General features: G+C 38.9%; 60 protein-coding genes, 2 tRNA genes and 1 rRNA gene. 51 read left to right on the forward strand and 12 right to left on the reverse strand.

Going from position 1 to position 57671, the window contains the following annotated elements:
- Nucleotides 1-132 precede the first annotated feature (132 nt).
- From rrf to BMX18_RS07715, 3 genes are all read left to right on the forward strand, one after another.
- Nucleotides 133-248: ribosomal RNA gene (gene rrf / locus BMX18_RS07705) — 5S ribosomal RNA — on the forward strand.
- Between the two features lie 5 nt (nucleotides 249-253).
- Nucleotides 254-327, forward strand: a tRNA-Asn gene (locus BMX18_RS07710).
- Between the two features lie 142 nt (nucleotides 328-469).
- Nucleotides 470-946, forward strand: coding sequence for a sigma-70 RNA polymerase sigma factor region 4 domain-containing protein (locus BMX18_RS07715; protein ID WP_093815957.1), 477 nt, complete (start codon nucleotides 470-472; stop codon nucleotides 944-946).
- A 29-nt stretch (nucleotides 947-975) separates the two neighbouring features.
- Here BMX18_RS07715 and BMX18_RS07720 read toward each other — a convergent pair whose 3' ends face one another.
- The gene (locus tag BMX18_RS07720) at nucleotides 976-2334 is read right to left on the reverse strand and encodes an aspartate kinase (RefSeq protein ID WP_074565173.1); all 1359 of its coding nucleotides are present in this window, start codon (nucleotides 2332-2334) and stop codon (nucleotides 976-978) included.
- 96 nt (nucleotides 2335-2430) lie between these two features.
- Here BMX18_RS07720 and BMX18_RS07725 point away from each other — a divergent pair, with 96 nt between their 5' ends.
- From BMX18_RS07725 to BMX18_RS07790, 14 genes are all read left to right on the forward strand, one after another.
- Nucleotides 2431-3078, forward strand: a complete 648-nt coding sequence (locus BMX18_RS07725; protein WP_074870061.1) for an HAD family hydrolase — start codon at nucleotides 2431-2433, stop codon at nucleotides 3076-3078.
- 190 nt (nucleotides 3079-3268) lie between these two features.
- Nucleotides 3269-4057: an enoyl-CoA hydratase gene (locus tag BMX18_RS07730; RefSeq protein ID WP_039695989.1), complete on the forward strand. Its 789-nt coding sequence runs from the start codon at nucleotides 3269-3271 to the stop codon at nucleotides 4055-4057.
- A 115-nt stretch (nucleotides 4058-4172) separates the two neighbouring features.
- Nucleotides 4173-4607: a fatty acid biosynthesis transcriptional regulator FabT gene (locus BMX18_RS07735; RefSeq protein ID WP_039695988.1), complete on the forward strand. Its 435-nt coding sequence runs from the start codon at nucleotides 4173-4175 to the stop codon at nucleotides 4605-4607.
- A gap of 2 nt (nucleotides 4608-4609) precedes the next feature.
- Nucleotides 4610-5584, forward strand: coding sequence for a beta-ketoacyl-ACP synthase III (locus BMX18_RS07740; protein WP_093815959.1), 975 nt, complete (start codon nucleotides 4610-4612; stop codon nucleotides 5582-5584).
- Nucleotides 5585-5644: 60 nt separating this feature from the next.
- Complete coding sequence (locus tag BMX18_RS07745; RefSeq protein ID WP_006531079.1) at nucleotides 5645-5869, forward strand: acyl carrier protein; 225 nt, start codon at nucleotides 5645-5647, stop codon at nucleotides 5867-5869.
- A 164-nt stretch (nucleotides 5870-6033) separates the two neighbouring features.
- Nucleotides 6034-7002 (forward strand): enoyl-[acyl-carrier-protein] reductase FabK, encoded by a 969-nt coding sequence (fabK, locus tag BMX18_RS07750; protein WP_074561349.1) that lies wholly within the window; start codon nucleotides 6034-6036, stop codon nucleotides 7000-7002.
- A 44-nt stretch (nucleotides 7003-7046) separates the two neighbouring features.
- The gene (gene fabD, locus BMX18_RS07755; RefSeq protein ID WP_039695984.1) at nucleotides 7047-7967 is read left to right on the forward strand and encodes an ACP S-malonyltransferase; all 921 of its coding nucleotides are present in this window, start codon (nucleotides 7047-7049) and stop codon (nucleotides 7965-7967) included.
- Between the two features lie 9 nt (nucleotides 7968-7976).
- Complete coding sequence (fabG, locus tag BMX18_RS07760) at nucleotides 7977-8708, forward strand: 3-oxoacyl-[acyl-carrier-protein] reductase (RefSeq protein WP_074561348.1); 732 nt, start codon at nucleotides 7977-7979, stop codon at nucleotides 8706-8708.
- A 66-nt stretch (nucleotides 8709-8774) separates the two neighbouring features.
- Nucleotides 8775-10007: a beta-ketoacyl-ACP synthase II gene (fabF, locus tag BMX18_RS07765; RefSeq protein WP_006531083.1), complete on the forward strand. Its 1233-nt coding sequence runs from the start codon at nucleotides 8775-8777 to the stop codon at nucleotides 10005-10007.
- 2 nt (nucleotides 10008-10009) lie between these two features.
- Nucleotides 10010-10486 carry an acetyl-CoA carboxylase biotin carboxyl carrier protein gene (accB, locus tag BMX18_RS07770; protein WP_093815961.1) on the forward strand — a complete coding sequence of 159 codons (477 nt, stop codon included), beginning with the start codon at nucleotides 10010-10012 and terminating at the stop codon, nucleotides 10484-10486.
- On the forward strand, nucleotides 10483-10905 hold the full coding sequence (fabZ, locus tag BMX18_RS07775; protein WP_003067515.1) for a 3-hydroxyacyl-ACP dehydratase FabZ: 423 nt from the start codon (nucleotides 10483-10485) through the stop codon (nucleotides 10903-10905). Before accB ends, fabZ begins: the two co-directional genes overlap by 4 nt.
- Before the next feature lie 87 nt (nucleotides 10906-10992).
- Nucleotides 10993-12363, forward strand: a complete 1371-nt coding sequence (locus tag BMX18_RS07780) for an acetyl-CoA carboxylase biotin carboxylase subunit (RefSeq protein ID WP_093815963.1) — start codon at nucleotides 10993-10995, stop codon at nucleotides 12361-12363.
- Between the two features lie 8 nt (nucleotides 12364-12371).
- The gene (gene accD, locus BMX18_RS07785; protein WP_074870046.1) at nucleotides 12372-13238 is read left to right on the forward strand and encodes an acetyl-CoA carboxylase, carboxyltransferase subunit beta; all 867 of its coding nucleotides are present in this window, start codon (nucleotides 12372-12374) and stop codon (nucleotides 13236-13238) included.
- Nucleotides 13235-14008, forward strand: a complete 774-nt coding sequence (locus BMX18_RS07790) for an acetyl-CoA carboxylase carboxyl transferase subunit alpha (protein WP_093815965.1) — start codon at nucleotides 13235-13237, stop codon at nucleotides 14006-14008. The genes accD and BMX18_RS07790 overlap by 4 nt, the downstream gene beginning before the upstream one ends.
- Nucleotides 14009-14135: 127 nt before the next feature.
- Here the strand turns inward: BMX18_RS07790 and serS are convergent, their stop codons facing one another.
- The 6 genes from serS to BMX18_RS07820 form a co-directional block, all read right to left on the reverse strand.
- Nucleotides 14136-15413, reverse strand: a complete 1278-nt coding sequence (gene serS, locus BMX18_RS07795) for a serine--tRNA ligase (protein WP_039695976.1) — start codon at nucleotides 15411-15413, stop codon at nucleotides 14136-14138.
- A 247-nt stretch (nucleotides 15414-15660) separates the two neighbouring features.
- Entirely contained in the window at nucleotides 15661-16032 is a 372-nt protein-coding gene (locus tag BMX18_RS07800) for a DUF956 family protein (protein ID WP_074603739.1), read from the reverse strand.
- Nucleotides 16033-16109: 77 nt separating this feature from the next.
- Nucleotides 16110-17021 (reverse strand): PTS system mannose/fructose/sorbose family transporter subunit IID, encoded by a 912-nt coding sequence (locus tag BMX18_RS07805; protein ID WP_074565156.1) that lies wholly within the window; start codon nucleotides 17019-17021, stop codon nucleotides 16110-16112.
- 14 nt (nucleotides 17022-17035) lie between these two features.
- Nucleotides 17036-17839: a PTS mannose/fructose/sorbose transporter subunit IIC gene (locus BMX18_RS07810; RefSeq protein WP_074565154.1), complete on the reverse strand. Its 804-nt coding sequence runs from the start codon at nucleotides 17837-17839 to the stop codon at nucleotides 17036-17038.
- Nucleotides 17840-18005: 166 nt separating this feature from the next.
- Entirely contained in the window at nucleotides 18006-18998 is a 993-nt protein-coding gene (locus tag BMX18_RS07815) for a PTS sugar transporter subunit IIB (RefSeq protein WP_074603734.1), read from the reverse strand.
- Between the two features lie 328 nt (nucleotides 18999-19326).
- On the reverse strand, nucleotides 19327-20142 hold the full coding sequence (locus BMX18_RS07820; protein WP_093815967.1) for an HAD family hydrolase: 816 nt from the start codon (nucleotides 20140-20142) through the stop codon (nucleotides 19327-19329).
- 86 nt (nucleotides 20143-20228) lie between these two features.
- Here BMX18_RS07820 and BMX18_RS07825 point away from each other — a divergent pair, with 86 nt between their 5' ends.
- The 6 genes from BMX18_RS07825 to BMX18_RS07850 all read left to right on the forward strand — a co-directional run bounded on the left by BMX18_RS07825 (nucleotide 20229) and on the right by BMX18_RS07850 (nucleotide 25348).
- Nucleotides 20229-20813 carry a hypothetical protein gene (locus BMX18_RS07825; protein WP_074603767.1) on the forward strand — a complete coding sequence of 195 codons (585 nt, stop codon included), beginning with the start codon at nucleotides 20229-20231 and terminating at the stop codon, nucleotides 20811-20813.
- Between the two features lie 101 nt (nucleotides 20814-20914).
- Nucleotides 20915-21514, forward strand: a complete 600-nt coding sequence (locus tag BMX18_RS07830; RefSeq protein WP_074603730.1) for a DUF1361 domain-containing protein — start codon at nucleotides 20915-20917, stop codon at nucleotides 21512-21514.
- Between the two features lie 105 nt (nucleotides 21515-21619).
- Complete coding sequence (locus BMX18_RS07835) at nucleotides 21620-23041, forward strand: NCS2 family permease (protein WP_074603728.1); 1422 nt, start codon at nucleotides 21620-21622, stop codon at nucleotides 23039-23041.
- A 175-nt stretch (nucleotides 23042-23216) separates the two neighbouring features.
- Entirely contained in the window at nucleotides 23217-23660 is a 444-nt protein-coding gene (gene tsaE, locus BMX18_RS07840; RefSeq protein WP_074561333.1) for a tRNA (adenosine(37)-N6)-threonylcarbamoyltransferase complex ATPase subunit type 1 TsaE, read from the forward strand.
- Nucleotides 23653-24165 carry a GNAT family N-acetyltransferase gene (locus BMX18_RS07845; RefSeq protein ID WP_093815969.1) on the forward strand — a complete coding sequence of 171 codons (513 nt, stop codon included), beginning with the start codon at nucleotides 23653-23655 and terminating at the stop codon, nucleotides 24163-24165. The genes tsaE and BMX18_RS07845 overlap by 8 nt, the downstream gene beginning before the upstream one ends.
- Before the next feature lie 10 nt (nucleotides 24166-24175).
- A complete protein-coding gene (locus BMX18_RS07850; RefSeq protein ID WP_074603723.1) occupies nucleotides 24176-25348 on the forward strand; it encodes a glycopolymer--peptidoglycan transferase LytR in 1173 nt (390 codons plus the stop codon).
- 85 nt (nucleotides 25349-25433) lie between these two features.
- Here BMX18_RS07850 and BMX18_RS07855 read toward each other — a convergent pair whose 3' ends face one another.
- A complete protein-coding gene (locus BMX18_RS07855) occupies nucleotides 25434-25739 on the reverse strand; it encodes a hypothetical protein (RefSeq protein ID WP_074603720.1) in 306 nt (101 codons plus the stop codon).
- Entirely contained in the window at nucleotides 25736-26155 is a 420-nt protein-coding gene (locus tag BMX18_RS07860; protein ID WP_074565143.1) for an HIT family protein, read from the reverse strand. Before BMX18_RS07860 ends, BMX18_RS07855 begins: the two co-directional genes overlap by 4 nt.
- 63 nt (nucleotides 26156-26218) lie before the next feature.
- Between BMX18_RS07860 and BMX18_RS07865 the strand changes: the two genes are divergently transcribed.
- The 22 genes from BMX18_RS07865 to BMX18_RS07965 all read left to right on the forward strand — a co-directional run bounded on the left by BMX18_RS07865 (nucleotide 26219) and on the right by BMX18_RS07965 (nucleotide 47852).
- Nucleotides 26219-26944 (forward strand): ABC transporter ATP-binding protein, encoded by a 726-nt coding sequence (locus BMX18_RS07865; RefSeq protein ID WP_074870022.1) that lies wholly within the window; start codon nucleotides 26219-26221, stop codon nucleotides 26942-26944.
- A gap of 2 nt (nucleotides 26945-26946) precedes the next feature.
- Entirely contained in the window at nucleotides 26947-27981 is a 1035-nt protein-coding gene (locus BMX18_RS07870) for an ABC transporter permease (protein WP_093815971.1), read from the forward strand.
- A gap of 52 nt (nucleotides 27982-28033) precedes the next feature.
- A complete protein-coding gene (ccrZ, locus tag BMX18_RS07875) occupies nucleotides 28034-28855 on the forward strand; it encodes a cell cycle regulator CcrZ (protein WP_039695962.1) in 822 nt (273 codons plus the stop codon).
- Nucleotides 28855-29493 (forward strand): tRNA (guanosine(46)-N7)-methyltransferase TrmB, encoded by a 639-nt coding sequence (trmB, locus tag BMX18_RS07880; RefSeq protein ID WP_039695961.1) that lies wholly within the window; start codon nucleotides 28855-28857, stop codon nucleotides 29491-29493. The genes ccrZ and trmB overlap by 1 nt, the downstream gene beginning before the upstream one ends.
- Nucleotides 29494-29537: 44 nt before the next feature.
- Nucleotides 29538-29605, forward strand: a tRNA-OTHER gene (locus BMX18_RS09395).
- Between the two features lie 231 nt (nucleotides 29606-29836).
- Entirely contained in the window at nucleotides 29837-30862 is a 1026-nt protein-coding gene (locus tag BMX18_RS07885; RefSeq protein ID WP_093815972.1) for a GGDEF domain-containing protein, read from the forward strand.
- Nucleotides 30863-30867: 5 nt separating this feature from the next.
- Nucleotides 30868-31935 (forward strand): bifunctional glycosyltransferase family 2/GtrA family protein, encoded by a 1068-nt coding sequence (locus BMX18_RS07890; RefSeq protein WP_074870015.1) that lies wholly within the window; start codon nucleotides 30868-30870, stop codon nucleotides 31933-31935.
- Entirely contained in the window at nucleotides 31922-34147 is a 2226-nt protein-coding gene (locus BMX18_RS07895; RefSeq protein ID WP_093815974.1) for a glycosyltransferase family 2 protein, read from the forward strand. Before BMX18_RS07890 ends, BMX18_RS07895 begins: the two co-directional genes overlap by 14 nt.
- On the forward strand, nucleotides 34144-36087 hold the full coding sequence (locus BMX18_RS07900; protein WP_093815976.1) for a hypothetical protein: 1944 nt from the start codon (nucleotides 34144-34146) through the stop codon (nucleotides 36085-36087). Before BMX18_RS07895 ends, BMX18_RS07900 begins: the two co-directional genes overlap by 4 nt.
- A 252-nt stretch (nucleotides 36088-36339) precedes the next feature.
- The gene (gene rimP, locus BMX18_RS07905; protein ID WP_039695938.1) at nucleotides 36340-36801 is read left to right on the forward strand and encodes a ribosome maturation factor RimP; all 462 of its coding nucleotides are present in this window, start codon (nucleotides 36340-36342) and stop codon (nucleotides 36799-36801) included.
- 90 nt (nucleotides 36802-36891) lie between these two features.
- The gene (nusA, locus tag BMX18_RS07910) at nucleotides 36892-38076 is read left to right on the forward strand and encodes a transcription termination factor NusA (protein ID WP_039695996.1); all 1185 of its coding nucleotides are present in this window, start codon (nucleotides 36892-36894) and stop codon (nucleotides 38074-38076) included.
- 18 nt (nucleotides 38077-38094) lie between these two features.
- On the forward strand, nucleotides 38095-38391 hold the full coding sequence (gene rnpM, locus BMX18_RS07915; RefSeq protein WP_006531117.1) for an RNase P modulator RnpM: 297 nt from the start codon (nucleotides 38095-38097) through the stop codon (nucleotides 38389-38391).
- Nucleotides 38384-38686: a YlxQ-related RNA-binding protein gene (locus BMX18_RS07920; RefSeq protein WP_093815978.1), complete on the forward strand. Its 303-nt coding sequence runs from the start codon at nucleotides 38384-38386 to the stop codon at nucleotides 38684-38686. Before rnpM ends, BMX18_RS07920 begins: the two co-directional genes overlap by 8 nt.
- Before the next feature lie 19 nt (nucleotides 38687-38705).
- Nucleotides 38706-41429, forward strand: a complete 2724-nt coding sequence (infB, locus tag BMX18_RS07925; RefSeq protein ID WP_093815980.1) for a translation initiation factor IF-2 — start codon at nucleotides 38706-38708, stop codon at nucleotides 41427-41429.
- A gap of 246 nt (nucleotides 41430-41675) precedes the next feature.
- A complete protein-coding gene (gene rbfA, locus BMX18_RS07930) occupies nucleotides 41676-42026 on the forward strand; it encodes a 30S ribosome-binding factor RbfA (RefSeq protein WP_003067449.1) in 351 nt (116 codons plus the stop codon).
- Between the two features lie 101 nt (nucleotides 42027-42127).
- A complete protein-coding gene (locus tag BMX18_RS07935; protein ID WP_093815982.1) occupies nucleotides 42128-42679 on the forward strand; it encodes an LOG family protein in 552 nt (183 codons plus the stop codon).
- Entirely contained in the window at nucleotides 42679-43224 is a 546-nt protein-coding gene (locus BMX18_RS07940; protein ID WP_074603697.1) for a nucleotidyltransferase family protein, read from the forward strand. The genes BMX18_RS07935 and BMX18_RS07940 overlap by 1 nt, the downstream gene beginning before the upstream one ends.
- Before the next feature lie 182 nt (nucleotides 43225-43406).
- Nucleotides 43407-43838, forward strand: coding sequence for a CopY/TcrY family copper transport repressor (locus BMX18_RS07945; RefSeq protein WP_074603695.1), 432 nt, complete (start codon nucleotides 43407-43409; stop codon nucleotides 43836-43838).
- Nucleotides 43839-43875: 37 nt separating this feature from the next.
- Complete coding sequence (locus BMX18_RS07950) at nucleotides 43876-46113, forward strand: heavy metal translocating P-type ATPase (RefSeq protein WP_093815984.1); 2238 nt, start codon at nucleotides 43876-43878, stop codon at nucleotides 46111-46113.
- An 11-nt stretch (nucleotides 46114-46124) separates the two neighbouring features.
- Nucleotides 46125-46331 carry a heavy-metal-associated domain-containing protein gene (locus BMX18_RS07955; protein ID WP_074603690.1) on the forward strand — a complete coding sequence of 69 codons (207 nt, stop codon included), beginning with the start codon at nucleotides 46125-46127 and terminating at the stop codon, nucleotides 46329-46331.
- Between the two features lie 89 nt (nucleotides 46332-46420).
- The gene (locus BMX18_RS07960; RefSeq protein ID WP_039695927.1) at nucleotides 46421-47047 is read left to right on the forward strand and encodes a trimeric intracellular cation channel family protein; all 627 of its coding nucleotides are present in this window, start codon (nucleotides 46421-46423) and stop codon (nucleotides 47045-47047) included.
- Nucleotides 47040-47852: a Cof-type HAD-IIB family hydrolase gene (locus BMX18_RS07965; RefSeq protein ID WP_074603688.1), complete on the forward strand. Its 813-nt coding sequence runs from the start codon at nucleotides 47040-47042 to the stop codon at nucleotides 47850-47852. The genes BMX18_RS07960 and BMX18_RS07965 overlap by 8 nt, the downstream gene beginning before the upstream one ends.
- A 37-nt stretch (nucleotides 47853-47889) precedes the next feature.
- Here the strand turns inward: BMX18_RS07965 and BMX18_RS07970 are convergent, their stop codons facing one another.
- Entirely contained in the window at nucleotides 47890-48447 is a 558-nt protein-coding gene (locus tag BMX18_RS07970) for a TetR/AcrR family transcriptional regulator (protein WP_039695925.1), read from the reverse strand.
- Nucleotides 48448-48579: 132 nt separating this feature from the next.
- Here BMX18_RS07970 and BMX18_RS07975 point away from each other — a divergent pair, with 132 nt between their 5' ends.
- A complete protein-coding gene (locus BMX18_RS07975) occupies nucleotides 48580-49425 on the forward strand; it encodes a DegV family protein (RefSeq protein ID WP_093815986.1) in 846 nt (281 codons plus the stop codon).
- 56 nt (nucleotides 49426-49481) lie between these two features.
- Here BMX18_RS07975 and BMX18_RS07980 read toward each other — a convergent pair whose 3' ends face one another.
- Nucleotides 49482-49991: a YgjV family protein gene (locus BMX18_RS07980; protein WP_093816018.1), complete on the reverse strand. Its 510-nt coding sequence runs from the start codon at nucleotides 49989-49991 to the stop codon at nucleotides 49482-49484.
- Nucleotides 49992-49993: 2 nt separating this feature from the next.
- Nucleotides 49994-50599 carry a peptidase gene (locus BMX18_RS07985; RefSeq protein WP_074565112.1) on the reverse strand — a complete coding sequence of 202 codons (606 nt, stop codon included), beginning with the start codon at nucleotides 50597-50599 and terminating at the stop codon, nucleotides 49994-49996.
- 364 nt (nucleotides 50600-50963) lie between these two features.
- Here BMX18_RS07985 and BMX18_RS07990 point away from each other — a divergent pair, with 364 nt between their 5' ends.
- The 5 genes from BMX18_RS07990 (at nucleotide 50964) to BMX18_RS08010 (ending at nucleotide 57570) form a co-directional block, all read left to right on the forward strand.
- Complete coding sequence (locus BMX18_RS07990) at nucleotides 50964-52595, forward strand: Na/Pi cotransporter family protein (RefSeq protein WP_074565110.1); 1632 nt, start codon at nucleotides 50964-50966, stop codon at nucleotides 52593-52595.
- A 138-nt stretch (nucleotides 52596-52733) separates the two neighbouring features.
- Nucleotides 52734-53882: an N-acetylglucosamine-6-phosphate deacetylase gene (gene nagA, locus BMX18_RS07995; RefSeq protein WP_093815988.1), complete on the forward strand. Its 1149-nt coding sequence runs from the start codon at nucleotides 52734-52736 to the stop codon at nucleotides 53880-53882.
- 347 nt (nucleotides 53883-54229) lie between these two features.
- A complete protein-coding gene (gene glyQ, locus BMX18_RS08000; RefSeq protein WP_006531137.1) occupies nucleotides 54230-55147 on the forward strand; it encodes a glycine--tRNA ligase subunit alpha in 918 nt (305 codons plus the stop codon).
- Entirely contained in the window at nucleotides 55147-57186 is a 2040-nt protein-coding gene (gene glyS, locus BMX18_RS08005) for a glycine--tRNA ligase subunit beta (protein WP_093815990.1), read from the forward strand. The genes glyQ and glyS overlap by 1 nt, the downstream gene beginning before the upstream one ends.
- 126 nt (nucleotides 57187-57312) lie before the next feature.
- Entirely contained in the window at nucleotides 57313-57570 is a 258-nt protein-coding gene (locus tag BMX18_RS08010; protein WP_039695920.1) for a DUF896 family protein, read from the forward strand.
- The last annotated feature ends 101 nt before the right edge of the window (nucleotides 57571-57671 follow it).

Raw genomic sequence — 57671 nt, forward strand, 5'->3', positions numbered from 1 at the left:
GTGACACATGTAGCGGACTAATACTAATAGCTCGAGGACTTATCCAAAAAAGAAACGAGTCAATATTGACAGCGAGTCGGTTTCTTGTTAGAATATATAGGTATTCAATTTTGATTGGATAATCAATCATAGTTAAGTGACGATAGCCTAGGAGATACACCTGTTCCCATGCCGAACACAGAAGTTAAGCCCTAGCACGCCTGATGTAGTTGGGGGTTGCCCCCTGTTAGATATGGTAGTCGCTTAGCATTTATCCGCCATAGCTCAGTTGGTAGTAGCGCATGACTGTTAATCATGATGTCGTAGGTTCGAGTCCTACTGGCGGAGTTTAAAAGCGGTAGACGATGAGCAACTCATTGAGTTGCTTTTTTTGTGCATTCATTTGGACATTTTTGTCATGTTCCTTTTTCCTAATCCTTTCTATAATAAGGGTACCTTAACAATAAAAAGGAAAAAGGAGATCGTAACAGTGGATTTTGAACGCTATTTTCAAACGGTTAAACCAATTATTTTAAAATTACGCCGTCATTATTTTGTTAAACTCTGGGACTATGAGGATTGGATTCAAGAAGGTCGAATTGTTTTCTTTCAACTCTTAGAGGAACATCCAGACCTCTTAATTAATGAAGGCAAACGCTATAGCTACTTTAAAACAAAATTTTCTAACCATGTTAAAGATACTATCCGCCATCAGGAATCCTTTAAAAGGAAATTTAATCGCATGCCTTATGAGGAAATCGGTGATATTAGTCACTGTGTACCCCAGATATCTTTCTTTGAAGTCGCAGATTACGTGGCTTATCAGGATAGCTTAGCACGTTTACGAAGAACATTGGGAAGAGAAGACCGACTGAAGTTGGAAAAAGTGATTCGTGGGGAACGTTTTGAAGGGAAGAAAGCCTTTTTAAAAAGCATTGAACCGTATTTCTCAGATTTTAGACCATAAGAAAAGACCAGAGGATTCTGGCCTTTTGCTTACTCTTCTGCGCGGAAGAAGGCTTTGTAAAGTGCTCGAACGGCTTGTTTTTCATGTTCTGTTTGTGTAACGAACATGACAGATACTTCGCTTGATCCTTGAGAAATCATTTCCAAGTTAATGTGTTTATCTGAGAGAGCTTTGGTTGCTGTTGCTGTGACACCAATATGATTTTTCATATCTTCGCCTACAATCATGATGATTGAAAGATTGTGTTCAATATCGACTTCGTCTACGCCAAGTTCACGAGTTAAGTATGAAGTGATTTCTTGTTCTTTGATTGGTGTAAGTTCACGTTCGCGAACGATGACTGACATGTCATCGATACCTGTTGGGATGTGTTCCCAACGGATATTTAGGTCTTCAAGAATTTGAAGGACTTTGCGACCAAATCCGACTTCGCGGTTCATGAGGTATTTAGACAAGTTGATACTTGCAAATTCGTCATCAGCTGCGATACCAATAACAGGTACAGTTGGTCCACTGTGTTTTAGTGTGATTCGAGTTCCTGGGTGTTCAGGGTTGTTGGTGTTTTTGATAACGAGAGGAATTTTGCCGCGGTAAGCAGGAATAAGTGCTTCGTCGTGGAGCACTGAAAATCCAGCATAAGCAAGTTCACGCATTTCACGGTATGTTAATTCTTGGATTGTGTGAGGTTTGTGAACCACTCCTGGGTGAGCTGCAAAGATACCATCGACATCAGTAAAGTTTTCGTACAAGTCTGCTTTAACACCTGCTGCAACGATAGAACCTGAAATATCTGAACCCCCACGTGAGAATGTACAGATTTGACCATCAACTGTTACACCAAAGAAACCTGGGATAACAAGGATTTCCTCTGAATCACGTAATTCTTCGAGTTTATCGTAGCTTGATGGAAGAATACGAGCATTTCCTGGTTCACTTGAAACAATGATACCTGCTTCTTTAGGGTGAACATAGCGTGCATTGAGGCCGTTTTTACGGAAAAATTCTGCTACAAGTTTTGCGTTGTTATCTTCACCAGCTGCAAGAAATGTGTCATATAGGAATTCGTTACATTCAATAGGAAGTGTCGCAAGATTTGTAATCGCACCTGCAATTTTACTCATAATTGATGAACTGAGTCCAAGCTCATCTGCAATGGCTTGGTAACGGTTAATAATCCATTCTTGTGCAGCAGTGACATCATCACCTGAGGTGTAGTTCTTGTAATACTTAATAAGAGCATCGGTTACCTTAGTATCTTCTGAGTTACGTTTTCCGGGTGCTGATACAACAACAAAACGTCGTTCGTTATCAGATTTCACAATATTCAAAACTTTTTTTAGTTGTTCAGCCGAAGCCAGTGAACTACCACCAAATTTGATTACTTTCATGACCTTCTCCACTTTTCTAAAATTTGTATACAATTATAGCAAAATTCTGAAAACTTGTCAGTAGTTTTTCAAATAAAAAGATAGTATAATAGAGGAATGGAACAATTTAAAGCAATTATTTTTGATATGGATGGTGTTTTATTCGATACTGAGACGTTTTATTATCGCCGTCGCGAGAAGTTTTTGGCTGACAAAGGGATCAGTATAAAGCACTTACCACCTAGTTTCTTTATCGGCGGTAATATGAAACAAATCTGGCCAGACATTTTGCGTGATGATTTGGACAAATGGGATACTGATCAGCTGCAAAAAGAGTATTCTATTTACAAAAAAACGCATCCGCTTCCTTACAAAGACTTGATTTTTGAAGATACTTTTAAAGTAGTCAAAGGACTTTTTGAAAGGGGGTACCGTTTAGGGCTAGCTTCTAGCTCAACTAAACATGATATTTTGAAAGCTCTTGAGGAAACTCAGTTGTTAGCATATTTTTCAGTGATTTTATCAGGTGAGGAATTTGAAAAGGGAAAACCACATCCTGCGATTTATCAAGAAGCACGAAAACAACTTGGCTTTAACAATGACGAAACGCTAGTTATTGAAGATAGTGAAAAAGGTATTCAGGCTGGTGTTTCTGCCGATTTAGAGGTTTGGGCGATTGAAGATCAGTTATTTGATATGAACCAAAGTAAGGCAAGTCGTCTGGTGAACAATCTAACACAAGTTATTGAAGAATTAAGCAAATAATGATGTCAAAGTAGGATTACTCCTACTTTTTTTATATAATAGTTTGATATTTTAAATATTAAAAAGTCAAACTAAATTGCTTAAAATGCCATTTTTCTCTTGATTTATCAATGAATAATGTGCTAAAATAGCTGGTGCTAAATAGTTAAATTATCAAACTATTTTTATCACATCTGATGGAGGTAGGTAGATGTCTTTCGATAATGTGATTTATGAAAAGGGAGAAGTCGCAACTTTGACCTTGAATCGCCCAGATATTTCGAATGGTTTTAATATTCCAACTTGTCAAGAAATTCTTGAGGTTTTAGACTTAGTGAAAACAGATGATTCTGTGAAAATTTTGGTCATTCAAGCAGTTGGTAAAGTCTTTTCAATTGGTGGGGACTTGGCTGAGATGCAACGTGCGGTTGAATCTGATAACGTCGAATCGCTAGTTGAAATTGCAAGTTTAGTTAATAAAATTTCTTTTGCCATGAAAAAATTACCAAAACCAGTGATTATGAGCGTAGATGGTGCGGTTGCTGGTGCAGCAGCAAATATGGCTGTTGCGGCGGATTTTGTGGTCGCAAGTGAAAAAGCCAAATTTATTCAAGCCTTTGTTGGTGTTGGTCTTGCTCCAGATGCTGGAGGACTTTTCTTGATGAGTCGTGCTATCGGAACAACACGTGCGGTTCAGTTAGCTATGACTGGTGAAGGGGTAAATGCAGAAAAAGCCTTTGAATATGGCATTGTTTATCGTCTTTGTGAATCTGAAAAACTAGAAAGAACGACAAATCAGTTAACGAAACGTCTGCTTCGCGGTTCAATTAATTCATACCGTGCCATCAAGGAAATGTCTTGGAAAGCCCAATATGAAGGCTGGGAAGACTATACAAAACTTGAATTGCAACTTCAAGAAGAATTAGCTTTTAAGGAAGATTTCAAAGAAGGTGTTCGTGCTTTTGCTGAAAAACGCCGTCCGAAATTTTCAGGAAAGTAATGTAAAAAATAGTTTGATTTTCAAATTATTTTTCCAGTTTGATCCGAAATACCTTGCAAAATATTTTGATGTTTGATATACTTTGATTGTCAAAGTTTATTTAGGAGGTGAAATCTTGGATTATAATAGAATTAATGAATATTTGGTTGATATTTTTAATCGTGTTCAGGTTATCGAAGAGACTAGTTTGCGAACAAGTCAATTCAACGATGTTTCATTAAAGGAAATGCATACCATTGAGATTATTGGTAAGAATTCTAATGTGACTCCAAGTGATATTGCACGTGAGTTGATGTTGACCCTCGGTACAATAACCACTAGTTTAAATAAGCTTGAGGCAAAAGGTTATATTGAAAGACGACGTTCGAAATTGGACCGTCGTGTGGTTCATTTAACTTTGACAAAAAAAGGAAGATTATTAGATAGGCTTCATCATAAATTCCACAAAAATATGGTTTCTCATATTGCGGAAGACATGAATGAAGAAGAACTAGAAGCTCTTTTGAGAGGGCTTAAAAATCTTCACAAGTTTCTTGAGGAGTTAATGTAATAATGGTATTTGCAAGAATTGCTCAGGCAGCAGCCTATGCCCCTGAACAAGTGATTACAAACGATGATTTGTCTGAAATCATGGACACCAGCGATGAATGGATTTCATCACGTACGGGAATTAGAAGACGACATATCACTCGAGATGAAACAACTAGTGATTTAGGGACGCAAGTTGCCAAGCAACTACTTTCAAAAGCTGGTTTATCAGCTGTGGATATTGATTTCATCATTGTTGCAACAATTACCCCTGATAGTCTGATGCCGTCAACAGCAGCTCGTATTCAAGGAAATATCGGTGCTGTAAATGCTTTTGCCATGGATGTGACAGCAGCATGTAGTGGCTTTGTGTTTGCTCTTTCGACTGCGGATAAATTTATTCAATCAGGTCTTTACAAACGTGGTATTGTCATTGGTGCTGAAACATTGTCAAAAACACTAGACTGGTCAGACAGAAGTACTTCTGTTTTATTTGGTGATGGAGCTGGTGGCGTTTTGCTTGAAGCAACAGAAACAAAACATTTCCTAGCAGAATCTTTAAATACTGATGGAAGTCGTGGTCTTAGCTTGACATCAGCCAAAGTTGGCTTGTCTTCACCATTTTCTGAAAAAGAAGAGGATGATAAATTCTTGAAAATGGATGGTAGAGCTATCTTTGATTTTGCAATCAGAGATGTGGCTAAGAGTATCAAGGCACTTATTGAAACTTCTGAGGTTTCAGCTGAAGACCTTGACTACTTGCTTTTGCATCAAGCTAATATTCGTATCTTGGATAAAATGGCTCGAAAAATGTCTATTGACCGAGATAAATTTTTGGCAAATATGATGGAATATGGTAATACCAGTGCGGCAAGTATTCCAATTCTCTTATCAGAGTCAGTGGATAAGGGACTTATCAAATTAGACGGTTCTCAGACAATTCTTCTATCTGGATTCGGTGGAGGTTTGACATGGGGAAGTCTAATTGTTAAAATCTAGTTACAAACTTGTGCATTATAGCATGAGATATTATATATATTTATTAAGGAGAAATTAATCATGGCAGTATTTGAAAAAGTACAAGAAATTATCGTTGAAGAACTTGGTAAAGAAGCAGAAGAAGTTAAATTGGAAACTACTTTCGATGAACTTGATGCTGACTCACTTGATGTTTTCCAAGTAATTTCTGAAATCGAAGATGCATTTGATATCCAAATCGAAACTGAAGAAGGTCTTAACACTGTAGGTGACTTGGTTGCTTACGTTGAAGAAAAAACAAAATAATGACATGGCTGGAGTTGGGATTAAAAACTAACTCCACTATATATTTAGTAGAAAGGGCTGTGGGATAGGTTGCTAGTAAGCGAAAACTTATCTTACTCCCTCTCTTCTTATTATGATAGTTTGACTATCAAATTATTGTTTGGTAAAGACTAAGAAGGTTTAACATGAAAACACGTATTACAGAATTATTAAATATCAAATATCCAATTTTTCAAGGAGGTATGGCTTGGGTTGCCGATGGTGACTTGGCTGGTGCCGTTTCAAACGCTGGTGGTTTAGGTATTATCGGTGGTGGTAATGCCCCTAAAGAAGTTGTTAAAGCAAATATTGATAAGGTTAAACAAATTACTGATAAACCTTTTGGTGTTAATATTATGCTTTTGTCACCATTTGTTGATGACATCGTTGATCTTGTGATTGAAGAAGGGGTCAAAGTTGTCACAACTGGTGCTGGTAACCCAGGTAAATACATGGAACGTTTCCACGAAGCAGGTATCACTGTTATTCCAGTTGTTCCTAGTGTTGCGCTTGCAAAACGTATGGAAAAACTTGGTGCGGATGCCGTTATCGCTGAAGGTATGGAAGCTGGTGGTCACATCGGTAAATTGACAACAATGACTCTTGTGCGTCAAGTTGTTGATGCGGTTAATATTCCAGTTATTGGTGCTGGTGGTGTCGCTGATGGACGCGGTGTAGCAGCTGTCTTTATGCTTGGTGCTGAAGCCGTTCAAGTGGGAACTCGCTTTGCTGTTGCCAAAGAATCTAATGCTCACCAAAACTTCAAAGACAAAATCTTAAAAGCAAAAGATATTGATACGGTTATTTCTGCATCCGTTGTTGGACATCCAGTTCGTGCCGTTAAAAATAAATTGACAACATCATATGCCCACGCAGAGAAAGATTTCTTGGCTGGTCGCAAGACAAAAGAAGATATCGAAGTATTGGGAGCAGGTGCTTTGCGTAATGCTGTTGTTGATGGTGATGTTGTGACTGGTTCAGTCATGGCAGGACAAATCGCAGGTTTGATTCGTAAAGAAGAAACTTGTGAAGAAATCTTAAAAGATCTCTACTATGGAGCTCAAGAAGTTATCTTAGAAGAAGCTAAACGTTGGGCTGATATTGAGAAAGATTAAAATTTCTATTTAAATAAAAATCAAATTCCGTTTGGGAGGATTTAATGACGAAAACTGCCTTTTTATTTGCTGGTCAAGGGGCTCAAAAACTTGGAATGGCAAGTGATTTATATGAAAAATATCCTATTGTAAGGGAGACTTTTGATCAAGCTAGTTCTATTCTTGGCTATAATCTTCGTGATTTAATTGATAAGGAAGAAGATAAATTAAATCAAACACGCTATACACAGCCAGCTATTTTGACAACTTCTGTTGCGATTTATCGTTTATTGCAAGAGAAGGGCTTTAAAGCAGACATGGTTGCTGGGCTTTCACTTGGTGAGTATTCAGCCTTGGTAGCTTCAGGAGCTTTAAACTTTGAAGATGCTGTTGCTTTGGTGGCAAAACGTGGAGAATTTATGGAAACTGCAGCTCCAGCTGGAACTGGGAAAATGGTTGCTGTCATGAATACAGAAGCGTCTCTTATTGAAGAGATTTGTCAAAAAGCTTCTATTAAAGGTGTTGTGACACCAGCTAACTATAACACACCAGCACAGATTGTGATTGGTGGTGAAACTGAAGCTGTGAATTATGCTGTGGAATTGCTTAAGCAAGCTGGTGTGAAACGCTTGATTCCTTTAAAAGTTTCAGGACCTTTCCACACTGCTTTGTTGGCACCTGCTAGCAAACGTTTATCAGAAGTACTTGATAAAGTGACTTTTTCTGATTTTGAAATTCCTTTGATTGGAAATACAGAAGCTAAAGTTATGCAGTACGGCGATATCAAAGCTTTGCTTGCTAGACAAGTGAAAGAACCAGTTCGCTTTTACGATTCTATCGAGACAATGCGTAAGCTTGGCATGACAGAAGTTATTGAAATTGGTCCAGGTAAAGTTTTGAGTGGCTTCCTTCGTAAAATTGACAGAAGTATTCCAACGGCAAGTGTTGAAGACGAAGCAAGCTTAAGTGTTTTGCTAGAAAAATAGGAGATAGTCATGGATATCAAAAATAAGAATGTTTTTGTAACTGGGTCAACCCGCGGAATTGGTTTAGCTATTGCCCACCGTTTTGCAAGCCTTGGGGCTAACGTTGTGCTTAACGGTCGTTCAGAAATTTCAGCAGAATTGATTGATAGTTTTAAAGATTATCAAGTGAAAGTTGTTGCCATTTCTGGTGATGTGTCACAATTTGATGATGCTAAACGCATGGTTGATGAAGCTATCGCGGAACTTGGTTCTGTTGATATTTTGGTTAACAATGCTGGTATCACAAATGATAAATTGATGTTGAAAATGACTGAGGCTGACTTTGAATCAGTGCTTAAAGTTAATTTGACAGGTGCTTTCAACATGACGCAATCAGTCTTGAAACCGATGACGAGAGCGCGTCAGGGTGCTATCATTAATTTGTCTAGCGTTGTTGGTTTGACAGGAAATGTAGGTCAAGCAAACTATGCAGCTTCAAAAGCTGGTTTGATTGGTTTTACAAAATCAGTTGCGCGTGAAGTCGCAGCACGTGGAGTTCGCGTCAATGCCATTGCTCCTGGATTTATCGAGTCAGATATGACAGATGCGATTCCTGAAAAAATGCAAGAAGCAATTTTGGCAGGTATTCCAATGAAACGTATAGGTAAAGCTGAAGAAGTGGCAACAGTAGCAAGCTTCTTAGCTGAGCAAGAATACTTGACTGGACAAGTCATTGCAATTGATGGTGGTATGGCAATGTAAACTATTGTTTGCTTTGCTGTAATAGTTTAAAATTAGAAGTATAATTTCTCTTAAAAGGAGACAAAAATGACATTAAATAGAGTTGTAGTAACAGGTTACGGTTTAACATCCCCTATCGGAAATACACCAGAAGAATTCTGGAACAATCTTCATGATGGTAAAATTGGTATCGGACCAATTACTAAATTTGATAATTCTGAAATCCCAGTTCATAATGCTGGGGAAATCCATGATTTTCCTTTTGATAAATATTTTGTTCGTAAAGATAAAAACCGCATGGATCAATATTCACTTTATGCGATTTATGCGACTTTAGAAGCTCTTGAAAATGCAAAACTTGATATGGATACAGTTGATCGTGACCGTACTGGTGTTATCGTATCATCTGGTATCGGTGGTTTGCAAGAAATGCAAGAGCAAATCATTCGTATGCACGAAAAAGGTATCAAACGTATTCAACCAATGTTCATCCCTAAAGCTTTGTCAAATATGGCTGCTGGTAACATTGCTCTTCGTATTGGTGCGCGTGGTGTATGTAAATCAATCACAACTGCTTGTGCCTCATCTAACGATGCTATCGGTGAAGCTTTCCGTGAAATCAAATTCGGCTACCATGATGTGATTCTTGCTGGTGGTGCTGAATCTACTATTAATGAAATTGGTATCGGTGGTTTCAATGCTTTGACTGCCCTTTCTACAACAGAAGACCCAGCTCGCTCTGCTATTCCATTTGATAAAGATCGCAATGGTTTTGTTATGGGTGAAGGTGCTGGTGTGCTTGTTCTTGAAAGTCTTGAACACGCTCAAAAACGTGGTGCAACAATTCTTGCTGAAGTTGTTGGTTATGGTAGCAACTGTGATGCTTACCACCAAACAACACCAACTCCTGATGGTTCAGGTGCTGCAAAAGCTATTGAATTGGCTATCAAAGAAGCTGGTATTTCACCAGAAGATGTTGACTATGTTAACGCACATGGTACATCAACTCAAGCTAATGAAAAAGGTGAAAGCAAAGCTATCGTCACTGTCCTTGGTAAAGATGTTCCAGTATCTTCAACAAAATCATTCACAGGACACCTTCTTGGTGCTGCTGGTGCTGTTGAAGCTGTCGCAACTATCGAAGCTATTCGCCACAACTACATTCCAATGACTGCTGGTACTCGTGAATTGTCAGAAGATATCGAAGCAAATGTAGTTTACGGACAAGGTCAAGAAGCAGAATTAGAATATGCCATTTCAAATACATTCGGATTTGGCGGACATAATGCTGTTCTAGCATTTAAACGTTGGGAGGCTTAAGCGTGAATATTTCTGAAGTGAAAGACTTGATGGCTCAATTTGACCAGTCAAGTCTACGTGAATTCTCATTTAAAACAGGTGAGTCTGAATTAACATTTAGTAAAAATGAATACGCTGCGCCTGTAGCACCAGTTGCTGCAGCTGCACCTGTTTCGGCTCCTGTTGAAGTGGCTGCGGCACAAGCACCACAAGCAGCAGCACCTGCTGAGGCTGAAGTAGCAGCTGATACTGATATTTTTGCTGAAGGTGAAGAAGTACCAAGTCCACTTGTTGGGGTAGCTTACCTTGCACCAGCTCCAGATAAACCAGCCTTTGTATCAGTTGGTGATGCTGTTAAAAAAGGTCAAACTTTGTTAATCATTGAAGCTATGAAGGTCATGAATGAAATTCCAGCTCCAAAAGATGGTATTGTGACAGAAGTGATGGTAAATAACGAAGACGTTGTTGAATTTGGACAAGGATTGGTACGTATTAAATGATTGATATTAAACAAATTCGTGAAGCTCTACCACACCGTTACCCAATGCTTTTGGTTGACCGTGTGCTTGAAGTGAGTGATGATGAAATTGTTGCTGTAAAAAATGTGACAATCAATGAACCATTTTTTAACGGTCACTTTCCAGAATACCCTGTTATGCCAGGGGTTCTCATCATGGAAGCTCTTGCTCAAACAGCAGGTGTTCTAGAACTTTCAAAAGAAGAAAATAAAGGGAAATTGGTCTTTTATGCCGGAATGGATAAAGTACGTTTCAAAAAACAAGTTGTTCCAGGTGACCAATTGATTATGACAGCGAAATTTGTCAAACGCCGCGGTACAATTGCTGTGGTTGAGGCAAAAGCAGAAGTTGATGGGAAATTAGCAGCTTCTGGCACATTGACGTTTGCTATTGGTAGTTAAGAAATAGTAGTTTAACGTAAACTGTGACAAAAAAAGAATTTTGACTGGAATGCTAAGGCATTCCAAATAGGAGGAAAAAGCAGACGTATGTTTAAAAAGATATTAATTGCCAATCGTGGAGAAATTGCGGTGCGAATCATTCGTGCGGCACGTGAATTGGGAATCAATACGGTAGCTGTCTATTCTGAAGCTGATAAAAATTCTTTGCATACGATTTTGGCTGATGAAGCAATTTGTATCGGTCCAGCTCGTTCGACAGACTCTTATCTTAATATGAATGCCGTCTTGTCAGCTGCTATTGTAACAGGTGCTGAAGCCATTCACCCTGGATTTGGTTTTTTGAGTGAAAACTCAAAATTTGCAACCATGTGTGAAGAAATGCACATCAAATTTATCGGACCAAGTGCTGAAATCATGGATAAGATGGGGGATAAAATCAATGCCCGTGCTGAAATGATTGCAGCTAATGTCCCTGTTATTCCTGGATCAGACGGTGAAGTCTTTACGGCAGATCAAGCGCTTGAAGTTGCTGAAAAACTTGGCTATCCAGTGATGCTAAAAGCCTCAGCTGGTGGTGGCGGTAAAGGAATCCGTAAAGTTGAATCAGCTCAAGACCTTGTACCAGCTTTTGAATCAGCTTCTCAAGAAGCTTTGGCAGCGTTTGGTAATGGTGCTATGTACATTGAAAAAGTGGTTTACCCGGCTCGCCATATCGAAGTTCAAATCTTAGGGGATTCTTACGGTAACGTGGTTCACCTTGGTGAACGTGATTGTTCGCTTCAACGTAATAACCAAAAAGTGCTTGAAGAAAGTCCATCAATTGCTATCGGTAAAACCCTTCGTGGTAAGATTGGTGAGGCAGCTGTACGCGCAGCCAAAGCCGTTGGTTATGAAAATGCAGGTACGATTGAATTCTTGCTTGATGAAAAGACTTCACAATTCTATTTCATGGAAATGAATACACGTGTTCAAGTTGAGCACCCTGTAACAGAATTCGTCACTGGTGTTGATATTGTCAAAGAACAAATTCGAATTGCAGCAGGGCAAGAATTGTCTGTGACACAAGACGACATTAAAATCACAGGTCATGCTATCGAATGTCGTATCAATGCTGAAAATCCGAAGTTTAACTTTGCACCAAGTCCTGGTAAAATCACTGACTTGTATTTGCCAAGTGGTGGTGTGGGCTTACGTGTGGATTCTGCGGTTTATCATGGCTACACCATTCCACCATATTACGACAGTATGATTGCTAAAATCATCGTTCATGGTGAAAATCGTTTTGATGCTTTGATGAAAATGCAACGTGCCCTTTATGAATTGGAAATTGAAGGTGTGACAACAAACGTTGAATTCCAAATGGATTTGATTTGTGATGAGCATGTGATTGCAGGGGATTATGATACTTCATTCTTGATGGAGACATTCTTACCAAACTACAATAAGGAAAATGATTAGGAGATTTCATGGCTTTATTTAGTAAAAAAGATAAGTACATCCGAATTACTCCCAATAACTCTATTAAACAAGCGGAACCTCGCGAAGTTCCTGAGGTTCCTGATGAATTATTTGCCAAGTGTCCAGCTTGTAAGCACATGATTTATCAAAAAGACTTAGGGGTTGCAAAGATTTGTCCAGCTTGTTCTTATAACTTCCGTATTTCTGCTAAAGAACGTTTGGCGATTACAGTAGATGAAGGAAGCTTTGAAGAACTCTTTACTGGGCTTGAAACAAGTGACCCACTTAAGTTTCCTGGTTATCAGGAAAAATTAGCTAAAATGCGTGAAAAGACTGGCCTTGAAGAGGCTGTCGTGACTGGTAAAGCTTTGATTAAGGGAGAAAAAGTAGCACTTGCTATCATGGACTCTAACTTTATCATGGCTTCAATGGGAACAGTTGTCGGCGAAAAAATCACGCGTTTATTTGAAATGGCGACTGCTGAAAAACTACCTGTTGTTATCTTTACAGCATCAGGCGGTGCTCGTATGCAAGAAGGTATCATGAGTTTGATGCAAATGGCAAAAATTTCAGCTGCTGTTAAACGTCACTCTGAAGCTGGTTTATTCTATTTGACAATCTTGACTGACCCTACAACAGGAGGGGTGACAGCAAGCTTTGCCATGGAAGGTGACATTATCCTAGCAGAACCGCAAGCTTTGGTTGGTTTTGCCGGTCGTCGTGTTATTGAGACAACGGTGCGCGAAAACTTACCTGAAGATTTCCAAAGAGCAGAGTTTCTTTTAGAACACGGTTTTGTGGATGCCATTGTTAAACGTACAGAAATGCCAGACACAATTGCTAAATTAGTTGCGTTTCATGGAGGTGCCAAATGAGTAGCGACGTATCAAGAATTTTGAAAGAAGCGCGTGATCAAGGGCGTTTGACAACCTTGGAATATGCTAATTTGATTTTTGATGACTTTATGGAACTTCATGGAGATCGTCATTTTGCTGATGATGGAGCAATCGTTGGGGGAATTGCTCGACTTGCCGGTCGTCCTGTGACAGTTATTGGTATTCAAAAAGGGAAAAACTTACAGGAGAATCTAAAACGCAATTTTGGTCAACCTAATCCAGAAGGTTATCGTAAAGCACTTCGTTTGATGAAACAAGCTGAAAAATTTGGTCGTCCTGTCATTACCTTCATTAACACTGCGGGAGCTTATCCTGGTGTTGGTGCTGAAGAAAGAGGACAAGGTGAAGCAATCGCGCGTAACTTGCTTGAAATGAGTGACCTTAAGGTGCCAATTATTGCTATTATTATTGGTGAAGGTGGTTCTGGTGGTGCTTTAGCGCTCGCTGTAGCTGATAAGGTTTGGATGCTTGAACACAGCATGTATGCGATTTTGAGCCCAGAAGGCTTTGCCTCAATCCTTTGGAAAGATGGTTCACGTGCAACCGAAGCAGCAGAACTGATGAAAATAACAGCTGGAGAACTTTATAATATGGGAGTTATCGATAAAGTGATTCCAGAACATGGTTATTTCTCAAGCGAAATCGTTGAGATGATTAAGACAAATCTTATTTCTGAACTAGAGGAGCTTAGCCAACTTCCTTTGGAACAATTACTTGAAAATCGTTATCAACGCTTTAGAAAATTTTAAAAATCCCGCATTGTACTAGCCTCAAGTCATAGAAATCATTTTCTTGATTTTGAGGATGGTTCAAAGGGGATTTTTTCTTATACAAAAACACCTGCTAATCAAGTGATTAGTAGGTGTTTTAGGTTTATTATTTAGGTGAGATAACTTCAGCTCCACCCATGTATGGACGAAGTACTTCTGGAATTGTTACAGAACCATCTTCGTTTTGGTAGTTTTCAAGGATAGCAGCAACTGTACGTCCAACTGCAAGACCTGAACCGTTAAGAGTGTGAAGAAGTTTAACTTTACCATCAGCTTCGTCACGGTAACGGATTTGGGCACGGCGTGCTTGGAAATCTTCTGTATTTGAGCAGCTTGAGATTTCACGGTAAGTGTTTTGTGCTGGAATCCAAACTTCTAAGTCGTAAGTTTTAGCAGCTGAGAATCCCATGTCTCCAGTACATAGTGTGATAACACGGTATGGTAAACCAAGTTTTTGAAGAATGTTTTCAGCGTTAGCAACCATTTTTTCCAATTCATCGTATGAAGTTTCTGGTTTAGAGAATTTAACCATTTCAACTTTGTGGAATTGGTGAAGACGAATCAAACCACGTGTGTCACGACCAGCTGAACCAGCTTCTGAACGGAATGATGGGCTCATCGCTGTGAAGTAAACTGGAAGTTCTTTACCGTCAAGGATTTCACCACGGTAGTAGTTTGTAAGTGGGACTTCAGCAGTTGGGATAAGAACGTAGTCAGAATCTGCCAATTCAAATGTATCTTCTTTGAATTTTGGATATTGACCAGTACCAAACATAGAGTCGTGGTTTACCATGTATGGAGGAATAACTTCTGTGTAGCCTTCTTTAGCGTGTTCATCCAACATGAAGTTGTAGATAGCGCGTTCTAGGCGAGCTCCAAGACCTTTATAGAATAGGAAACGAGAACCAGTGACTTTTGCACCACGTTCCCAGTCAAGGATGTCAAGATCTTCACCAAGATCCCAGTGAGCTTTGATATCAAAGTCAAATTCACGAGGTGTTCCCCAACGACGAACTTCAACGTTTTCGTCTTCGTCAGCACCGACAGGAACGTCAGCAGCTGGGATGTTTGGAAGTGTTGCTGTGAATTCAGATAATTTTTCATCGATTTCAGCTAGTTCAGCGTCAGTAGCTTTGATGTCTGCTGACAATTTTTGCATTGCAGCGATTTGTTCAGAAGCGTCTTCTTTGTTGCGTTTTGCTTGAGCGATAGCTGCAGAAGCAGTGTTACGTTCAGCTTTAGCTGATTCAGATTTAACAAGCAATTCACGACGTTTGTCGTCAAGTTCTTTAAGTTCAGCAAGTTTTTCAGCAGCAACGCCACGTGTAGCCAATTTTTTAGCGACTTCGTCGAAATCGTTACGAATACGTTTGATGTCTAACATAAGTTTCCTCCAGTTTTTTTAGCGCTCATAGGGTTAGCTGTGCCCAGATGAACAAAAAGCACAGCATGTTAACTGCTGGAGCGCAATCGCGCGGTTCCATCCAGCTTCACATCCTGTGCACTTAATTTCTATTTTTAATTGATATAACGGTAGAATTTCAGACCTGTCGCTCTATCTGCTCACAGCAACCGCAGACTTTCTGAAAGAGCTCCACCCTTACTTATCCGTACTACTTATTATACTAGATTTATTTCTTTTTGACAAATCCTGTTAGTTTTTTCATAAGGACTTGAACAAGTGTAAGCATACGAACAACTTTATCGTTTCCGATATGTTGGCGAGCCACTTTTAAGATTTTTCCTGAGTCTTTTGAGGCAAAAAGAAACTTCCCTTTGTCTGTAAAGACTTCAAAGTGACGGCTGACTTTGTTACGAGAAACGTTAGCGCCGATTTTTTCGATGTTTTCCCAAGGAATTTGGATATAATCTTCGACGTTAGCGTCGCTATAAAATTCAAGACCTTTGTTACCGAGAAGGAATTTACCTACTTTTCCTCCCATACCAAGGTAAGAAACACCAGTAGTCGTTAATTCCACGGTAGAATTAATTGATTGAGCCATGTCATCTCCTCTGATTAAGCTTTTAGTCTATTATAACATAATAAAAAAAGAAGGACCGAAATCCTTCCTTTCTTTTATTACATCCAACCGATAACGTGAAGAACGATACCGACGATGAACAATCCGATGATGATTGTGATTGGAGAAACTTTTTTCTTAAGCAACCACATACAGAAGAATGTAAGAAGCAATCCAGCAAGTCCTGGGATCAATGCGTTCAATTGACCTTGAAGTGTGTTAGCTTGTTGTTGAGTTAAGCTAAGACCTTGTGCAACTTGACCAAGGATTTCTTGAAGTTTTTCACCTGTAACAGTTCCGTTAGGGAATTCGATGTAAGCTCCTTTAGACAATTGAGTTGAAGGAAGATCAACAGTGAATTTTACGTTTACCCAACGTTCAACCAAGGCAGCCAAGATGAACATACCAAGGATTGAAGCACCTTTAGTGATTTTTTGGATGATACCACCTGAAAGGTCTTTAGTGATTTCAGAACCAGCTTTGTAACCAAGTTCTTGAGTGTACCACAAGAATGCCATACGGATGATGTTCCATCCGAAGAAGAATAGAAGTGGACCAACGATGTTACCTGATGCAGCAAGTGAAGCACCAAGGGCACCAAGGATAGGACGAACTGTAAACCAGAAGACTGGGTCACCAACACCAGCAAGAGGTCCCATCATACCGATTTTAACCCCTTGGATAGCTGTATCATCAATATCAGCACCATTTGCGCGTTCTTCTTCAAGGGCAAGAGTTACACCGATGATTGGAGCAGCAACGTATGGGTGAGTATTGAAGAATTCCAAGTGACGTTCAAGAGCAGCAGAACGGTCTTCTTTAGATGTATAAAGTTTTTTGATAGCAGGGATCAAAGCGTATGCCCAACCTAAGTTTTGCATACGTTCGTAGTTCCAAGAACCTTGTAGGAAAGTAGAACGCCACCAAACTTTTTTACGATCAGATTTTGATAATTGAAGTTTTTCAGCCATGTTTGTACCCCTTTCTAGTAGTCTTCCAAGATATCGCCGATTGGGTCACCAGAACCTGAAACAGTTCCGCCACCATTTCCACCTTTTTCTGAAAGGTTAAGGTAGATAAGAGCCATAGCAACACCAATAGCACCAAGAGCGATAAGTGTGAAGTCTGAAACAGCTGCAAATACGAAACCTAGTACGAAGAAAGGCCAAACTTCGCTTGTAGCCATCATGTTGATAACCATAGCGTAACCTACGGCAACAACCATACCACCACCAAGTGTCATACCATCTGCCAACCAGTCAGGAATAGCATTCAACATACCTTGAACTGTTGAAGTTGGAAGAGCAAGAAGAAGTGCGATAGGAAGAGCAATACGGATACCTTGAAGAAGAAGTGCAAACATGTGAGCACGTTCAACAGCAGCGATATTACCTTTTTCAGCAGCAGCGTCAGCAGTGTGAACAACCGCAACTGAGATTGTACGAACAACCATAGTAAGAGCAAGACCTGCAACGGCAAGAGGGATGGCAACGGCAGTTGCGACACCAATACCTTTAGAAGTGAAGTCTCCACCTTTAACCATGATTACTGAAGCGGCAGTCGCAGCAAGTGCGATATCTGGTGCAACAGCGGCACCAATGTTAGCCCAACCAAGAGCGATCATTTGTAGAGAACCACCAAGGATAATACCTGCAGTCAAGTGACCAGTTACAAGACCAATCATTGTACATGAAACAAGTGGTTGGTGTAATTGGAATTGGTCAAGGATACCATCGAGACCTGCAAAGAAGGCAACAACGATGACTAAGATAATAGAAATAACTGACATTATTCTAGTTCCTTTCGTTTATAAAAGTTTTCAATGTGCAATTGTAAGCCAGAAACCAAGGCTTACACGTTTTGGATAAAAACAGGAAGTTTGAATCTTTCTGACAGGTGAAAGCCCTTCATAGAAACGCTTACTTTTTGTTCCTGCCTGAAGCATTATTCAAAAATTATTGAACGTTTGCTTTTTTGATTAGATCAAACAAGTCTTTTTTAGAATCATTAGGGACTTTACGAACATCGAATGTTACGCCAAGGTCACGTAATTTTTCAAATGTAGCAACGTCATCTTTGTCCATAGACAATACGTTGTTAACCATTGTTTTACCTGTTGAGTGAGCCATTGAACCAACGTTAAGTTCTTTAATTGGCACACCGCCTTCGATAGCTTCAAGAGCTTCTTGAGGTGTTTCAAACAAGATAAGTGCGTGTGTGTTACCAAAACGAGGGTCTTTAGAAGCTTCAATCAATTTCTTGATTGGAACTACGTTTGCTTTAACACCGTTTGGTGCTGCTTGTTTGATCAAGCCTTTACGCAATTCATCTTTAGATACAGTGTCAGATGCAACGATGATACGATCAGCTTTAGAAGCTGGTGTCCAGTTTGTTGCAACTTGTCCGTGAAGAAGACGTGTGTCAATACGAGCGAGGTTGATTTTAAGTTTACCATCACCGATGACAGTTCCTTCAGGGATAGCACCTTGAGGAGCAGCTTGTGCGGCAGGCGCTGCAGCAGCTGTTTCAGCTGGGTTGAGTTCTTCAGGAAGTGCTTTAACACCGTCTTTAGACTCTTTAATGATATTTGCGACAACTTGTTCAACACCTGCATTTGCGTCCATCATACGCTCAGTGTAGGCTTGGATAAGCATTGGCAAATTAAGACCTGTAATGATAGCCATCTTGCGGTCTGGATTTTCACCCATTACGCGACTAGCTTGGTTAAATGGAGAACCACTCCAAAGGTCAGCTAGTACGAGGATTTCATCATCAGCATCAAATTGTGCGATAGCATCGTTGAAGTGTGCATATAAATCATCAGGTCCTTCGCTTGGCATGAAAGTTACAACTTGAACTTTCTCTTGGTCACCAAAGATCATAGAACCTGATTGATGAATACCTTCAGCAAATTTACCATGGCTGGCAATAATAATACCGATACCCATTCTTGTTCTTCCTCCTTATGATTATTTTTCGTTGAAACAAAAAAGAATAATCTCCTTCCGGACAAGTCCGGCAATTCTTTTCCGTTCCAAGGAAATTTTAAGAACGATATTATTGTAAAACGTTTTCACAAAAAATGCAATAGCTTTTTGAGAAAAAATAACAGAAATCATGAAAAATTTTCAGAAACTCGCAAAATAAAGCGATTAAATTGTATAAAACACAAAATAACGTTCGGGAAAAACACTATGTTTTTTGAAAGAATCATGAAAAGGTTTTGAAAACGATGAAAAAAAGAAAAAACTTCCTAAAAAGAAGTTTTTCAGAAATTTATAGAAAAATTTTCGCCAATTCTTTCGCAACACCGTCTTCTTCGTTGGTGAAGTCTGTTTGTTTGTCAGCAAATGGTAGGAGTACGTTGCTAGCATTTTTCATGGCGTAGCCTGTACCGGCGAAGGTCAACATTTCGGTATCGTTGTGTTCATCACCAAAGGCAATCAAGTCTTCTCGGCCCATATTTAGAGTTTTTAGTAAGTAATTGAGAGCATAAGCTTTGTTGATGCCCTTAGGTGAGAATTCTAAGATATTAAGCGGTCCTCCCCATGAATCAATTTCGATTTCGTGGTTGAAGTATTTGCGCATGTCATCGGCAAGAGCGTATTTATCTTCGTGATGAGTTTGCATCAAAAGACCATTTGGATTTTCGGTAATTTTTGTTACATCAAGTGTCATTTTATCGGTGATTTTATCGACACCAAAAAGTTGTGGATTGATGATGTCGTGATTATCGGCACTGATGAAGAATTTTTTACGGTATTCACTAGCGATAAAGTCTGCTTGGATACTTTTTTGGATGTCTAGGACATCAAGCAGGTATTGTTTATCGATAGTGACGCTATGTTCAAAGTCCCATTTTTTTTCGGGAAGGTGTGTCAAGGAACCGTTAAAGGTAATCATAGGTGTCTCAAGTTGTAAGCGACGGTAGTGCTCAAGAGCCATACGGTATGGGCGACCTGTCGCAATAACGACCTTGTGACCTTTTTCTTGTATTTTTTTAATCGTATCAACAGTATAATCTGAGATGGTATTGTCACTGCGCAGCAGTGTACCATCCAAATCAAGAGCAATCATTTTTTTCTTTGTCATAGGTGTTATTATAACAAAAAAGAGTGGCAAAGAAAAAGAAAAGTAGGTATGATATAATGGTTTTAATAAAAAATGAGGTTACGCTAATGTATAAAATTTTTTGGAGTCATGTGTTTGCTTTAGGGATTATTTTAAGCATTACTTTCTTTCATGCAGATAGCAATGGGCTGATGAATGATGTGCTATTTTCATTGTTAACAGTGGAAATGGGATTTTTCTTTTTTTATTTTAAACACATTATTCTACGAGTGGCAGCATTTGTCTTATGGTGTTTTTTCTACCCGAATAATTTAAATGTCTTGTTCAGTGTGGCAGATAGATCATGGGCAACGTCTGTTTTGTGGTCTGCTGATGGGATGACATCATTTATGATTTATTTGGCAGTGCTAGTATTTTCATTGGTTGCAGGGACACTAAGTTTGCGAATGATTTTAAAACCTTTGAAGTTAAATCAGTATATTCAAGTATTCTTTGTGATGGGAGTTGCTTTCTTTGCAAGTTTACTTTTTCAGGTACTCCGAACATTAGGCATTACATGGAAAGTGATTATTAATCAACACTTAAATATCTTTGAAGAAGCGGCGAAAGCTTTATCGACGATTAACATGCCTTTTATTCTTGGGTTGATGGTCGTTCAGGTCATGATGTTTGTTGTTCTTGATAATGATTAATAGAAAAATGGAGGCGAGGTATTCTCGTCTCCATTGCTTGTTTTAAAGGGTAATTTAGGTGCTTTTCTGCTATAATAAGTCTTAAGAAAGGGGGAGAAAATATGGTTAAAAAGAATGTTTTGATTCACATCTTTTTTGGAATCATTTCGTTTGGTATTTATTATTATCATTTGCGAGGTCCGGATTTGGTATGGAACATGTTTTTGGCGCTGCTAGCTCTTGATTTTTCACTCCTTTCTTATTTTACAAAACAAAAAGTGGTGAGAGGGGCAAGTAGTCTCTTATGGTTGTTTTTTTACCCGAACACTTTTTATATGTTGACAGATATCGTTCATATGAACTTTACGGATTCTGTTTTATGGAACAAAACTAGTTTGATTTTGTACATGTTGTACGTGTCTAGTATTTTATTTGGAGTTCTGTGTGGGATTGAAAGTGTTAAGAACATTGTGGTGACTTTTAAAATCAAAAATTATTATATCCGAATGTTTTTTATTGCAATCCTATCTTTTGTTTCGAGTTTCGCGATTCATATTGGACGCTATGCACGATTAAATTCTTGGGATATTTTTACTAGACCAGGTCTTGTCATTGATGAAATCTTAAATGTCATTAGCTGGAATGCTATTCATTTCGTGCTTGGCTTTACTTTTTTACAGATTTTATGTCTTATCTTTTTAGATCGTGAAAATTTTAAATAAAGTTATTGAAAACTGAACAATCTTTTGGTAGAATATATAAGTCGTTCGGAAATAGAAGAAAAAGCGACTATCAATTAACCTTATTAAAGGAGAAACCATTTAAAAATGGAAAAGTTTTTTAAACTTAAAGAACATGGTACAGATGTTCGTACAGAAGTAACTGCTGGTTTAACAACATTCTTTGCAATGTCATATGTATTGTTCGTTAACCCATCAATCCTTTCACAAGCTGGAATGCCTACACAAGGTGTGTTCCTTGCTACAATTATCGGTGCTGTTGTAGGTACATTGATGATGGCCTTCTACGCTAATCTTCCATATGCACAAGCACCAGGTATGGGACTTAACGCCTTTTTCACATATACAGTTGTCTTTTCATTGGGTTACTCTTGGCAAGAAGCTCTTGCGATGGTATTCATCTGCGGACTTATCTCACTTGTTATTACAGTAACTAAAGTTCGTAAATTGATTATTGAATCAATTCCAGCAGCATTGAAATCAGCTATTTCAGCTGGTATCGGTATTTTCCTTGCTTATGTTGGTATAAAAAATGCCGGCTTCTTGAAATTCTCTATCGATGCTGGTACTTATACGGTAGCTGGTACTGGAGCTGATAAAGGTCTTGCTTCAATTACAGCTAACGCATCAGCTACACCAGGATTGGTCGCTTTTAACAACCCAGGTGTTATTCTTGCATTGATTGGTCTTGCTATCTCAATCTTCTTTATCGTTAAAGGAATTCGTGGTGGTGTTATCCTTTCAATTGCTGCAACAACAGTTGTTGGTATTTTGATTGGTGTTGTTGATCTTGGTTCAGTTAACTGGGCTGCAACTAACTTGTCTGCTTCAATCAATGATTTGAAAGAAATCTTTGGTGTAGCTCTTGGTAGTCAAGGTCTTGGTTCATTGTTCTCAGATGCTTCACGTATTCCAGGTGTCTTGATGGCAATCCTTGCTTTCTCATTGACAGATATCTTTGATACAATCGGTACACTTGTTGGTACTGGTGAAAAAGTTGGTATTATTGCTTCAACTGGTGAAAACAAAGAGTCTAAAGCACTTGATCGTGCCCTTTATTCTGACTTAGTTGGTACTACATTGGGTGCCATCGCAGGTACTTCAAACGTTACAACTTACGTTGAATCTGCTGCAGGTATTGGTGCTGGTGGTCGTACTGGTTTGACTGCTCTTACAGTTGCCGTACTATTTGCTATCTCAAGTTTCTTTAGCCCACTTGTTTCAATCGTTCCTACACAAGCAACAGCTCCAATTCTTATTATCGTTGGTGTTATGATGCTTTCAAATCTTAAAAACGTTAAATGGGACGATCTTGGCGAAGCAGTTCCAGCATTCTTCACATCAATCTTTATGGGATTCAGCTACAGCATTACTTACGGTATCGCTGCTGGATTCATCACTTACACATTAGTTAAAATTGTAAAAGGTCAAGCAAAAGAAGTTCACGCTGTTATGTGGGTTCTTGACTTCTTATTCATTCTTAATTTCGTTAGCTTGGCTATTTTATAAAATATAGTTTTTGACAAAAAGCTGAAGGTACGTTCTCTCACCTTCGGCTTTTTTTGTATGGTGAAAGAGGTAGAAAGCTTGTCATTAGTGAATTTAATAGCCTATTGGATAAAATCTACCGATGAAAAAACTGGCGAGACTTGGAAGGTAAGCAGAATTTTGATATAATGGACTCATGTTTTATAGTCATAATGAAGATGAGTTGATGGCTTATGGTTATCGACTCGGTCGAAAATTACAAGCAGGAGATGTTCTGGTCTTGACTGGAAATCTTGGTGCTGGTAAAACGACATTAACCAAAGGAATCGCAAAGGGCCTTGATATCGATCAGATGATTAAGAGCCCAACCTATACGATTGTTCGGGAATACGAGGGGCGTTTACCGCTCTATCATTTAGATGTTTACCGTATTGGAAATGACCCAGATTCTATTGATTTGGATGATTTCTTGTATGGTGATGGTGTTGCTGTCATCGAATGGGGTGAACTTTTAGAAGAAGATTTACTTGGCGATTATTTAGAAATCATTATCACTCCTTCAGGAGATGGTCGTGACATTGAGTTACAATCTAATGGCCCACGAAGTAAGGAGCTTTCGGAGGCTATAGAACGTGGCTGAACAAGAGGTAATCGTTGAAGAAGCCCAACTCTCTGATGCCAAAGCCTTGGTTGACTTGCTTAGTCAGGTTAGTCAAGAGACAGATTTTGTGGTTGCAGAAACGATTTTGTCACAAGAAGATATGGAGATTTTCTTGGAGCGACATCTTGAGTCTGTTAATGAAATTTGCTTGGTCGTAAGAGTTGGTAAAGAGTTGGCTGGTGTTTTAAATGTATCCAGCACTAGCTCACCACAAACTAATCATATCGGCGATATTTTCATTGCTGTGCAAGAAAAATACCGGGGATATGGTCTCGGTTCGCTTCTTATGGAAGTTGCTCTTGATTGGGCTTGCCACACGCCAGTGATTCGTCGTTTGGAGTTGACGGTTCAGGCTAGAAATAGCAGAGCTGTTCACCTTTATAAAAAGTTCGGTTTGAAGATTGAAGCTACTAAAGAACGTGGCGCAAAAACTAAAGATGGAGAATTTCTTGACGTCTACTTGATGAGTAGGTTGATAGACTAAAAGTAAACAAATGAAACTCGGAAAAAAAATTCTGCTTATGATAGCAGCAATCGTTGTGACAACAGTTGTTGCATTAGGTGTTTATATTACAAGTGCTTACAATTTCTCGACAAGTGAGCTCTCAAAAACGTTTAAGGATTACAAGACGTCTGGTTCAAGTAGCAATGCTATTAAACAGACAAAACCTTTCTCAATTCTCTTGATGGGGGTTGATACAGGGGATTCTGAACGTCATTCAACTTGGGAAGGTAACAGTGACTCAATGATTTTGGTAACTGTTAACCCTAAGACGAAGACAACAACAATGACAAGTCTTGAACGTGATATTCTTATTGAATTAACAGGTCCTGAAGATAATGACATGAATGGTGCTCAAGCTAAATTGAATGCTGCTTATGCTTCAGGTGGAGCCCAAATGGCTATCATGACCATTCAAGATTTGCTTGATATCAAAATTGATTACTATATGCAAATCAACATGCAAGGTTTGGTCGACTTGGTTGATGCTGTAGGTGGTATCACAGTCACAAATGATTTTGATTTCCCAATCTCAATTGAAGAGACAGAGCCCGAATACACGTCATCAATTGAACCTGGAACTCACAAGATTAATGGTGACCAAGCTTTGGTATACGCACGTATGCGTCACCAAGATCCAAAAGGAGACTACGGTCGTCAACAACGTCAACGTGAAGTTATCCAAAAAGTGCTTAAGAAAATTTTAGCTCTTGATAGTGTGTCATCTTACAAGAAAATTCTATCTGCTGTAAGTAAGAACATGCAAACAAACGTTGAAATTTCATCAAGTACAATTCCAAGTCTTCTTGGTTATGCGGACTCTCTAAAAAATATTGAAACGTATCAGTTAGAGGGTGAAGGACAAACGATTAATGAAATTTCTTACCAAATCGTAAGTTCTGATCATTTGCTTGAAGTGCAAAACCGTATTAAGAAACAACTTGGTTTAGAAGAAAGCACGGAATTAAAAACAACAGCAGTTCTTTCTGAGAATCTTTACGGTACTTCATCTTATTATAGTAGTGATTACAGTAGCGATTATAGCAGTTATGATAGTGGCTATAGCACAGGTTATGACACCGGTTATAGTGATTATAGCAACAGTGGCTACAGTGATTACTCAACCGATACTTATTCACAAGATGCAAGTGCTTATGCATATTAACATAAAAAAGTCGACTATTTGGTCGGCTTTTCATTTTAGATTTGAGAGGCGTACAAAAAGTACTGGAATTTTCCAGTACTTTTTGTTATTGTTCTAATTCTTGGTATTTTGAAAGTGTCGTTTTGATTTGTTCTAATCGGCTATTGCTTTCTTGTTCAAATAAGCGACGTTTGTAGTCCAATTCTTGGCTAATGCTTTCAAGTTTTGGTAATTGTTGGTTGATATTATCAATCGCTTGGTTGATTTTGGTAATATCTGCAGCAATTTTGTCACTGATATCGTTAGCGTCAGCGATATCGTCTTTAATCTCTTCGCGTTTTTGGTAAGCTTGGTAAGCTGTAAATCCAGCGCATCCAGCTAGGCCTAAGGCGATAAAAGAGCTTAATTTCATGCTTCTACCTCTTTAGCAATTTGCTCTGCTAATTTTCCAAGAGCTTCAAAATCTGGTTCGTGTTCTGTGAAGTTAAGTGAGAATTCGTCGTCGTTAGCATAACGTGGAATGAGATGAACGTGAGCGTGGAAAACGGTTTGTCCAGCAACTTCTTCGTTGTTGTTAACAATATTCATCCCAACAGCACCAGTTGCTTTTTGAACGGCACGCGCAACTTTTGGCAAGCGCGCAAAGAGTTCTTGTGAAGTTTCTTCAGACATAGCAAGGACGTTACGAACGTGTTCTTTTGGAATGAGGAGAGTGTGTCCTTTAGTTGTTTGTGAAATGTCTAAGAAAGCTAAGACTTTATCGTCTTCATAAACTTTTGATGACGGAATGTCACCTGCGATAATTTTACAAAAGATGCAATTTTCCATTTGAATCACCTATAATCCTTTGATTTTGTTATAATTATTATATCAAAAAAATGTGGGTAGCTTATGTTAAAAATTGAAAATGTCACAGGTGGATACATTAATATCCCTGTTTTAAAAAATATTTCTTTTGAAGTTGGTGACGGTGAGTTGGTCGGCTTGATTGGGCTAAATGGTGCTGGGAAATCAACGACGATTAATGAAGTTATCGGACTTTTGACACCTTATCAAGGAAAGATTACGCTTGACGGCTTGACTTTGGCTGATAACCAAGTAGAGTATCGCAAAAAGATTGGCTTTATTCCTGAAACGCCAAGCTTGTATGAAGAGTTAACTTTACGTGAGCATTTAGAGACGGTTGCTATGGCTTATGACCTTGATTTTGATGAGGCGATGGCGCGTGCCAAGGAATTGTTAAAACTTTTCCGTTTGTCTGATAAGCTTGAGTGGTTCCCGATTAATTTTTCAAAAGGGATGAAGCAAAAGGTTATGATTGTCTGCGCCTTTATGATTGATCCTCATTTGTTTATCGTTGATGAGCCATTTTTGGGGCTAGATCCTTTGGCGATTTCTGATTTGACGGATTTGCTAGCGCAGGAAAAAGCAAAAGGCAAATCTATTTTGATGTCAACACACGTGCTAGATGCTGCTGAAAAAATGTGTGATCGATTTGTGATTTTGCATCATGGTCAAGTGCGTGCAATGGGAAATCTAGCTGAATTGCGTCAAGCTTTTGGAAAAGAAGATGCTAGTTTGAACGATATTTACATGGCTTTAACTAAAGAGGGATAGAAATGAAAGAAGTTTTTCGAAAACGACGCAGCCTCTTTTTAGGGCAATGTCTGAAATACTTGCGTTATGTCTTAAATGATCATTTTGTCTTGGTCTTGCTTTTCTTATCAGGTTTTTTGATGGTCCAATACGGTGAGTTATTAAAGCATTTTCCAAAGCAACATTGGTGGCTTGATGTCATTTTGGTCATTGTGACGCTTGCTCTTCTTAGTCTTGGTAAAATTGCAACTTATATTGAGGCACCAGATAAGCTATTTTATTTGCCAAAGGAAGAAGAAGTGGTGGCTTGGATTCACCAAGCTAGAGTTCGGTCTTTTGGTGTTTGGGCAGTGTTACAAACAGCTGTTTTCTTGTTGCTAGCACCTATTTTATTTAAATTAGGTTTCTCAGTTCCTGTTTTTGCGGTACTTTTGCTAATTTTACTTGGTATCAAGTGGGTGATTATGGCAAGAAAAGAAAAAGTCTTTTTTAGAAATGGTCATTTTTCTTGGGAAACTGCCATTACTTATGAAACCAAACGCCGTCAATCTATTTTGAAATTCTTTGCCCTCTTTACAACGGTTAAGGGAATTTCGGCAAGTGTCAAACGTCGTGTTTACTTAGATAAGATACTCGGTTTGGTTAAGAAACGTCACGATAAAACGTGGTCGAACCTTTATCTCAGGGCCTTTCTTCGTAGTTCGGATTATCTGGCTTTAACTTTGCGTCTGGTTTTATTAGGTGTTCTTGCTTTGCTGTTTATTCCAAATCATCTAGTAGCAGCTGGCCTTGCTTTAATTTTTAATTATCTTTTACTGTTTCAGTTGTTAGGACTTGCTCAACATTTTGAGTATCAATATTTAACACGCTTATACCCCATTTCAGAAGCGCAGAAAATGGCGAATTTAAAGGCTTTGCTACGAACTTTATCTTATATGATTTGCTTGCTTGATGTGTTATTATGTTTTTCTTTGAAGGCTGCAGGGCTTTTGATTTTGATTACTGTAATTGTTACAGAATGGTATCTTCCTTACAAAATTGCGAAGATGATTGACTAGGGACTGTAAAACAAGTAAAATAAAAGTGAAGAAAAGTATTAACGTATTATATATGAAAGAAAAGGAGGGCAGACAGGTGACAACAGTATCAGATCAGGAATTGACAATGACACCACTTCGAGGAAAAAGTGGGAAAGCCTTTATTGGTCAATATCCGAATGGTGAAAAAATCTTTATCAAGTTTAACACGACACCAATTTTACCAGCTCTTGCTAAAGAGCAGATTGCGCCACAATTGTTGTGGGTGCGTCGCACTGGTAATGGCGATACAATGAGTGCACAAGAATGGCTTGATGGAAGAATTTTGACTAAAGAGGATATGGGTAGTAAACAGATTGTCCATATTCTTTTGCGTTTACACAAGTCACGACCATTGGTTAACCAATTGTTACAGTTAAACTATAAGATTGAAAATCCATATGATTTGTTGGTTGACTGGGAAAAAAATGCACCGTTGCAAATTCGTGAAAATACGTATTTGCAAGGTATTGTAAAAGAACTAAAACGTAGCTTACCAGAATTTCGTTCTGAAGTTGCGACCATTGTACATGGGGACATCAAACACAGTAACTGGGTTATCACAACAAGTGGTATGATTTACCTTGTTGATTGGGATTCAGTTCGTTTGACAGATCGAATGTACGATGTAGCCTTTCTTTTGAGTCACTACATTCCTTACACACGTTGGGGTGAGTGGTTGAATTATTATGGCTATAAAGACAATGAAAAAGTACGCAGTAAAGTTGCTTGGTACGGACAATTTTCATATCTTTCACAAATTTTGAAATGCTTTGATAAGCGAGATATGGAACATGTCAACCAAGAAATTTACGGCTTACGAAAATTTAGGGAGTTAGTTAGTAAAAAGAAATAATGCGAGTTAGAAAACGTAAGGGTGCTGAGGAGCACTTAGAAAATAACCCACACTATGTTATCTTAAATCCAGAAGAAGCAAAAGGACATTGGCGTGAAGTCTTTGGTAATGATAATCCAATTCACATTGAAGTTGGTTCAGGAAAAGGAGCATTCATTACAGGAATGGCTTTGCAAAATCCAGATATTAACTATATCGGAATTGACATTCAAGTATCTGTGCTTAGCTACGCTTTGGATAAAGTTTTAGATAGTCAAGCACCAAATGTTCGTTTGTTGCTAGTTGATGGTTCTGATTTGACAAATTATTTTGCGGATGGCGAAATTGATTTGATGTATTTGAATTTCTCAGATCCATGGCCTAAGAAACGTCACGAAAAACGTCGTTTGACTTACAAAACGTTCTTAGATACTTACCGTCAAATCTTACCTGAACACGGTGAAATCCACTTTAAAACTGATAACCGTGGCTTGTTCGAATACAGCTTGGCAAGCTTCTCACAATACGGCATGATTTTAAAACAAGTTTGGTTAGACTTACATGCTAGTGATTTTGAAGGAAATGTCATGACTGAATATGAAGAGAAATTTTCTAAAAAAGGTCAAGTCATTTATCGTGTGGAAGCACAGTTTCAGTGATTCGCTGATGTTATAAAAAGAAGTTAGTTTGCTAATCTTCTGTTGGAGAGGTACTTAGTGGAGAAGCGTAAATGAATTTTAGGTTTCGAGGGTTCAAGTCCCTTCCTCTCCTTACACAATTGAATAGAAAAAGAAACGTCCTTTGATTTTTTAAACAAATCTGAATGTTTGGGGCGTTTTTTTGCTTCTTTAATGGTTTTAGCGATTAAATAGGAAAAAAGGGGATAGGATTATGAAAAGGAAAACTCACTAGAGTTAATGGCGGTATGTTGTTAGAAAACGTTATTTAGGTGATGCGGCAAGTGCCTAATGTGGGAAAACTTGCTTAGAATAGTGAGGCTGTATGCTTTTAGGTAGAATAAAAGAATTACTATATAAGTATCAAGGCTGGTTGACCTATCTTGGGGCTTTGGTAGCATTTAATTTGATGTTGAAGCTGGCTTATGATGAGATTGTTATTAATCATAAGAATCCTGTGGAACTACTCATTTCAATTATTATATTAGGTGTGAGTTTATTGGCATCTTATCTCAATCGAAGACGTCACATGTTATCCTACTTTATCCTTGAGAGTTCTGAGTATATCAATATGTATGCTTTAGATTTGAATTATCGTTTTATGGCTATCAATCGAAATGATATTCGTCTCATGCAAGAAATTTTTAAATTCACTCCAAAGATTGGTGATTGCCCGCTACGGCATTTAGATGCTGAAAGATCAGCAGAGCTAAAAGCTAATGTTGATCGTGCCTTGAAGGGGGAGACCTTTACTTTCCTTGATACCATTGAGTATAAAGGTGAGACACTTTATTGGCAAAATATGTTCTCTCCGATATATAATCGAAGAAAGAGAATTATTGGCGCTTTTTCGATTGTTGTTGATGTGACGGAGCAACGGAAACAAGAACTCGAAATGCAGAGATTGGCGTATGAGGATGTCTTAACTCAAGTTCATAATCGTCGCTACATTGAGCTGGCCTTTGATGAATGTGTGTTAAATAAGACAAATCCAATTACGGTTATCATGTCTGATTTGAATAAATTTAAAGAGGCTAATGATACTTATGGTCATTCTTGTGGTGACCAGATATTGATTGAGTATGGTGATTTGCTAACAAAAATTATGCCAAAGGATGCTGTTGTCGCAAGACTTGGTGGTGATGAATTTGCTGTTTTACTCCCCGGAGTTTCGATGCGTCAGGCTGATTTTTTAATCAATCTAGTTAAAATCGAAATGATGGTAAAAGATATGCCGGTAACGGCTTCGCTCGGTTCTTATACAGATTCTTATGAAGCACATAAGACATTTGTTGATTTTTGTGCATGTGCTGATGAGAGAATGTATCGTGATAAAAATCAGAAAGGATAAAGCTTATGATCTATCAAGATGTTGTTATTGTTATTCCTGCCTTTGAACCTGATCAACGCATGCTAGAATTGTTAAGAGATATTCGAGCGCGTGAAAGTAAGCCTTTTGAAATTGTCCTTGTTGATGATGGTAGTGGTCCTGCTTATGAAGCTTTGTTTACTGAAGCTAAGGAAAAATACGCTTGTCATTTATTGACTCACGCTGAAAATAAAGGTAAAGGGCGTGCTTTAAAAACAGCCATTTCTCACATTCTTGAGCATTTATCACAAGCTAAAGGGATTGTTACCATTGATTCTGATGGTCAACACACTTATGAAGATACCCTAAAATGTCTAGATGAGTTTTTAAAATATCCAGAGAGCTTAGTACTTGGGGTTAGAAAATTTGAAAATTCTGTTCCGCTCCGCAGCCGATTTGGTAACCTTTTGACGCGTGATGTTTTGGATGCTTTTACGGGTATGAAAGTCTCTGATACGCAAACGGGTCTTCGTGTTTTGCCAATGACTTGGTTAAAAAGAATGCTTGACGTAGAAGGAGAACGTTATGAATTTGAGATGAACATGCTTTTAGCAGCTAAGGAAGATGGTATCCCAATTCGTGAAGTTGGTATTGCAACGATTTATCTCGATGAAAATCAATCGTCACACTTTGATGTTATTCGAGATTCGCTTCGCATTTACAAGGTCTTCTTTAAGTACATCTTCTCATCACTTTTCTCATTCTTAGTGGATATTGTTGCTTTTACGATTTTGATTTCACTCTTTAATGGCTTAAGTCTTAGTGCTGTTACCCTTGCTTCGGTTTTGGCACGCGCCATTTCATCAGTGGTGAATTATTTCTTGAATCATAAGGTTGTTTTCAAGAAAGGTAAAGCCAGCAGCGCCATTAAGTACTTTATCCTTGTCATTGTGCAAATCATGGTATCAAGTCTTTTGGTAACCATAGTCGGAAATGCCTTGACAGCTGTTCCGATTTCAATCGTTAAAATTGTTGTCGATGGTTTGCTCTTCTTTGTGAGCTACTTTATTCAAAAGCATTTAGTCTTTAGTGGAGGTGGAAATGAAGAAGCTTAAAAACTTACTATATATTGCCGCCTTTGCCACCACGGTCTTTTACTTGACTTGGCGTTTATTTGCGACGATTCCATGGCGCGATTCTTGGTTTGCTTTGATTTTTGGGATTTTGTTATGGCTTAGTGAAGTGGTCTCAGCCATTACGGGATACATTCTTATTTTGAATAAGCAGAAGAACTTCGAGCTGAAAAAACCAGAGATTCCTTATGACCGTTATCCTGATGTTGATGTCTTGATTGCCACGCATAATGAAGACCCTGATTTGCTTTACAAGACCATTAATGCCTGTACTTACTTAGATTATCCTGACAAATCAAAGGTTCGCATCTTTGTCTGTGATGATACCAATCGTCCAGCAGTTGCTAAAATCGCAGAAGAACTTGGTGTTGGTTATTTTGGTTTATCTGATAATAAAGATGCTAAATCAGGAAACTACAATAATGCGCTTAGTAAAACATCAGCTCCGCTTGTGGCAACTTTTGATGCGGATATGATTCCATACCGTGAATTTTTGATGGAAGCTGTGCCATATTTCATTGAGCAAGTTGAGGCTTATGAAAGAGGTGACAAGTATGACAAACCAAAAATTGGCTTGATTCAAACTCCACAAAGTTTTTACAATGCGGATATTTTCCAATACAATCTTTTCTCAGAAGAAACTTTGCCTAATGAACAAGATTTCTTTTCAAAAGAAATCAATGTTTTCAACAATGCGCGTGGTGCAGCGGTTTATACCGGTTCAAACACGGTTATTTTCCGCAAGGCTATTGAAGATGTTGGTGGATTTCCGACAGATACTATCACTGAGGATTTTGAACTTGGTGTTCGAATGAATGCGGCAGGTTATGTCAATTATTCAACGAAACGTCCAATGGCTAGTGGTTTAACACCGACAGACTTAAAGAGTGTTATCAAGCAGCGTGTTCGTTGGGGACGTGGGGTTATTAAGAGTAGTTATAACATGAACGTCTTCTTCAATAAAAACTTGACCAAGGGACAACGTTTGGTTTACATCAATGGTTATCTGTACTGGTGGTCATTCTTTAGACGTTTGCTGTACATTTTAGCTCCGATTTTGTACACGGTCTTTCATGTGCGTGTAGTAGTGTCAAATATTTGGTTGCTCTTCTTTTTCTGGTTGCCAAGTTATGCTTTGACACGTTTATCCATGCGGGAAGTTTCCAAAGAATATCGTACGCAAGTTTGGGGTGAAATTGTTGAAACGATTTTTGCGCCTTATTTAGTGATTCCTTTGATGATGGAGTCTTTCGGGATTAGTGAAAAGAAATTTAAGGTTACCAGAAAAGGAAACGACTCTTCATGGACCTTATATCTGTATGCTATCCCTTATGCGGTTCTTTGGCTACTTGCTATGTATGGTTTGGTAACCTTTAACTATGGTAAATTTTGTTCAGAACTTTTCTATGGTAGTATCATTAGTTTCTGGCTCTTTTATCACATTGTTAACTTGACCTTTGCTATTTTCTGTGCGATTGGTCGTCCTCTTTATCGAGGCAGTGAACGTTTCCCTGTTGATGAACCGATGACTATCGAGGTTGATAATGATTCTTACCAAGTGAGGGTCTGTGATATTTCAGAAACAGGTATTTCTTTTAGTTCTAACTTGCCACTTTATTTGCCAAAAACGAAAGAAATAACGCTTCACTTGCAATCACGCGATTATCGTGCGAGAGCTAAAGGTCATGTGGTTCGTGTTGCGGTTGGTGAAAAATGCTGGCGCTACGGTGTACAATTTACGGAAGTTAATCCAGCTGATATTCGTGAATTTTATCAATACATTTACGACCGTATCAATCACAATTTGCCAACGCATAAGGATTCTTGGATGACAACTTGGGATGATTTGCTTGAAAACTTTAACCAACGTTTCCAAAGTAATGAACGTCCGGTCTCAGCATATGACCAGATTGCCTTGCCAAAAGTTCGTTTGAATGAAGAGGTCTTATACGATGGCAAAAAACGTCAACTTAGAAAGACGAATTATTACTACATGACGTTTTCTGGGCAACTAGAAAATCCACGAAGAAAGCCGATTGTCGACTTTATCTATCATGACATGTTCTTTAAACTTGCCTTTGTCTCTTATGACATTGATAGAGATGAGTCGCTTTACCAAGTAGTGAATCTTCCGACTCTGGAAAAATTACCTGCTTTTAAAGCTTTAGCAAATGAATGGAGGGAAAAAGTATGATAACGATTTTGAGATTACTTTTGTTCTTTGCTATTACCATGGGGTATGACGCCTTTTTCCGCAATGGGTTGAAGATGAATCGTCGTTTGACTTGGGTCTTTACTTTTGCATTTATTACCTTGGTCTTGCATCTGGGAAGCCTAGTTGGTGAAATGTTACCAACGGTTTATGTCTTATCAGTTATCGGCTGTCTATTAAGTCTTTACTATTTATGGTCGGTTTGGAAGAAAAAGGTTAAAGTGCGTAGGTTGGATTACATCTCTATTGGCATGATTTTTTACCTGCTTTTATTTGGTATGACGCTTTGGAATTCTCCAATTTTACACTATGATAATTTCACTCACTGGGCGACTATCGTAAAATTCTTCCATATCAACAATGCTCTTCCAACACAGTATGATACGATTATCAGTTATTATACTTATCCTGTTGGCAGTTCACTCTTTATTTATTTCTTTACAACCATTGTTGGTTTTTCAGAAGGAAGCATGCTAGTTGGGCAATTCTTCCTCATTGCATCCTGTCTTTATGCTATGTTTGGTGCTTTGCGTGACGAACGTCGTGTCTTGATGGTTGCTATGGTATTTGCCTCATTTGCGGTCTTTAATACCTTTAATGTTGCCATTCGATTAAATAACTTGCTGGTGGATTTCTTGTTACCAGTACTTGCCTTGGCAGCTATAGCAGGTTGCTTTGCTTATCGCAATCGTTTCTGGATGATGTCGCTTCATACGGCTGTGGTTCTTGGACTTCTTAGCATTGTCAAAGTTAGTGGACTCTTCTTTGTTCTTTTAGCTTTGGTTGTTTATATTGCTTGCGTTGTACGTTTGTTGGTCCGTAAAAGAGCACGTCTAAAAGCGCTTATCATGATGGTGACAACTATTTTGGCAAGTTTCTTGCCGTTTATCATTTGGCAAAAGCATGTGTCTAATAATTTTCCTAATGCAGCAAGTGCTAAACACGCGGTGTCTATGGGAGACTTGGGTAAAATCTTGTCTGGTCATGTTTCAGGAGGAGTGCCAGAAAAAATCATCAAGCTCTTTATCAAGTCAGTCTTTGATGTGACTAGTTTATCAACTCAAGGTATTATCATCATCAATGTGATTTTGTTAGTCGCCTTCATTATTCTTGGTATTCGCTTGAAACATAAAAAGGGTGTTTTACGGGCATGGTTATTCATTGATATTTCCATTGTGACTTATTACATTAGCATTTTATTGATGTATTTGACAGCTATGCCGACAAACGAAGCTCTTCAACTAGCTGGTTTTGAACGCTATGCGTCAAGTATGGTTATTTTTGCTTTTGGTTACATGGTCATGGCGCTTGCTTGGGTAATGGATGAGTGCCTTTATGAGCAAATCCTCAGCAAGCGTAACGCCAAGTCTTATAAGACTTTGTTAAATAAACGGCTTTACCAATACGCAACGCTTGTTTTAGCCATTTATGCGGTGGGAATGCTATTATCTGAAAACAACAGCATTGTCTTTAACAACAACCAAGAAACCAATAAAGTTTCTAAAGAGCTCCATAAATTAACAGGTAACAATATGGATTCGACTAAAAAACGAATTCTTGTGGTAACAGCTGATAAGGAGCACGTGGATAGTTTCTTTGTACAATACGCTAGTCGTTACTATCTTTGGGACGTTAACGTTGATGCCAGGGAAAACTTTGTCCAAGCAGACAAGGAATTTCTAGAATTGATGAAGTCTTACAGTAACAACGCGACAAGTTATTACCTTTGGAATGAAAATATTGAAGCAAGGGATGATTTCACCTTTACAGATAAAGATTTCATTGCCATGCTAAAGACTTATGATGAAGTTGTTATTTTGGATGACCATTATACCTTCAATGCCTTGACGAAAAAACTTTTCGGACGTACCTATGCTCCAGGAGTTTACAAGACATCTGATATTCTTGCGGGAAAAGGATGATATTTCCCATTCTATCAAGCTTTTGACTTGTCAAAGACCTTAAATTATGTTACTATAATATAAAATAAGTAGAAGGAGGCGGAGTTTGTGACTTCGCCTCTTGTGTGTGCTTAAAGTCATTTTGATGACGGATAAGCTTTTAACGCATGCTACTAATACCGTTGGTTTTACGACAAGTGAGCCAATGTGATGAACTTTCTATTTTGATATTGATAGAAGAAGGAGGGGATTCTTATCGCAAACGCAAATACAATCATTGAATTGGTTACCAAAGCAGTTGCGCCTGCTATTAAAGATCCGTTCGAATTGGTTGATGTTGAGTACGGAAAAATGGGCAGCGATTATGTCCTTAGTATCTTGATTGACAAACCAGGAGGGATCACCGTAAATGATACAGCTGATTTGACTGAAATCATTAGTCCTCTACTTGATGCCATCAAACCAGATCCATTCCCAGAACAATACATGTTGGAAGTGTCTAGTCCTGGTTTAGAGCGTCCATTGAAGACTAAAGAAGCTCTTGAAAAAGCTGTAGGTTCTTATGTCAATGTTAGTCTTTACAAAGCTATTGATAAAGTTAAGGTTTTCCAAGGAGACCTTGTAGCTTTTGATGGTGAAACATTGACCATTGATTATTTGGACAAAACACGCAAGAAAACCGTTGAAATTCCATATTCGACAGTTGCAAAAGCGCGTTTGGCAGTGAAATTGTAGTCAAACTACTATAACAAACTACAATCTGATTTTACTTAGATATAAACGAAAGGATTACGTCCTGCTTAGCCATGCAGGGCAATGAAAAAAATGAGCAAAGAAATGCTAGAAGCCTTCCGTATTTTGGAAGAAGAAAAACACATTAACAAAGACGATATCATCGACGCTGTCAAAGAATCTTTGAAATCAGCCTATAAACGTCGTTATGGTCAATCTGAATCATGTGTTATTGAATTCGACGACAAAAAAGGTGACTTTAAAGTCTACACAGTTCGTGAAGTTGTTGAAGAAGTTTTTGATAGCCGTCTAGAAATCAGCTTGTCAGATGCATTGAAAATTAGCTCAGCTTACGAACTAGGTGACAAAATTCGCTTTGAAGAATCTGTTGCTGAATTTGGTCGTGTGGCTGCTCAATCAGCTAAACAAACAATCATGGAAAAAATGCGTCGTCAAATCCGTGAAGTGACTTACAATGAGTACAAACAACACGAAGGCGAAATCATGACTGGTACTGTTGAACGCTTCGACCAACGTTTCATCTATGTTAACCTTGGTTCACTTGAAGCTCAATTGTCACACCAAGATCAAATTCCTGGTGAAACATGGAAATCACATGACCGTATCGAAGTTTACGTTTACAAAGTTGAAAACAATCCAAAAGGTGTTAATGTCTTTGTAAGCCGTAGCCACCCTCAATTTATCAAACGTATCATGGAACAAGAAATTCCTGAAGTATTTGACGGAACTGTTGAAATCATGAGCGTTTCACGTGAGGCTGGAGATCGTACAAAAGTTGCTGTTCGCAGCCACAATCCAAACGTTGATGCTATCGGTACAATCGTTGGTCGTGGTGGAAGCAATATTAAAAAAGTTATCAGCAAATTCCATCCAAAACGTTACGATGCTAAAGCTGGCGTAGAAGTTCCTGTTGAAGAAAACATTGACGTTATCCAATGGGTTGAAGATCCAGCTGAATTCATCTACAATGCTATTGCACCAGCTGAAGTTGATATGGTTCTTTTCGACGAAGAAGACAGCAAACGCGCTACAGTTGTTGTTCCTGACAACAAATTGTCACTTGCTATCGGTCGTCGTGGACAAAACGTTCGTTTGGCCGCACACTTGACTGGCTACCGTATCGACATTAAATCTGCTTCAGAATACGAAGCTCTTGAAGCTGAACGCGAAGCAAAAGCAGCTGAAGCACAAGAAGCACCAGCTGAGGAAGTTGTTGAATCTGCTGATACAGAAGTTGTAGCAAACGACGCAGAATAAGAAAGATAGAGGTGTTTCATGGCTAAAACACGTAAAATACCTTTAAGAAAATCAGTTGTTTCAGGTGAAGTGATTGATAAACGTGATTTACTTCGCATTGTTAAAAATAAGGAAGGTGAGATTTTTATCGATCCAACTGGTAAGCAAAACGGACGTGGCGCTTACATCAAACTTGATAATGCAGAAGCTCTTCAAGCCAAAGAAAAACGCGTCTTTAACCGTAGCTTTTCAATGGAAGTTCCTGAATCATTTTATGATGAATTGATTGCTTACGTAGATCACAAAGTCAAAAGAAGAGAGTTAGGTCTTGAATAACCACCAAAAATTGTCAAATTTAATTGGACTGGCACAGCGTGCAGGAAAAGTGATTTCTGGAGAAGAATTGGTCATTAAGGCCATCCAATCTGGCAAAGTAAAACTTGTTTTTCTGGCAAATGATGCTGGTGATAATTTGACAAAGAAAACAACTGATAAAAGTCATTATTACAAAGTAGAAGTCTCCACAGTGTTTAACACACTGGAATTAAGTGCTGCGCTTGGTAAACCACGTAAAGTGGTTGCCATAGCAGACGCTGGATTTTCAAAGAAAATGAGGACTCTTATGAACTAACAGAATAGGAGGACATCAATTGTCAAAGAAAAGATTATATGAAATCGCTAAAGAACTGGGCAAATCAAGCAAAGAAGTTGTTGACTATGCTCAAGAGCTAGGACTTGATGTGAAGAGCCATTCTTCTAGCGTTGACGAATCTGATGCCAAACGAATTGCGGCGAAATTCTCAGGAAATGCCAAACCAGCTGCGGCAAAAGCCAAAGTTGAAAAAGCAGCTGAGAAAACAGTTGCAGAAGCTCCTAAAGCAGCTCCTGCAAAACCTCAGAGCCGTAATTTCAAGGCGGAACGTGAAGCGCGTGCTAAAGCCGAAGCTGAAAAACGAGCTAAAGGCGGCGATAAAAAGCGCAATAACAATCAAGGACGCGACAATCGTTCTAATCGTGACAGACAAGAGAATGCCCAAAATAATCGCAAACAACGCGATCGCAATTCTCAAAATCATAATCGAAGAGATCAACAGCGTGATAATCACCAAAGAGATCAACGAAACGATCGCAATCAAGCAGCAAAACCACGTATCGATTTCAAAGCACGTGCAGCTGCATTGAAAGCAGAACAAAATGCTGAGTATTCTCGCCAAAGCGAAAATCGCATTCACGAAAAAGAAGCCGCTAAGCGTAAAGCAAAAGCAGCTAAAGAACAAGAGCACAAAGCTCGTGTGGAAGCTAAAGCTAAGGCTGAAGAACACAAAGCAAAAGCAGCAAAACCTGCAGCGTCTGCTCCTAAACATGTGGTAGCAGAACAAGCAGCACCTGCTGTAGATAAACGTCGTAAGAAACAAGCTCGTCCTGAAAAATCACGTGATTATGAACGTGATAATGAAGATGGACCACGCAAGAATAGAAAAAACTGGAATAATCATAACCAAGTGAGAAATCAAAGAAATAGTAACTGGAATAATAACAAGAAAAACAAAAAAGGTAAACATAACAATCGTAACAACGCTCCAAAACCTGTAACAGAGCGTAAGTTCCACGAATTACCTAAAGAATTTGAATACACTGAAGGCATGACTGTTGCTGAAATCGCAAAACGTATCAAACGCGAACCAGCAGAAATCGTTAAGAAACTCTTCTTGATGGGTGTTATGGCTACTCAAAACCAATCCCTCGACAGCGATACAATCGAATTGTTGATGGTTGATTATGGTATTGAAGCTCATAAAAAAGTCGAAGTTGACGAAGCTGATATCGAACGCTTCTTTGCTGACGAAGGCTACCTCAACCCAGACGAAATGGTTGAACGTGCTCCTGTCGTAACTATCATGGGTCACGTTGACCACGGTAAAACAACCCTTCTTGATACCCTTCGTAATTCACGTGTCGCTACAGGCGAAGCTGGTGGTATCACTCAACACATCGGTGCTTACCAAATCGTTGAAAATGGTAAGAAAATTACCTTCCTTGATACACCAGGTCACGCGGCCTTTACATCAATGCGTGCGCGTGGTGCCTCAATCACAGATATCACTATCTTGATTGTTGCCGCTGATGACGGTGTTATGCCTCAAACAGTCGAAGCCATTAACCACTCTAAAGCCGCTGGTGTCCCAATCATCGTTGCTATCAACAAGATTGATAAACCAGGTGCTAACCCAGAACGTGTTATTGGTGAATTGGCAGAACACGGAATCATCTCAACTGCTTGGGGTGGTGACTGTGAATTCGTTGAAATTTCAGCCAAATTTGGTAAAAACATTGATGAATTACTAGAAACAGTTCTTCTTGTTGCTGAAATGGAAGAATTGAAAGCTGACCCAACAGTTCGCGCTATCGGTACAGTTATCGAAGCTCGTCTTGATAAAGGTAAAGGACCTGTGGCAACACTTCTTGTCCAACAAGGTACTCTTCATGTTCAAGACCCAATCGTTGTTGGTAACACATTCGGTCGTGTTCGTGCCATGGTTAATGACCTTGGACGCCGTGTTAAAGTGGCAGAACCATCAACACCAGTATCAATCACTGGTTTGAACGATGTGCCTATGGCAGGTGACCACTTCGCGGTTTACGAAGATGAAAAAGCTGCGCGTGCAGCCGGTGAAGAACGTGCTAAACGTGCTTTGATGAAACAACGTCAAGTCACTCAACGTGTTAGTCTTGAAAACCTCTTTGATACCCTTAAAGCAGGTGAAGTTAAGACTGTTAACGTCATCATCAAAGCCGACGTACAAGGTTCTGTTGAAGCCCTAGCAGCCTCACTTCTTAAAATTGATGTTGAAGGCGTAAAAGTTTCAGTTGTTCACTCAGCCGTAGGTGCTATCAACGAATCAGACGTTACGCTTGCTGAAGCATCAAATGCCTTCATCATTGGATTTAACGTCCGCCCTACACCACAAGCTCGCGAACAAGCAGAAGCTGATGAAGTAGATATTCGTCTTCACTCAATCATCTACAAAGTTATCGAAGAAGTTGAAGATGCTATGAAAGGTATGCTTGACCCTGAATACAAAGAAAAAATCATCGGTGAAGCTCTTATCCGTGAAACATTCAAAGTATCTAAAGTTGGTACAATCGGTGGATTCATGGTTACAAATGGTAAAATTACGCGTGATGCTAGCGCACGTGTCATCCGTGACGGTGTTGTTATCTTCGACGGTAAACTTGCCAGCCTTAAACACTTCAAAGATGACGTTAAAGAAATCGGTAACGGCCAAGAAGGTGGTTTGATGATTGAAAACTACAACGACATCAAAGTTGATGACGTTATCGAAGCTTACGTTATGGAAGAAATTAAACGTTAGGGAGTAAGACAGAACACCAAAAAGCAGGTTCGTCGTCTTACCCCCGCACAGTTGAGTAGGGTTGTAAAAGCTGATTTATCAGCGTATTAGAACCCACTCAACCACTGCGCTGCCCATTGAGACTGAAGTCTCTAATGGGAATACGGCAAGCACTATGGTGCCTTGCCTAAACGTTACAGTTATAAATGAATAAAAGCTAGGCTTGCTTAGCCTAGCTTTTTCAAAAAGATTAGAAAGGAAATGATTATGGCTAATCATCGTGTTGATCGTGTTGGTATGGAAATCAAACGCGAAGTTAATGAAATTTTACACAAAAAAGTTCGTGACCCACGTGTTCAAGATGTGACAATTACTGATGTTCAAATGCTTGGAGACCTTTCAATGGCTAAAGTGTATTACACAATTCACTCTGAACTTGCATCAGATAATCAAAAAGCACAAATTGGTCTTGAAAAAGCTAAAGGTACAATCAAACGCGAACTTGGTCGCAACTTGACAATGTACAAAATTCCAGATTTGACATTCATTAAAGATGAATCAATCGAATACGGAAATAAAATCGATCAAATGCTTCGTGATTTGGAAGCTAAAAAATAAATTTTAGTTAACTTGAATTTTATACGAGAAAGGTCTGCCACTTGGCAGGCCTTTTTTTGGTGTGATATAATGAAAGTGTTTTAGCGAGGAATATTGAGAAGATGAAAATTACGGTTTATTTGGGGTCAAGTTTTGGGAATGATCCGATTTATAAGAAAAATATCATTGAATTAGGTCACTGGCTAGCTAAGCAGAAGCATCAATTAGTTTATGGTGGCAGTAAAGATGGTCTAATGGGCGTTTTGGCAGATACGGTTTTAGCTGATGGCGGAGAGGTTTATGGCATTATTCCGCTTGATTTTAAAAAGCGTGAAAAAGCTCATTTGCATTTAACAGAGCTAACTTTGGTGGCTGATATGGATGAGCGTAAGCGACTCTTAATGGATAATGGGGAGCTTTTTTTGGCTTTTCCAGGTGGTCCCGGAACCCTTGAGGAAATTGTCCAAGCTTTTTCTTGGGCACGCATTGGGTTGCATCATAAGCCTTGCCTTTTTCTTAATTTGAATGGTTATTATAACCCTCTCAAAGACCTTTTTGGCCAAATGGTGACTACGGGATTTTTGAGACAAGAAGACCGCGATAAGGCCATTTTTGTAGATGATTTAAAGGCTCTGCAAGAATTTGTAAAAGCTTATCAAAGCGAGGAAAAATAATGAATCTTAAAGCTTTATTTGCAAGCGATAAAGAGTTGATAGCGATTTTAACCATAATAGCTGAGCTTGAGCTGCCAGATGCTTGGCTAGCTGCGGGGACACTTCGTAATTACGTTTGGAATGCCTTATCAGGAAAGCCGGGTTTGTCGGATGCAAGTGATTTGGATCTTGTTTTTTATGACCCTGAGATAACTTATGAGAAGACTCAAGCTATTCAAGAACAGCTTCAAGCGGCTTACCCTAGTTATCAATGGGAAGTCAAAAATCAGGTCTTTATGCATGGTCATAGTCCGCACACAGCCCCTTATCAAAATGCTAGAGATGCTATCAGTAAATACCCAGAACGCTGTACAGCTATAGCAGCACGTTTAAAAGATGGAGATTTGGAGTTATTTTTGCCTTATGGCGAAGATGATATTGTTAATTTTGTCGTCCAACCCACTCCACATTTTTTAGCTGATAAAGAACGTATGGTAATTTATCATGATCGCTTGAAAAAGAAAGATTGGCAAAAGAAATGGCCGCACTTGCAAATTCTAGCGTAAAGAACTAGAATGAAGGTGTAAAGTCTCTTCTAAATTACTCAGAACACAAAGTTATTTGTGTTTAAAGTCCGAAATGTTAGGTTTCGGGCTATTTTTTTGCAGTTATAGTTGACAAATGTAGACGATAGAAATATAATAAATTTACAAATGTAAACCAAAAAAGATATTTAGAAAGGAATACTATGTCAATTTCAAAATCAGAATGGGAGATCATGCGCGTGATTTGGACCAAAGATGCGGCAACGAGTGGTCAGATTCTTGATATTCTAGGTGAAAAAAATAGCTGGACAGCCTCAACGGTTAAGACTTTTTTGAAACGTCTAGTTGATAAAGGTTATTTGACAAGAAAAAGGTCTGGTAAAGCTTTTCTCTACTCAAGTCTCTTGTCTGAGCAAGAAGCCATGAACCAGCAAGCTGATGATTTATTTGACAAATTTTGTCAGCGCAAGCACAAGACTATTCTTGAACATTTGCTAAAAGAAACGCCAATGACACTTTCTGACATTGCTGATTTACAAGCTCTGCTATCATCCAAAGAAAAAGAAGCTTTGGATGAAGTACCGTGTAATTGTATTCCTGGACAATGTCGTTGTAAAGAACACCTTGGTCTTTAATGGTTGATTTGTGAGATTTCTGATAGGAAGGTATCTTATGGAAAAAGAAGAAGTCTTTGTCATTGACGGTATGACTTGTGCGGCTTGTGCTTTAACCGTCGAGAATGCTGTCAATAAAATAGATCATGTTGATTCGGCGGTTGTTAATCTGACAACAGAGAAGATGACTGTACGCTACAATCCTGACTTAGTCAGTGAAGCTGAGATTGAAAAAGCTGTTGTGGATGCTGGGTATGGCGCTTGTGTCTTTGACCCAACAACAGCTAAAAGTCAATCAGAACGCCAGAGCGAAGCCACTCAAAACATGTGGCATAAGTTTTTGTGGTCTGCGGCTTTTGCGATTCCCTTGCTTTATCTCTCGATGGGCAGCATGATGGGTTTGTGGGTGCCAAAGGCTATTGGCATGAGTGAGCATCCTTTGATTTTTGCGCTGGTTCAGCTTGCATTGACTTTACCAGTCATGTACTTTGGACGCCGTTTTTATGTTAATGGTTTTCGTGCTTTGTTAAAAGCGCATCCTAATATGGATTCTTTAGTCGCTCTGGCAACGAGCGCAGCATTTCTTTATAGTCTTTACAGCACTTACCACATTGCCTTAGGCCATGTGCATCACGCGCATATGCTTTATTTTGAGTCTGTTGCTGTGATTTTGACCTTGATTACCTTGGGAAAATATTTTGAAACCTTGTCGAAAGGTCGAACATCCGATGCCATCCAAAAATTATTAACTTTATCTGCTAAAGAGGCGACTCTTATCCGTGATGGAGCTGAGCAGACAATCTCAATTGATCAGGTTCAAGTAGGTGACCTTATCTTGGTCAAGCCAGGTGAAAAAATTCCTGTTGATGGTTATGTGGTGTCAGGACATTCGGCTATCGATGAATCAATGTTGACGGGTGAAAGTATTCCAGTAGAGAAAGTGGCAGATGATAAGGTATTTGGTGCTTCTATTAATGGACAAGGTTCGCTAACTATTCGAGCTGAAAAAGTCGGTGACGAAACGCTTTTAGCACAGATTGTTAAATTGGTAGAAGATGCTCAACAAACTAAAGCGCCTATCGCCAAGATTGCTGATAGGGTTGCTGGGGTTTTTGTGCCAGCAGTTATGACTATTGCTTTGCTCACTTTCTTATTCTGGTATTTTGCCAAGGGCGAAAGTTTCGTCTTTGCCCTCCAAGTCGCTATCGCCGTTTTGGTGATTGCTTGTCCATGTGCTCTTGGACTTGCCACACCAACAGCCATCATGGTCGGAACTGGTCGAGGCGCTGAAAATGGGATTCTTTACAAACGTGGTGATGTCCTTGAAAATGCTCATCATATTGATACCATGGTCTTTGATAAGACAGGAACCATCACGCAAGGAAAACCACAAGTTGTTGATATTATTGCCTATCACGGTGACGAAAGTAAGCTACTTGGCCAGGTTGCATCTATTGAAAAATATTCAGAACACCCACTTAGTCAGGCGATTGTGGAAAAAGCTAGCGCTGAAAAACTTGTTTTAGCAGAAGTTGAAAATTTCACTTCTCTAACAGGACGAGGGTTACAAGCTGACCTTGCTGGACAGACCATTTACGTTGGTAACCGCAGGTTGATGGAAGAGTTACAAGTAGACTTGACCGCAAGTGAAACAGCGGTGCTGGCTGCGACCCAAAAAGGTCAAACTCCGATTTACATCTCGGCTAATGGACAACTGCTAGGAGTGATTACTGTAGCCGATTTATTAAAAGCAGACAGCAAGGAGACCGTCGCCAAATTGCAAAGTCAAGGCATTGATGTTGTTTTATTAACAGGAGACAACAGCAAAACTGCGCAAGCTATTGCCAAACAAGCCGGCATTAAGACTGTGATTAGCGAAGTCTTGCCTGACCAAAAAACACAAGCTATCAAAGACTTGCAGAGCCAAGGAAAAATGGTCGCTATGGTCGGTGATGGCATTAACGATGCACCAGCGCTAGCAGTAGCTGACATTGGGATTGCAGTAGGTTCAGGAACTGATATTGCTATCGAGTCAGCAGATATTATTCTGATGAAACCAGAAATTTCTGATGTTCTAAGAACTTTAAGCATCAGTCGTTTGACGATTAAAGTGGTTAAGGAAAATCTCTTCTGGGCATTCATCTACAATATTCTGGCGATTCCAGTTGCAATGGGAGTCTTGTATCTCTTTGGTGGGCCTTTGCTTAATCCAATGATTGCAGGACTTGCTATGGGCTTTAGTTCAGTGTCAGTGGTTCTAAATGCCCTTCGCTTAAAATACATGACATTAAAATAAAGGAGTTTCTCATGGAAAAAACATATGAAGTAACAGGCATGAAATGCCAAGGTTGTGTCACAAAAGTGACTGAAAAATTATCAGCTGTTCCTGGCGTGAAAGCTGTTGACGTTGATTTAGAGAAAAAACAAGCCACTATCACAGGACGTCCATTTAAGTTCTTTTTAAAACGTGCGCTTAAAGGAACAAAATTTAACCTCGGAAAAGAAATTAAGTAAAATTTAGAAAAACAGAGCTTGCTCTGTTTTTTTACTTCTTTAAAAATGATAAACTAGTCTAGTAAGAAAAAATATAGTTTGGAATCAAAATGACGATGAATGTTTGGGATTTATTGAGTATCATTGGTTCTATCGCCTTTGCTTTATCTGGAGCAATCGTCGCGATGGAAGAAGATTTTGACATACTTGGGATTTTTATCCTTGGTTTTGTGACTGCCTTTGGTGGCGGAGCTATTCGTAATCTTTTGATTGGTTTGCCGATTAGCGCCCTCTGGTCTCAGAGTCAGTGTTTTTATTTTGCCTTGGCAGCCATGTTATTTATCATGGTATTTCCAAATATCATTACTCACAAAGGTTGGCGAAAAGCAGAAGTCTTGACGGATGCTATTGGTCTTGCGGCTTTTAGTGTTCAAGGAGCCATGTATGCTGTTAAACTTCATCAACCTTTAAGCGCTGTGATTGTCGCAGCTGTTTTGACTGGTGCAGGTGGCGGGATTGTCCGAGATATCTTAGCTGGTCGAAAACCAAGTGTGCTTAGAAGTGAAGTATACGCTGGTTGGGCAATTTTAGCGGCGCTTGCGATTTATTTTAAAATCGTTCATAATGATCCAGGCTATTATGTATTAGTTTTAATTCTGACAATCTTACGTATGATAGGCTACTGGCGTCAGTGGCATTTGCCAAAAATTAAACGGAAGGTCACTAAAAATGATTAAATTAATTGCAATCGATTTAGATGGAACATTACTTAATTCAGATAAAAAAATTCCTGAAGAAAATGTCAAAGCAATCCAAAAAGCGGCACAAGCAGGGGTTAAAATTGTTCTTTGTACAGGACGTCCAAAATCAGGAATTCTTCCATTTTTTGAAAAATTGGGCTTGGATGATGAAGAATATATCATCATGAATAATGGTTGCACCATTTACAATACCAAAAATTGGGAACTTGTTTTTCATGCTCAAGTCACAAATGAAGAGCTAGATAAATTGAATGAAGCTGTTGCTAATTACCCAGATGTTTGCTTAACCTTGACAGGTGAAAAACATTATTACGCTGTAGGTGAAGAAGTTCCAGAACTTGTCCAATACGATGCTGGTCTTGTCTTTGATACCGCTCATGCAGTCACACTTGATGAGATGAAGGCGACAGACGAAATCATCTTTCAAGCTATGTACATGGCAAAAGCGCCACAATTAAATCCATTTCAAGAAGCAAAAGAAACAGCTCTGGCTAAAGAATTTAGTGTGGTTCGTAGCCAAGAATATATCTTTGAAGCTATGCCAAAAGGCTACACTAAAGCAACAGCGCTTAAAGCTTTGTCAGAAAAACTTGGCTTCTTACCAGAGCAAGTCATGGCACTTGGCGATGCTGCCAACGACCTTGAAATGCTTGAATTTGCTTATCATAGCGTTGCTATGGGAAATGCGACAGACGAAGTCAAATCTATTTGCCGCTACGAAACAACAACTAATGACAATGCCGGAGTAGCTCAGGCTATTTACGATTATGTCTTGAAATAATAAAAATACCGACCTAATTGTGGTCGGTATTTTCTTCTTATAAGAAAAGTGGCAAACCGATTGCAGCTACTTCCTCAGCAGGGATACGCATGTCATCAGCTACCCAGTTTGAAAGAACTGAGATGATGGCGTTACTCCAGAAAGAATTTGTGTAGCGTGAATCATGTTTTTTCTTGAACCTTTGGTAAGCTTTTAATCGTTTAGAGACGATGCCCGTCAAGAGTTTTTCAAGGTGTTGTTCAAAAATTAAGCCAAGAACTTGTGCCTCTTTTTTGGCTTCATTCAGAATGAAAAGCCAAGCTTGGGAGAGCTGACTTTTCAAATCAAATGCTTTGAGACCACGAAAAATGCGACGAACGATTTGGGTTAGAATAGACTCTAAAATAGCTTCTTTAGACTTATAATTACGGTAGAAAGCGTTGCGTGAGACACCTGCTTTAGCAACGAGTTCAGAGATAGTAATTTGGCTCAAGGTTTTCTTTTCAAGAAGGAGCAAAAGTGCAGTTTCTAGCGCTTCACGTGTCAATTTTCGTGATTCTTTATTAGAAACTTTCAAATTTTGCAAGGACTTTTTTGAAATTGTCTTTTCCGTCATGACAAAACCCTCTTACTTGTGACATCTGATTGTTTTTAATACTAAGATAAAGGCATTAATGATATAATTTTAGGTGAAAATAGTTTGTTTGTCAAATGAATTTAAATCTCGAATGGATTGGAGGAAATAGATATGACTTGGAAAATTGTGACTGATTCAGGTTCTGACCTTCGACGTATTGAAGAGCTTGCAGAACACACAGAATTTCAAAATGTCCCACTAACAATTCAAATTGGTTCAGAAATTTTTGTGGATGATGAAGGATTAGACGTTGCTAATATGATGACAACCATGTACGCAAGTCCTGTTTCATCAAAATCAAGTTGCCCTAGCCCAGATGCTTTCTTACAAGCTTATCAAGGTGCTGAAAATGTTATTGCTATCACGATTACAGGTAATCTTTCAGGAAGTCAAAATAGTGCTCAGGTTGCAAAACACATGCTTTTGGAGGAGCATCCAAATGTCAATGTTCATGTTATCGACTCTTTGTCTGCAGGTGGTGAGATTGATTTAATCGTTGAAGAATTAAATCGTTTGATTGCTAAAGGACTAAGCTTTGATGAAGTGGTCGAAGCTATCACGACTTATCAAGAAAAGACAAAATTGTTGTTTGTTTTGGCACGTGTGGATAACCTTGTCAAAAATGGACGTTTGAGTAAGCTAGTCGGGAAAGTTGTTGGACTTTTGAACATTCGCATGGTTGGTAAGGCAAGTGACGAAGGAAAATTGGAACTCCTTCACAAAGCGCGTGGTCAAAAGAAAGCCGTTCAAGCAACCGTTGAGGAAATGCTCAAAGAAGGTTACCAAGGTGGCAAGGTTATGATTGCTCACGCAAATAACGAAAAAGCTTGTCAACAATTGAGTGACAAAATCAAAGAAAAATACCCACAAGCTGATGTTCGCTTTATCCCCGCATCAGGTCTTTGCAGCTTTTACGGTGAAGATGGCGGTATTTTATTAGGATACGAAACAGTGTAAGTCAATATAAAACTGCATGAGTATAACTCATGCAGTTTTTGCATATTGATGAAAAATCAAGACTTATTTTTCTTATGATTAAGTGAACTGTATTTTGAAATGGCTATTAAGGTCGTTAGTGTGATGACAACATCCATAAGTAAAGCAGGATAAGCTTTGATGGTGAAATCGTAAAAAGACCACAGTAGCATATTTTCAACAGTAACCCAGCGTAGCCATTGCACTTTATCAGTTGCAAAAGAGACGATAGTATACGATACTGAAGAAATTAACGGAAGTAAGCCAATCAAACCAAGGTTGTTAAAATAAGTCCCCGCAGAAACTTGGATAATCACTAAAATAATGGTTGTGTAGATGGAATCCCAGTGTTTAATCATTAACGTGTTACGAATAATAGACACGCTGATAGAGATGGCGCCAGTGTAACCACCGAGTAAAAAATTAGCAATCATCGTAAAGAAATAATCCGATAATTGCCAAGTTAACATAGTTTTTTTCGTTTTAGCAAATGATGAAATGGCTAAGCAAGTTGCACCAATTGCTGAGAAGATAAATCCAATTGAAATCATTAATAGCTATAATAAGTGTAAGTACCATCAGTTGTAACTGATGTAGGAGTGCGAGAGGCATTGTTTGGGTCAATAGTAGACTCAGTTGTGCTGTCAGAAGATGCGGCAGTATCTGTAGTTGCTGTATTGGCAGCAGCAATAGCGTTAGAAACAGCATCAAGACGTGCTTGAAGTTGATCTTTAGTAGCTTGGTTAGTTAGCACATCAATCGCAGCTTGAGCAGCAGCGACATTGTCGCTTGTTTGATTGTCTTCAGCAGTTTTTACAGCATTTTCAGCATTTGTTTGATTTGTCACTTCAGCAGAAACAGCATCTAATTGAGATTGGAAATCTGTTTTCTTAGCTTCATCAGAGATTTTGTTGATAGCCGCTTGTGCATTTGTCACAGCTTCAGCAGATGGATTGGCTTGAGCAGCTGATAACAATTCTTGGGCTTTAGCTTCTAGGTCAGCTTGACTAGAAGAGGAAGAACTGATTGAGCTTTTTGGTTGTGAACTTGACGTATTAGTCTTTGTATTACCAAAGAAAAGGTAAATACCACCAGCAAAGGCAATTAAAATGATACTTAGAATAAAATAAGTAACTTCACTTTTTGAGGCTTTCATGAAAACTCCTTCTATAATAAAATAAATGCGATGTGATAAAGAAGTTGTTATCACATTTTTTGATAATAAACGTATTTAGTAGTATTCTGTGGCAAGCACAGCGTCCTTAACTATTATAACATATAAATGACAGCGCATTAATTTTTTTCTAAAAAGCTCCCTCAAATTTTAGTATTTTTATCATTTATGTTTAGAAATGGCTGCTAAAAGGTGCAAAATAGCTGCTTATCTTAAAAGAGTAGCATTTTTCAGTTAGTTATCAATTTAGAAAAAGCTTAAAAAACACTTGTTTGTTTTCTTTGAATACATTAAAATGGAAGTATCGGGTTTTTCCGGTAAAATTATAATATTTGAGGATAAGACTGTGTCAGTAAATTGGCAAGAAATTGCTTTTGGTTTTTTTGGAGGTCTAGGACTCTTTCTCTTCAGTATTAAATATATGGGAGACGGTCTACAACAGGCTGCAGGAGACAGACTTCGTTTTTATATCGACAAATATACGAGTAATCCTTTCTTAGGAATTCTTGTTGGTTTAGCCATGTCAGCTCTAATCCAATCAAGTTCAGGGGTAACAGTTATCACTGTTGGTCTTGTGTCAGCAGGACTTTTAACCTTGCGACAAGCGATTGGTATTGTCATGGGAGCCAATATCGGGACGACTGTAACGTCCTTTCTGATTGGTTTTAATTTGGGTGACTATGCGCTCCCAATGATTTTTATTGGTGCCGCTTTGTTATTCTTCACGTCAAACCGACGTTTGAATAATATCGGACGTATCATCTTTGGTGTTGGAGGAATTTTCTTCTCACTTAACATCATGGGTGATGCTATGGGACCTTTAAAAACTGTTCCAGCCTTTCAGGATTATTTAGCAACCTTAGGTGACAAACCGATTATGGGTGTTTTGATTGGGACTGGCTTGACCATGCTTATCCAATCATCAGCTGCCATTATTGGTATTTTGCAAGGGTTATATGCAGGTCATTTGCTTGACCTTCAAGGCTCAATTCCTATTCTTTTAGGAAGTAATATCGGTACTTGTATCACAGCCGTGCTAGCAGCGATTGGTTCAAATATCGCAGCCAAACGTGTGGCTGGAGCTCACGTTCTCTTCAACGTTGTCGGAACAGTGCTCTTTATGATTCTTTTGGTGCCATTTACTAGCTTGATGCAATGGATGGAAGTTCATTTTAAATTGACACCAGCCATGACGGTTGCCTTTGCCCACGGAACATTTAACATTACAAATACCATCTTGCTCTTCCCATTCATTGGAACATTGGCATTTGTTGTGACAAAATTAATTCCTGGTGAAGATGAAGCTGCTAAATACAAAGCTATTTACCTTGATAAGATTATTCTAAAACAAGCGCCAGCTATTGCCCTTGGTAATGCTAAAAAACAATTGATTCACTTGGGTGCCTTTGCCACACAAGCCTTTGAAGCAGCATTCTTGTTTGTTGAAACATGTAATGAAAAATACGCTGATAAGACACAAAAATTTGAAGATACTATCAATAATGTCGATGAAGAATTGACTAAATATTTGATTGATCTTTCAAGTGAACAATTGAATCAACATGAAAGTGAAATTTTATCAAGTATCTTAGATTCATCACGTGACTTGGAACGTATCGGTGACCACAGTATCAGCTTGGTTCACTTGATGGAGCACAATATTTCAAAAGATATTACTTTCTCTCCAGTTGCTGTTCAAGAAATCGATCAACTTTACCATGAAACACATCGTATGATTTTGGATTCATTGAAAGTTGTTATCGATAACGACCTACCTTTGGCAAATGAGTTGGTAGATCGTCATAAAGATATCGCTCATTTGGAACGTCGCATCCGTAAGAACCATATCAAACGCATGAACAACGGTGAATGTACACCACTTGCAGGGGTTAACTTCATCGACCTGATTACACCATGTACACGTATCACAGATCACGCTCTGAACCTGGTCGAAAAAGTACTTGAAAATCAAATTTAATCATACATGTAACACCTTTGAACTTTTTTGGTTTGAAGGTGCTTTTTTGAATACCAATTTAGAATTGGTCTAATTTTGGTATATACCATTTACAAAAAAGCGCTTTTATTTTATAATATAAGCATGGAGGCGATTCAAATGACAAAATATATCAAAGCAGATGAATTTTACTATCCTTACCATGTTAAAGGTGCAGGTTACCTTGCTATCGAAGGCGATTCTTTTGGTGATTGGCAAGCAGAAGCACCGCATGGCGCAGACATTATAGATTATACAGGTTTTAGTGTGGCACCTGGTTTAGTAGACACACATATCCATGGCTTTGCTGGTGTTGATGTCATGGACAATCATCAAGAGGTTTTTGAAACAATGAGTAAGGCTCTTTTGGGAGCTGGTGTTACAAGCTTTTTACCAACAGCTTTGACAGCATCATTTGAGACATTAGATGATATTTGTCGTACGGCAGCTGATTTTGCTGGTAAAGAAAGCGGTGCGCGTATCCAAGGACTTTTCTTTGAAGGACCTTATTTTACAGAAAAATACAAAGGGGCTCAAAACCCGTCTTATATGAAAAATCCTTCAACAGCAGAACTTGATCAATGGCTTGAAAGTTCAAAAGGATTATTGAAAAAAATTGCTTTAGCACCTGAACGAGACGAAGTCGAAGACTTTATCGATTATGCGACTCGTAAAAATGTGATTGTAGCTCTAGGACATTCAGATGCTACTTACCAGCAAGCAGCGCAAGCAGTCGAAGCAGGGGCATCTGTTTGGGTTCATGCTTATAATGGTATGCGTGGTCTTAATCACCGTGAGCCAGGAATGGTCGGTGCGGTTTACGAACTACCAAATACCTATGCTGAGTTGATTTGTGATGGGCATCATGTGCATCCATCAGCATGTGATATTTTGATGCATCAAAAAGACCACGAACATGTTGTTTTGATTACGGATTGCATGAGTGCTGGTGGTCTTGAAGATGGTGATTATATGCTCGGAGAATTTCCTGTTATCGTTGAAAAAGGAACAGCACGTTTGAAATCAAACGGTGCCCTTGCAGGCTCTATTCTTCAGTTGAAGGATGCTGTTAAAAATGTGGTTAATTGGGGAATTGCCTCAAAAGCGCAAGCTATTAGCATGGCAAGTCTCACAGCAGCAATCTCAGTTGGCATTGACGATAAATGCGGTCAAATCAAAAAAGGACACAAAGCTGATTTTATCGTTCTAGACAAAGACCTTGATTTACGAGCAACATACCTAGGCGGACAAGAAGCCTGGAAAGCGTAATAGACTAAAAGTTGAATTTACAGTAGTAGATTCAGCTTTTTTGATATTTACTAGACACTCAAATGCATTTGTGCTAAAATAGCTGGTAAAGAGAGAAAGCCTCATGGTGTTTCTTAGCGAGTCCGAGGTGGTGGAAGTCGGATGAAACTGAAGTGAGTCGCTGGCGCTTTCGCTTAGCTAGGCTAAGTTAAAATCAGATAAATGAAGTAATAAAATAGGGTGGAACCGCGTTTTAACGCCCCTTATGAGGTATCATATGGGTGTGTTGGCGGTTTTTTATATTGTAAAAAAGCTGATTTCCTTAGATACTTCGCAAAAACTAAGTTAACAAAATAAGGAGTAGATGTATGTCTAAAAAATTGACTTTCCAAGAAATTATTTTGACTTTGCAACAATTTTGGAACGACCAAGGTTGTATGTTAATGCAAGCTTACGATAATGAAAAAGGTGCTGGTACAATGAGCCCTTACACATTCCTTCGTGCCATCGGTCCAGAACCATGGAATGCAGCTTATGTAGAACCATCACGTCGTCCTGCAGATGGTCGTTACGGTGAAAACCCTAACCGTCTTTACCAACACCACCAATTCCAAGTTGTTATGAAACCATCTCCATCTAACATTCAAGAACTTTACCTTGAATCATTGGAACGTTTGGGAATCAACACTTTGGAACACGATATCCGTTTCGTTGAAGATAACTGGGAAAACCCATCAACTGGTTCAGCTGGTCTTGGATGGGAAGTTTGGCTTGACGGTATGGAAATCACTCAATTTACTTACTTCCAACAAGTTGGTGGTTTGCAAACTGGTCCTGTAACTTCAGAAGTTACTTATGGTCTTGAACGCTTGGCATCATACATCCAAGAAGTGGATTCAGTTTATGATATCGAATGGGCTCCAGGTGTTAAATACGGTGAAATCTTCCTTCAACCAGAATTTGAACACTCAAAATACTCATTTGAAATTTCTAACCAAGATATGCTTCTTGAAAACTTTGAAAAATTTGAAACAGAAGCAAAACGTTGCTTGGAAGAAAACTTGGTTCACCCAGCTTACGATTACGTTTTGAAATGTTCACACACATTCAACTTGCTTGATGCGCGTGGAGCTGTTTCTGTAACAGAACGTGCTGGTTACATCGCTCGTATCCGTAACTTGGCTCGTGTCGTTGCTAAAACTTTCGTTGCTGAACGTAAACGTCTTGGTTACCCATTGCTTGATGAAGCAACACGTGAAAAACTTTTGAAGGAGGATGCTGAATAATGGCTAAAAATTTACTTGTAGAACTTGGTTTAGAAGAATTACCAGCTTATGTTGTTACTCCAAGTGAAAAACAACTTGGCGACCGCATGGCAGCATTTTTGAAAGAAAAACGTTTGGCTTTTGAAGGCATTCAAACCTTCTCAACACCACGTCGTTTGGCTGTTCGTGTTCTTGGACTTGCAGATGCTCAAACTGATTTGACAGAAGACTTCAAAGGTCCTTCTAAAAAAATTGCTTTGGATGCTGAAGGTAATTTTACAAAAGCTGCTCAAGGTTTTGTTCGTGGTAAAGGTTTGACAACTGATGACATCGAATTCCGCGAAGTCAAAGGTGAAGAATATGTCTACGTCACAAAACACGAAGCAGGAAAAGCTGCTAAAGAAGTCCTTGTTGACATTCCAGAAATTTTGTCAGCTATGACTTTCCCAGTAAACATGCACTGGGCAAACAATACATTTGAATACATTCGCCCAGTTCACACATTGACTGTACTTCTTGATGACGAAGCTCTTGACCTTGACTTCTTGGATATCCACTCAGGTCGCGTGAGCCGTGGTCACCGTTTCCTTGGTCACGAAACAGAAATCGCAACTGCTGATTCATACGAAGAAGATTTGCGTAAAGTCTTTGTTATCGCTGACGCAAAAGAACGTCAAGACATGATTGTTAACCAAATCAAAGCTATCGAAAAAGCTCAAAACGTTCGCGTTGAAATCGATGACGAATTGCTTAATGAAGTGCTTAACTTGGTTGAATACCCAACTGCTTTCATGGGAAGCTTCGATACTAAATACCTTGAAGTTCCAGAAGAAGTGCTTGTGACATCAATGAAAAACCACCAACGTTACTTCGTTGTTCGTGACCTTGATGGTAACTTGATGCCAAACTTCATCTCAGTTCGTAATGGTAATGAAAACCACATCGAAAACGTTATTAAAGGTAACGAAAAAGTGCTTGTTGCTCGTTTGGAAGATGGTGAATTCTTCTGGCGTGAAGACCAAAAACTTAACATCGCTGACCTTGTCGCTAAACTTGATAACGTAACATTCCACGAAAAAATTGGTTCACTTTCAGAACACATGAAACGTAGCAAAGTGATTGCTGCTTACCTTGCTGAAAAAGCTGGCGCTTCTGCTGAAGAAAGCAAAGCACTTGCACGAGCTGCCGAAATCTACAAATTTGACCTATTGACAGGTATGGTTGGTGAATTTGATGAATTGCAAGGTATCATGGGTGAAAAATATGCCCTTCTTGCTGGTGAAGATGCCGCAGTAGCAGCAGCTATTCGCGAACACTATCTTCCAAATTCAGCTGACGGTGCCCTTCCAGAAACTAAAGTTGGTGCACTTTTGGCACTTGCTGATAAATTGGATACAATCTTGTCATTCTTCTCAGTTGGTTTGATTCCATCAGGTTCAAACGATCCATACGCTCTTCGTCGTGCGACAGCTGGTGTGGTTCGTATCATGGATGCCTTTGGTTTGAAAATTCCAATGGATGAATTGGTTGACAACCTTTATGCTTTGTCATTTGATAGCTTGACTTATGAACACAAAGCAGAAGTGATGGACTTCATTCGTGCGCGTGTTGAAAAAATGATGAACAAATCAGTTTCTAAAGACATTAAAGAAGCTGTTCTTGCTGGTTCAAACTTTGTTGTGGCTGAAATGCTTGAAGCTGCTGACGCTCTTGTTGAAGCAAGCAAAGCAGAAGGTTACAAAGCTGCTGTTGAAAGTCTTTCACGTGTCTTCAACCTTGCAGAAAAAGCACAAGCAGGTGTAGTAGTTGATGCTAACTTGTTTGAAAATGACGAAGAAAAAGCTTTGGCACAAGCCGCAGCTGATTTAAACTTGGCTGGTTCTGCTAGCGATAAATTGGCACAATTGTTTGCTCTAAGCTCAGTTATCGACAAATTCTTTGACAATACAATGGTTATGGTAGATAATGAAGCTGTTAAAAATAACCGCTTAGCTATTCTTGCTGAATTGACAGCAAAAGCAAGCAGCGTTGCCGCATTTAACAAATTGAATACCAAATAAGCTTAAGAAATCTACTCTTTGAGTAGATTTCTGGCGTATATCAGACTTCTTAGTTTAGAGGTTTTGGTAAATTATAGAAAGGAAATAACGTTTAAACATAATTTAGACGTTAGGTGAGTCTTACTCATGAATGAAAAAAAGATTCAACGTATTAATGAACTTGCACGCAAGAAAAAAACAGTTGGTTTGACTGGTCCAGAAAAAGTTGAACAAGCTAAATTGCGTAAAGAGTATATTGAAGGTTACCGTCATTCACTTCTTCACCACATCGCTGGTATTAAAATCGTCGATGAAGATGGAAATGATGTGACACCAGAAAAACTTCGTCAATTGCAACGTGAACGTGGTTTGCACGGTCGTAGCCTTGACGATCCAAATTCATAAGAAAATCGCTCAGCTATGTTTAGCTGGGCTTTTTTAGAAACTGCTTACAAGAAAGCAAATGACAATTTAATTTAAAAAGTCAAGTTTTTTATGATATAATA

Origin of the sequence: Streptococcus sp. 45 (assembly GCF_900108865.1) — a bacterium.
GTDB lineage: Bacteria > Bacillota > Bacilli > Lactobacillales > Streptococcaceae > Streptococcus > Streptococcus ruminicola.

Coding starts and splice junctions, on each gene's coding strand:
- fabF (WP_006531083.1), top strand. CDS start 8,775: ATGACATTAAATAGAGTTGTAGTAACAGGTTACGGTTTAACATCCCCT.
- BMX18_RS07970 (WP_039695925.1), bottom strand. CDS start 48,447: ATGACGGAAAAGACAATTTCAAAAAAGTCCTTGCAAAATTTGAAAGTT.
- BMX18_RS07900 (WP_093815976.1), top strand. CDS start 34,144: ATGATAACGATTTTGAGATTACTTTTGTTCTTTGCTATTACCATGGGG.
- BMX18_RS07810 (WP_074565154.1), bottom strand. CDS start 17,839: ATGTCAGTTATTTCTATTATCTTAGTCATCGTTGTTGCCTTCTTTGCA.
- BMX18_RS07740 (WP_093815959.1), top strand. CDS start 4,610: ATGGTATTTGCAAGAATTGCTCAGGCAGCAGCCTATGCCCCTGAACAA.
- accD (WP_074870046.1), top strand. CDS start 12,372: ATGGCTTTATTTAGTAAAAAAGATAAGTACATCCGAATTACTCCCAAT.
- BMX18_RS07815 (WP_074603734.1), bottom strand. CDS start 18,998: ATGGGTATCGGTATTATTATTGCCAGCCATGGTAAATTTGCTGAAGGT.
- BMX18_RS07855 (WP_074603720.1), bottom strand. CDS start 25,739: ATGAAATTAAGCTCTTTTATCGCCTTAGGCCTAGCTGGATGCGCTGGA.
- BMX18_RS07870 (WP_093815971.1), top strand. CDS start 26,947: ATGAAAGAAGTTTTTCGAAAACGACGCAGCCTCTTTTTAGGGCAATGT.
- fabG (WP_074561348.1), top strand. CDS start 7,977: ATGGATATCAAAAATAAGAATGTTTTTGTAACTGGGTCAACCCGCGGA.
- serS (WP_039695976.1), bottom strand. CDS start 15,413: ATGTTAGACATCAAACGTATTCGTAACGATTTCGACGAAGTCGCTAAA.
- glyS (WP_093815990.1), top strand. CDS start 55,147: ATGGCTAAAAATTTACTTGTAGAACTTGGTTTAGAAGAATTACCAGCT.
- trmB (WP_039695961.1), top strand. CDS start 28,855: ATGCGAGTTAGAAAACGTAAGGGTGCTGAGGAGCACTTAGAAAATAAC.
- BMX18_RS07850 (WP_074603723.1), top strand. CDS start 24,176: ATGAAACTCGGAAAAAAAATTCTGCTTATGATAGCAGCAATCGTTGTG.
- BMX18_RS07730 (WP_039695989.1), top strand. CDS start 3,269: ATGTCTTTCGATAATGTGATTTATGAAAAGGGAGAAGTCGCAACTTTG.
- BMX18_RS07950 (WP_093815984.1), top strand. CDS start 43,876: ATGGAAAAAGAAGAAGTCTTTGTCATTGACGGTATGACTTGTGCGGCT.
- nagA (WP_093815988.1), top strand. CDS start 52,734: ATGACAAAATATATCAAAGCAGATGAATTTTACTATCCTTACCATGTT.
- BMX18_RS07895 (WP_093815974.1), top strand. CDS start 31,922: ATGAAGAAGCTTAAAAACTTACTATATATTGCCGCCTTTGCCACCACG.
- BMX18_RS07830 (WP_074603730.1), top strand. CDS start 20,915: ATGGTTAAAAAGAATGTTTTGATTCACATCTTTTTTGGAATCATTTCG.
- BMX18_RS07790 (WP_093815965.1), top strand. CDS start 13,235: ATGAGTAGCGACGTATCAAGAATTTTGAAAGAAGCGCGTGATCAAGGG.
- BMX18_RS07940 (WP_074603697.1), top strand. CDS start 42,679: ATGAATCTTAAAGCTTTATTTGCAAGCGATAAAGAGTTGATAGCGATT.
- BMX18_RS07975 (WP_093815986.1), top strand. CDS start 48,580: ATGACTTGGAAAATTGTGACTGATTCAGGTTCTGACCTTCGACGTATT.
- BMX18_RS07890 (WP_074870015.1), top strand. CDS start 30,868: ATGATCTATCAAGATGTTGTTATTGTTATTCCTGCCTTTGAACCTGAT.
- BMX18_RS07985 (WP_074565112.1), bottom strand. CDS start 50,599: ATGAAAGCCTCAAAAAGTGAAGTTACTTATTTTATTCTAAGTATCATT.
- fabD (WP_039695984.1), top strand. CDS start 7,047: ATGACGAAAACTGCCTTTTTATTTGCTGGTCAAGGGGCTCAAAAACTT.
- fabK (WP_074561349.1), top strand. CDS start 6,034: ATGAAAACACGTATTACAGAATTATTAAATATCAAATATCCAATTTTT.
- BMX18_RS07820 (WP_093815967.1), bottom strand. CDS start 20,142: ATGACAAAGAAAAAAATGATTGCTCTTGATTTGGATGGTACACTGCTG.
- BMX18_RS07825 (WP_074603767.1), top strand. CDS start 20,229: ATGTATAAAATTTTTTGGAGTCATGTGTTTGCTTTAGGGATTATTTTA.
- BMX18_RS07955 (WP_074603690.1), top strand. CDS start 46,125: ATGGAAAAAACATATGAAGTAACAGGCATGAAATGCCAAGGTTGTGTC.
- BMX18_RS07720 (WP_074565173.1), bottom strand. CDS start 2,334: ATGAAAGTAATCAAATTTGGTGGTAGTTCACTGGCTTCGGCTGAACAA.
- BMX18_RS07805 (WP_074565156.1), bottom strand. CDS start 17,021: ATGGCTGAAAAACTTCAATTATCAAAATCTGATCGTAAAAAAGTTTGG.
- glyQ (WP_006531137.1), top strand. CDS start 54,230: ATGTCTAAAAAATTGACTTTCCAAGAAATTATTTTGACTTTGCAACAA.
- BMX18_RS07865 (WP_074870022.1), top strand. CDS start 26,219: ATGTTAAAAATTGAAAATGTCACAGGTGGATACATTAATATCCCTGTT.
- tsaE (WP_074561333.1), top strand. CDS start 23,217: ATGTTTTATAGTCATAATGAAGATGAGTTGATGGCTTATGGTTATCGA.
- BMX18_RS07780 (WP_093815963.1), top strand. CDS start 10,993: ATGTTTAAAAAGATATTAATTGCCAATCGTGGAGAAATTGCGGTGCGA.
- nusA (WP_039695996.1), top strand. CDS start 36,892: ATGAGCAAAGAAATGCTAGAAGCCTTCCGTATTTTGGAAGAAGAAAAA.
- BMX18_RS07885 (WP_093815972.1), top strand. CDS start 29,837: ATGCTTTTAGGTAGAATAAAAGAATTACTATATAAGTATCAAGGCTGG.
- BMX18_RS07835 (WP_074603728.1), top strand. CDS start 21,620: ATGGAAAAGTTTTTTAAACTTAAAGAACATGGTACAGATGTTCGTACA.
- BMX18_RS07935 (WP_093815982.1), top strand. CDS start 42,128: ATGAAAATTACGGTTTATTTGGGGTCAAGTTTTGGGAATGATCCGATT.
- rbfA (WP_003067449.1), top strand. CDS start 41,676: ATGGCTAATCATCGTGTTGATCGTGTTGGTATGGAAATCAAACGCGAA.
- fabZ (WP_003067515.1), top strand. CDS start 10,483: ATGATTGATATTAAACAAATTCGTGAAGCTCTACCACACCGTTACCCA.
- rnpM (WP_006531117.1), top strand. CDS start 38,095: ATGGCTAAAACACGTAAAATACCTTTAAGAAAATCAGTTGTTTCAGGT.
- ccrZ (WP_039695962.1), top strand. CDS start 28,034: ATGAAAGAAAAGGAGGGCAGACAGGTGACAACAGTATCAGATCAGGAA.
- BMX18_RS07945 (WP_074603695.1), top strand. CDS start 43,407: ATGTCAATTTCAAAATCAGAATGGGAGATCATGCGCGTGATTTGGACC.
- BMX18_RS07860 (WP_074565143.1), bottom strand. CDS start 26,155: ATGGAAAATTGCATCTTTTGTAAAATTATCGCAGGTGACATTCCGTCA.
- BMX18_RS07965 (WP_074603688.1), top strand. CDS start 47,040: ATGATTAAATTAATTGCAATCGATTTAGATGGAACATTACTTAATTCA.
- BMX18_RS07725 (WP_074870061.1), top strand. CDS start 2,431: ATGGAACAATTTAAAGCAATTATTTTTGATATGGATGGTGTTTTATTC.
- BMX18_RS07800 (WP_074603739.1), bottom strand. CDS start 16,032: ATGGCTCAATCAATTAATTCTACCGTGGAATTAACGACTACTGGTGTT.
- BMX18_RS07745 (WP_006531079.1), top strand. CDS start 5,645: ATGGCAGTATTTGAAAAAGTACAAGAAATTATCGTTGAAGAACTTGGT.
- BMX18_RS08010 (WP_039695920.1), top strand. CDS start 57,313: ATGAATGAAAAAAAGATTCAACGTATTAATGAACTTGCACGCAAGAAA.
- BMX18_RS07960 (WP_039695927.1), top strand. CDS start 46,421: ATGACGATGAATGTTTGGGATTTATTGAGTATCATTGGTTCTATCGCC.